The sequence below is a fragment of the Streptomyces sp. NPDC001970 genome (assembly GCF_053594115.1).
Genome location: NZ_JBSFDW010000035.1, coordinates 1 through 57,671, shown reverse-complemented (window position 1 = coordinate 57,671; position 57,671 = coordinate 1). Strand labels below are relative to the sequence as shown.

The window sequence follows — 57,671 nt, the reverse complement described above, 5'->3', positions numbered from 1 at the left end:
CTTCCAGTTCGCCGAGCGCGTCCTGGAAGGGAAAGAGGACCTGGTTGAGACCTGAGTAGCTGCAGTTCGCCTCGAACTCCACACCGGCAGCGCGCAGAACCCGCGTTCCCTCCGCGTGGGCCGCCTCGGCGAGGGCGTTCAGTACTGCCGTCTTCCCGACTCCTGCGTCTCCCGACAGCAGCAGCGCTCCGCCTCCGGCCCCGATGCCCAGAAGGTCACCGATCCGCTGCAGGTCGCGGTCCCGGCCGATCAGAGGGTATTTGGAGGAGTCACTACCGATCACTACGCGCTCCGGTTGCTGTTCGCGGGCCGAAGAGGGTTGGGCTGGGCGAGGTGGGTGGCAGCCTCGCGCCGCTGCGCTGGTAGGCGAAGTGGAGCGGCTGGACGATGGGCGGCTCGCCGGGCAGGCCGTCGACCGTGAGCTGGCCGAAAGCGTGGGCGGTGAGCCAGTCCTGCCATTCGGTGTCGTCGAGGGCGGCGTCCCAGGGGTGGATGAGCATGTGCGGGGCTCCCTTCAACGGGCTGTGAAGTTGCCGGGGCGTGATCGACGGGTTGAGGTCGTCAGCGGCTTCGGGCGCCCCGTACGTGCGCGCCACGGGCAGCACGCTCGCCCGGTGGGGGAGGGCGAGGTCCTCCGCGTCGTCGCTGGGCCCGCCGGTGGTGCGCACCTTGGCCGAGACCTCGTGCAGGTCGAGGAAGGTGACGGTGGTGGTGGCTGGCTTCTTGGCTTTCGCGGGGGCGGCGGCGCGGCCGGGCACGATGTGGTCGACCGGGGCGTCCAGGGCGGCGGCGGCACGCTCTGCCGGGTCGGTGACCTGGCGGGCCGCGCCGCGCACCACCACGGAGCGGTAGCTGATCGAGCGGGGGAAGGCGGAACGGCCCGGCGCGAGCCTGTTCATGTGTGTGACGGTCAGGCGCACAGCGAGCCCGGCGTTCTCGCCGGCGCCACGCAGCGGCCGCGAGACGGTGGAGCCGTGCACGTACAACCGCTCGCCTACGCGGTCGTAGGGGGCCGGCAGGCCGACCGACGCTCCGTCGCGGACGAAACCGAGGTGGCAGACGTAGTCCGCGTCGAGGATCGAGTGCACCAGGTCGCGGTCGGACAAGGCGCATTCACGGATGCGGGTCGGGACAGTGCAGTCCGTAGCGGAGTACGCATCGCTGACGGAGGGCGAGGCAGAGATAGTGCATCCTTTGAACTAGTACATATTGATATTTGCGGGAGCAAGGAGTAAAGGAGAATACATGCCTGCCGGGCGGGGGTGCCGCGGAGGTCGCGGCCGAGCGTCGAACAGGACATGGGCCAGGTCACGCCGGCTCCCGGCGCCGCCCTGCCCCCGCTGCGGGAGCTCGCCGCCGAACTCGGCGACAACCCAGCACCGTCGCCACCGCCTACCGACTGCTGCGCGACCGCGGTGTGATCGAGACCGCGGGACGGCGCGGCAGCCGGGTGCGGCCGCGCCCGGCCACCACCGCGCGCGACGAGATCCGGCTGGACGTGCCGCCCGGCGTACGCGATGCGTCCAGCGGCAATCCGGGCACCGCGCTGCTGCCCTCGCTCGGCGAGGCACTGGCGGAGACAATCGCCCGGCACGCTCGGCAGCCGATGCTCTACGGCCACTCCCGGTCGACGAGCAGCTCGCCCGGCTGGCCCGCGCCGCCTTCGACCCGACGGGCGATCTGAGGCATCTCCGGATCGCTCGACGCTACTGGAGCGAGCGCTCGTGGCCCAACTGTGGCCCGGTGACGCGGTGGCGGTGGAGGGCCCGGGCTGGGGCAGCCTCTTCGAACTCGTTCTCGCCCTCGGGCTGCGGCCGCTGCCGGTTGGCGTGGACGGCGGCGGCCAGGTACTCGCCGAGCAGGGCGATACCGGCCGTGGTCGCGATGACCGGGATGAGGGAGGTGGCGAGGCGGCCGGCTCGGCGAACTCGTGGAGGCGCTGTGGCTCGCGCAGGCGGAGAGTGATCCGGCGGCGGACTCGGATAGGTCACACATCGGTGCCGAACGCCTGCCTCAGCGTGGCGACGGCCTGAGCGATCGCCCCGCGGGCCGCGTGTGTCGACGGCAGCGCGTTGAGCGTGGCGCAGTCGTGTACGGTCCCGCCGCACCGGGCCGCGGTGACCGCCACTCCTGCGGCGCGCAGCTTCGCGGCGTACGCCTCACCTTCGTCCCGCAGGACGCCAGCCTCCGCGGTGATGACGAGCGCCGGGGGCAGACCGGTGAGCTGGTGCTCGGTGACCCTCAGCGGGCTAGCCGTGGCGGCGTCGCGGCGCGCGAAATAGCCCTCGGCGGACTGGTGGCAGGAGCAGGTATCGAAGTTTGCGTCGGTGACGGGATAGAAGAGCACTTGCTGGATGAACGAGACGTCCCCGCGTTCCTTGGCCAGCAGCGTCAGGACCGCGCACATGTTGCCGCCCACCAAGTCTCCGGCGACGGCCAGCCGTGTGGGGTCGATGCCGTGGTTGGCTCCCTGACTCGTCACCCATCGGGCTACCGCATAGCACTCCTCCAAAGCGATGGGGTAGCGCGCCTCGGGGGACAGCATGTAATCGGGGAAGACGAGGGTGGCCCGCGCGCCCACCGCCAACTCACGCACCAGCCGGTCGTGCGTGTGCCCGCTGTCGAAGTCCCAACCGGCACCATGGACGTACAGGACGGCGGGCAGCAGGCTGACGACCCCCTTGGGGCGCAGGATGCGCACCGCGACGCTGCCCTTCGGTCCGCCGGAGACCGCGACCCAGTTCTCGTCCACCTCAGGCTTGTCAAGTTCTCCGGACTGCGCCTCCTCCAGCGCCTCGTGTCCCTGCACCGATCCCAGATCTACAGGGAACGGCGGGGATGCGGTCGCCTCGGCGAACTCGCGAGCGGCTGGCTGGAAAACAGGTTCCTCTGAAGGGAAGACATAATCAGGCATCACACACTCCTTGACGGGTGAGGGCCCCGCGCACAGGCACGGGAATTCAACGCCAACGGCTACTCCCATTGATCGTCAACGGCCGCAGCTCTGCGTAGGCGCGGAACTGCTTGCGATGCAACTCCCGCGGGAGCATCTGCGCATCGGTCATGTGACTGTGGACCCTCGGCGCACTTTCTCGGACACACCACTGCCGCGGACGCCGAAGCAACTGATCGCCACTGTGACAACGGCCCTCCGCTTGACCTTTACGATGCCGCCAGTGGCGCTATGCACGGCCTTTGATTTCTCGACGCCCGTATCGCAGCGCGAGTCGACATGCCCCGCAGCCGCTATCGGCTGTCTGCGTGTGAGGGATTGTGCTCTCCACTTAAGGCTTTGGCTGACGATGACTTGCTTGTCGGCGACGATCGCGTCAACTGCTGCTGATCCCGCAGTGTCGGCATCGTTTTCGGGCGGAAGCGCTGGATGATCGCTGGGTGCTCTGAGGAATCCTCTTCGTGCTCTACACCCCATGCGGTGGAGTGGGTGCTTGCTGGCTGAGATCTGGTCGGGCGCGACCTTGGAGGTGGCGCCTGCGGGGACTGCGGAGCCCCCCTTGACCGGGGCCGTCCGGCCCCAAGCCCCCGGATGTGGGTGCTGTCGATCAGTACTGGCCGTAACGCTTGACCAGAAGTAACCGTCAGGCATGTCAGGTTACTTAGGAAGAACGGCATCTCCCCATCGGAAACTAGGTCATGTAGCAGATTACCGAGGCGGCAGTCCGCACCCCACCATGAGATGGCGCCGGAAAACAGGAACGGCCGCAGATATCCGGTTATCTCTCCCTGGGAAGGGGCTTCATCATGAATGCCAAGGTCGCTGTCATCTACTACTCCTCGACCGGAAACGTGCACCACCTTGCCAAGGCCGTCGCCGAAGGCGCGGAGAAGGCCGGCGCCGAGGTCCGGCTGCGCCGTGTGCCGGAGCTGGCGCCGGACGCGGCCATCGACGCCAATCCGGCGTGGCGTGAGCACGTCGAGGCCACCAAGGACGTGGTCGACGTCGCAACGCTGGATGATCTGGCCTGGGCGGACGCGTACGCGTTGGGGTCGCCGACGCGCTTCGGCAATATCGCGGCGCAGCTGAAGCAGTACCTCGACACCACGGGCGGGATGTGGCAGCAGGGCGTCATGGCCGACAAGCCGGCCACCGGCTTCACCAGCGCTCACAACGCGCACGGCGGCAACGAGTCCACGCTGCTCGCCCTCTGCAACACGTTCCACCACTGGGGCTCGATCATCGTCTCGCCGGGCTTCACCAACCCGGTGGTGTACGGCGCGGGCGGCAACCCGTACGGCACCTCGCACGCCGGCAGCGCTGGCGCTCCTGGCGAGGAGACCCTCGAGGCCGCCCGTTACCAGGGCGAGCGCCTGGCGACGATCGCGGCGCGGCTGCGGGCAGGCGCGCGCTAGTACGGCGACCGCACTCGCTACCCGAGGCGCAGCCAAGGGCTCTCGCGCTCGGGGAAAGGTCGCGACAATCTTTTCGCCTGGGTCTTGCGTCACCCTCCCCGTGGATGCGGGCTACACCAGCCGCTGATTCGCTCGCGTGAGCGCCGCTCACGGTCTCCGGTATGCCCTGCTGATCATGATCAATCAGGGCTCCCGGTTCCATCGTCAACACAATGCCGAGCTCGGTATGGATGGGCGAGACCGTGGGCGGCGCCTATCAGGCCGCGAAGAGCGGCCTGATCGAACTCATGCGGCACACCGCCACCTTCGGCGGCAAGCGAGTCGTCTGGGTCAACCTCCTGTCCCCGGCGTGATTTCACCATGGCCGCGTCCAAGGCACACCGAGGAGTGGCGGGAGCGGGTGCTCGCGTCGGTATGCGCGCCGAGGCGGGGCAGGCCGGAGGGCATCGCCGCCATGGTGGCGTTCCCTTCTCCGACGGCTACCTCGCTGCTGTTCGACGGCGGCGTCGACTTCACCTGATCAAGGGGCGCGTTGCCTGGTTCGAGCAACGCGCCCCGGTGCACGTGCGGCGACGGCACCCCGACCATGTCCTCGTCCATCACCCTGACCAGTCCGGGAATCGTGTCCGGGCACCGGGACGCTGCGCCCGACATGCCCTCGCTTACAGGAAATCTGAAGAGGACCATCACCGTGAACCCATCCGTATCCATGAGGGCCGTCGCATGCTCGTCACATTGCACGGCGGAGCAGAAGGGCAAGGGAGCCATGCCGTTGTGGGTGGCGGCCGGAACACATCGTCTCAATCCCGCCACCGTCCCCGCTGGATCCGGCAACTCCGGCCCTGTTTTGGGATCCGGAGGGGTCCGATGAGCTCTGTCGCCGCCTGGGCCCATCGCATCCGGCGCACGCGACGCAAGCCGATCCCCAGCCGGATTACGACGGGAGAAGTAGTGCGGTCGAGCCTGCGGCGCGGATCGACGGGTGCAGCGGCGACCGCGCTCGTGTGCATGGGGGCCGCCATGGCAGAAAGCTGGGCGACGTTCGGGCAGGACACCGCGCACGTACTGGCTCGGATTCACGCCGTCGTCCCATTGCCCTTGATGGCACTGACCTTGCTCTGGCTGGCCCACCGCCACCATGCGGTCTATGTGCGCGGCGCTATCGCGTTGCTGCTGTCCAGCGCACCTGGTGTAGCCGTCTCCGTCTCCGCCTCAATCCAAAGTTTGCCGGTGCGTGAGATGTCCCTTGTCCGTGATTACCTGGCGCTGCCCGGTGTGCATGCAAGCTGGTACCTGCTGATGGCGCTGGCAGTGGTGGCCACCGCCTCGGGGCTCGCGGCACGGGGCGCAGTGATGGTGATCGCGCTGTCCGCAGTCGCGGCATCGGTACTGACCGCGGACCACCACCTGCTTGGCGCTCTGTTGGCTGCGGGTGTGCCGCTTCTGGCGTGGTACGCCGCGGGGCATTTCCAGGATCGGGACCGAGTGCGGCGGCGCTCGGCCGTGGGCGCCTTGCGCGCCGCGGAGCCGGAGGCGGGCATGGTTTCGTCCCGGCACCGTGGCGGGGCGTTGGAGCCACGGGCCGATGCGGATCTCGTACCGCTGCGGCAGGCGGGCTGACAGTCATGCGTATCGATGCCCTGATCGAGGCGGCCGGATGGTGGTCGTACGCCGTCGTGTTCGCGGTGACGGCCGGCGAGACCGGCGCTTTCATCGGTCTGCTGGTGCCCGGTGAGACGATTATCCTTCTCGCGTCCGCGAACCGCGGAGTTCTGAATCCCCTGGTACTTGCCGCTGTCGTGGTGGCCGGGGGCATGGTCGGTGACAGTCTCGGCTATGCGCTGGGCCGCTGGTGTGCGCGGCGCCCACGTGCGCGGCTGGTGGGCTGGATGCGGTCCGGCCGTCGGTTCGGACGGGCCCAGGCCTTCCTGGTCCGCCATGGCGGGGCGGCGGTGTTCACGGGACGGTTCGTCGGTTTCGTACGGACGTTCCTGCCGTTCGCCGCCGGGGCGTCCGGCATGCCGTACCGCCGCTTCTTCCTCTACAGCACTGCCGCGTCGCTGGTCTGGGGCGTCGGCAACGTGCTCCTCGGCTACTTCGCCGGTGCGGCCGCCACCGAGCTTCTGCACTCGGCCGGTCTGGCCGGCGCTGCCGCGCTCGCCGCCGTGGCCGTGGCCGTGGCGATCGTCGTCGGCATACGGATTCTCTCGCGCCGCCGCCGCATTGGGCGGGCCAGGTCCTCGGTGGTGGTGTCCGGAGGGCCCCCGCGGGCTCCCGAGCAGGAATCGATGCACGTGTTCATGTATTCGAAGGAGAAGTAGGCCATGGGATTCAAGGGCGCGAAGTTCGCGGTGGTACCGCTGGACTCCGAATGGGCCAAGGACCCCTCCGTCACCGGTGAGAAGGCCGCAAATCTGGCCCGCGCGGCCGTGGCGGGGCTGCCCGTGCTGCCAGGGTTCGTGCTGGTGCCTGCCGAGCGGGTGCCCGGGGCACCCGACGGGCAGGAGGCGGTGCGCTCCGCCTGGCGGGCGTTGGCCGGGGCGCAGGGGCAGGAGCGGCCTGTGGTCGTGCGGTCCTCATCGGTGCACGAGGACACCGAGGACTCCTCAATGGCGGGACGTTTCGAGTCGGTGCTGGACGTGCGGGGGTGGGAGAAGTTCACGACCGCGGTGCAGACCGTGCTCGATTCCTCCCGGCGGGTACGGCCCCTGCGACTACCCGATAACGTGCCGCCGGACGACGGGATGGCGGTGCTGGTGCAGCCGATGCTCAACTCGGCCGTCGGCGGGGTGATGTTCGGTGCCGATCCGGTCGAGGGACGTACCGACCGGATCCTGGTGAGCGCGGTCCGCGGCGGTCCAGACCAGCTGGTCGACGGCAGCACGCAAGGGGTGCGCTACCAGCTGACCCGCCGTGCCCGGCTGGTGCGGACTGATCCGGCCGAACCTCGCGGCAACCGGCTGCTCTCGCGCCGGCAGACAACCTGGCTGGTGGCGCTGGCCAGGAAGACCGAGCGGGTGTTCGGCGGGCCGCAGGACATGGAGTTCGGCTACGACGCGGGAGGGCGGCTGTGGTTGTTCCAGGCGCGTCCCATCACCGCGATGGCCGAGCGCCCGCCGCGCGGTGCGCGGCTGCTGGGCCCCGGTCCGGTCGCCGAGACCCTTCCCGGCGTGCTCCAGGCGCTGGAGGAGGACCTGTGGGTGACGCCGATGTCCCACGGTCTCACCGTCGCCCTCGACATCGCCCAGGCGGCGTCCCGCCGCCAGCTGCGCAAGCTGCCGGTGCTGGCCACCGTGAAGGGACGGGTCGCCGCCGATCTGCGGCTGCTGGGCGTCGTACCGTCCGCGCACCCTGTCCTGCACCGCATCAACCCGGCCCCAGGGGCACGGCGCGCGTCAGCGGCCTGGCGCGTGGGCCGGCTGCGCTCGGCGCTACCGCTGCTGGCGCTCGACCTGATGGCGGACGTGGACCGTGCGCTGGCCGACTTCCCGCCGCCCAAAGACATGCTCAGTGGCCAGTTGCTGGACGCCGTCGCCTGGGGCCGGCAGGTGCTGTCCTCGCTGCACGCCCAGGAGTCCCTGGCGAGCGCGCTGCTCGGCGCCGGTCCCGGCACCACGGCCGCAGGTGAGGCGCTCGCCGAGCTGGCCGAAGGCCGCGCCCGGGGACTGAGCGACGAGCAGCTCATCGCACGCCACCCAGTCCTGCTGGCCCTCCTGCCGCCCACACTCGGCGACCGGGCAACCCTCCCGGAGCACACCCGGTGGACCACCGCGCCGCGGGGTGTGGGCGCCCTGCCGGTGCGCGAAGGGCTGCGCCTGCGTATCCGCTGGGTACACGAGCTACAGACACGCATGGTTCGCGAACTGGCACACCGACTCCAAGCCGGCCCATGCCACCTCGGCTCGTCCCGCGTGGTCCTGATGCGCTGGGAGGAACTGGTGCGGGCCGCAGAGGGCGGGGATCTGCCGACCGATCTCGCCGAGCGGCTGCCGCAGCCGGACACCGGACCGCTGCCCGCGGCATTCCGACTGGCCAAGGGCAACCCTGTGGCCCAACTGCCGCCCGGGCGCAGGACGCCCAACGAAGGTCAGGGAGCGGGCGGCGGCTTCGGCGACGGCACCGCCTGGAACGGTCACGGCGAACGCCCCGACCGTCCCGTGCTGGTGGTCCGGACCCTGGACCCCGCCCTGGCACCGCTGCTCCCCGGCCTGGCCGGCCTCGTCGCAGAAACCGGCAGCGCCCTGTCCCACCTCGCCGTACTCGCCCGCGAATACCGGGTCCCAACCGCCGTCGGCGTACCGGGAGCGGTGGACCGCTTCCCCGGCGGAACGTTCCTGACCGTCGACGGAGGGACCGGAGCGGTGAACGTGCGCGACACCATCCCCCAAGCGGCACTAAGAGTCGCCACCACGCGACAGGAGTCGGCGGTATGAAAGCCATCAAACCGCTCGGATACGCTTTCGGCGGTCTGTCAGCCGTCTACGCCGGCTACTACACCGTGCTCTACCTGATCCGCTGGGAATGGCAACGGGCCCTGATCTCCGGAGTCCTGCTCCTCGTCGTCGAAGTCTTCCTTGCCACCGTTCTGCTGCTCAGCCAAGTCTCCCGGCTGGAGAACCGGCTGGAGCGGTCGGACGCCCGCATGGACGACGTACGCAAGCGGCTGGAGCAGACCCGGACGCCAGCGTCGAACCGCTTCACCTGGCTCTCCTCGGCTGACATGACGGAACTGAACGGCACTCACCGCACGTTCGTGTTCGTACCCGTGCTGATGGTGGCCGGCGCGGCGCTCTCCGGTCTCGCGGTGGTCATCCAGAAGGTCGCAGGCGCCACCATCCGGCCGGGAGCCGAACACCGCCTGACCGGACGGCTGGCCGCCCTGACCGCCCCACCGGTCACCGCAACGCTTCCGTTGCAGGACCGACCGGCGATACAGCCCGCCCGCGCCGGACGCAAGACGCGCGCCCTGGCGACGGCAGTAGGCGGCCTGCTGCTGGTGCCGCCGCTGTGGTCCACCCTGGCGGACGCCACCCAGACCCGTCCCGAACATGCGCCCGACGCGGCGAGCACAACCATGGTCTTTGAGGTCGAGACCCGCGGTGACGACAGTCTCCAGGTCGTCCAACTCGCCGCAAATGACCTGTGGGAGACCTGCCGCCGATCCACCGCCGCCCTCAACGACAACGCCACCCTCAACCGCATGCACGACGGCGTCTACATCGGCATCATCCGCCCGGCCCTGCCCTCGCACGACCTGATGCGCCTGCGCGGCTGCATCGAGGACGCCAACACCAACCGCACCAGCGCGGTCGTCCTCGGGGAAGGACAGGCCGAATCCCGGGACTGAGGCGTGTCGCCGGGCCCAACACGCAGACGGGCTGACGTGCCCGCGCGCCGACAGCGATGGAGGGTGTACCAGGCCGGGTGCCGCTCAGCAGGTCCTCCCGGGCGTGGGCTGCGGCCACCGGCGCGTGTGGTGATCCCGGCCGGTTGGTGTCATGGTCCGGGCGTGAGTTGCTGTTCGGCCCAGATGATTTTGCCGTTCGGTGTGTTGTAGCGGGTTCCCCATCTGCGGGAGAGCTGCGTGACGAGGAGGATGCCGCGGCCGTTCTCGTCGGTGGTGCAGGGGTGGCGCAGGCGCGGGTAGCTGTTGCTGGAGTCGGAGACCTCGCAGGTCAGCATCTTGTGTCGGATAAGGCGCAGGTGGAGCGGGCCGGTGCCGTGACGGATGGCGTTGGTGACCAGTTCACTGACGATCAGTTCCGTGGTCTCGACCAGGTGCTCCAGACCCCACTGGTTCAGCTGGTTGGCGGCAAGGGCACGGGCGCTGCTGACGACGGCCGGGTCGCCCGGAAGCTGCCAGGAGGCGGCCTGGTCCGGTCCGAGTGCGTGGGTCCGGGCGAGGAGCAGCGTGACGTCGTCGCTCGATGCCTTGGTGGGCAGCGTGTCCACCACGGACGTGCAGAGGTCCTCCAGCGGCAGGCCGGGCCTGGCCAGGGCGACAGCGAGGCGGGCCATGCCGACGCCGATGTCGTGATCGCGAGCCTCGATCAGACCATCGGTGTAGAAGGCGAGCACGGTGTGCTCGGGCAGCTCCAGTTCCACGGACTCGAAGGGGACCATGCCGACGCCGAGCGGGGCTCCGGTGGGCAGTTCGGGGAAGGTGACGCCGCCGTGCGGATCGATGATCGCGGGCGGTGGGTGGCCGGCCCGCGCCATCGTGCACCGGCGGGTGACCGGGTCGTACACGGCGTACAGACACGTGGCGGTCATGGTTGTGGTCGCCAGGTCCTGGGGGTCGGCGTCTTCCTCGGCGAGGCCGGTGACAGTGTCGTCGAGGCGGGCGAGCACTTCCTCGGGGGGCAGGTCCATGTTCGCGAGCGTGCGTACGGCGGTGCGGAGTTGGCCCATGGTGGCGGCGGCATTGATGCCGTGCCCGACCACGTCGCCGACGACCAGGGCCACACGGGCGCCGGACAGCTCGATCACATCGAACCAGTCTCCGCCGACGCCATGGTGGCTGTCGGCGGGCAGGTAACGCCAGGCCACGTCGGCGGCCAGCCCACCCGTTGCGTGGTGGGGGAGCAGTTGGCGCTGCAGGGCCAAGGCCGCGGAGCGTTCGCGCGCGTACTGGCGGGCGTTGTCCAAGGACAGCGCGGCCCAGCTGACGAGTTCCTCAGCCAAGAGAAGGTCGTCCTCCGCGAACGGCAGACGATCCCGACTCCGCACGAACACCGCCACGCCCAGCACCGCCCCCCGCGCGCGGATCGGGACGACCATCAACGAGTGCATAGCGTGCTCGCGGATCGCCGCCCGCGCCGCGTCGTGGTGATCCAGCCACGTACTGGGGGAGGTGTCCAGCACCGGCTCGAAATGGGACTTCCCGGAGCGCAGCACACCCGCGAAGGGCGACGCCGGGGGGACGAGCTCAGACTCTCCCTGCGCAAACAGAGACTCCGGGGCCCCCGGGTGGACCGACGCGAGGCCCGCACGGCGGAAGGCGGGGACGGGTCCGCCCTGCGGGACCAGGCGCGCCGGCGGCTCCTCGCCGAACGAGACCGACTCCGCCAGGTCCACGGTGGCGTAGTCCGCGAGCAGCGGCACCGCCAGATCGGCCAGTTCCTGCCCGGTCCGCATGACATCCAGGGTGGTTCCGATTCGCTTGCCGGCCTCGCCCAGGACCGCCAGCCGCTCGCACGCCCGCCGGCTGTCGGTGACATCCACACTCACGACGCACACGCCCAGCGCACGGCCCTCTGCGCCGTCAAGGCGGAAGAAGGAGGCCAAGAACGTAGGTTCATGGCGCACATGCGGCGGCACGAACGCCCGGAACTCCACGTTGATCGCCGGGACGCCGCTCTCCAGCACCTGGCACATCAGCGCCTCGAGCATTTCGGCCTGCGGGCCGGGCGCCGCCTCCGTCAGCCTGCGGCCCAGCCGCTGTTGGAGGGGGATGCCGTCCCTGAAGCCCTGGGTGTCGTTCCCCCAGGTGCAGCGCAGCTCGGTGTCGCGTATCACGACACCGGTCGGCAGGTGCCTCGGCAGGTGCACCGCAGTCGGGAGCGACTCCACCCCAGGTCCGTCCGTCGCTCGCGAGGGAAGCGTGGCCTTGTCGGTCGCCGACACGATCCACCGGGCCCGGCCGTCCTGTCCGGACAGTGACTGCACGCACAGGCGCACGTCGATCCTGCGGCCGTCGCGGTGGCGGACCGTGGTGAAGCCGGACCAGCGGGAGGGGGCAGCGCCCGGCTTGGCGAACGCCGAGGCCTTCGCCCGGTCTTCAGCAGCCGCCAGCAGGACGGGAGCGGACCGGCCCACGACTTCCGCGGCCGAGTAGCCGACCAGCCGCTGGGCGGCTTGCGTCCACCCGACCACCGTCCCTTCCGCGTCGAGCAGGGCTATCGCCGCGCGGGCGGTCTGGAAGGCCGGCTGAGCTGTGATGGGTGCTGATTGTGCAGAGCTGTCCATCGGTCATTCCTTCGGTGTCCCCCGGGGCGAGGTTCGCCGAGTGCTGCGTGCGCGCTGTCCGGTGCCGGGTGGCGGGTGCCCCGCTGGGCAACGGACGGACGGTGTTTCACGTGCGGGGGTTCGGGATTGAGGGGCTGCGACAGGGCGGCCTTGACTTCTGCCTGGCTTCTTCTTTGGCGAGGGCTTCGATCTGGTCGTTGGCCAGGGCCTGGACGGTCTGCTCGGCCACGTCGGCCGCGCTGATCTTCGGCGCGGCCGTCCAAGCGCTGAGGTCGGTGTCCACATAGCCGGCGTCGGTCAGGGACCACTGTGCTGCCTTGGAGGCGGCATAGCCGGGGAACAGAGGCTGCCCGGCCCAGGACGCCAGCAACAGCATTTTCACCAGCGCGCCGCCGCCCTTGCGGGCGAGGAGGGGCGAATGCCCGGGAGACGGCCCAGGTGGTGACGCCCAAGCACGTGCAGTGCGGTCGGGGCCCCAGCCGGTCGTGGTGGGCTTGCCCGAGAAGCCGTAGCCGGGCATCGACGGGATCACCAGAGGAACGCGTCCGATGCCTTTGCGCCGTATACCGTGGGGTTGGTGAGCGGTTCGATGATCTTCAGCTGCTCGATGATCGAGCCGGGCCCTCGTGCGTGACGATGAGCGGCAGAGCGTTCTCGTGCTTCGAGCGGACGTGGATGAAGTGGATGTCCAGGCCGTCGATCTCGGTGATGACTGCGGCAGGGCGTACAGCTTCGCCTTGACCTTGCGCCAGTCGTAATCCGACGCCTACTAGCGCGCGAGTTCCTTCATCGTCGCGAGCCGCGTGCCCTGAGACTGGTCTTGGGCGGTCCCCTGTTCGGGCCACCGTGCCGAGGTGATGCGCCGACGGAGGTCGACCAGATCCTTCTCCGGGAAATGGACGCGGAAGGGGCAGATGCTCCCGCCCGCTGCCGAACCGGAGCCGGATCCCCTTTCGGCCGCTGCGGCCGACTGGACGTCGGGAGCACGGCGGGAATATTTCGGACATGGTGAACCTCCTGGGGGTGTTCGACTTCGCCGTGCAAGGTGGGGCGAGTTGGGCTTTCGGGCGACGGCTGATCGGTCGTGTCGGTGGCCCTGTGAACGGGCAGGATGCACGGCTGCCGGTGCAGCCGATGCACGTCAGCGTCCGCAGGTCCGCGAGGACGGATGGGCCGCCCCGCCGGACTAGGGCATGTGCCGGTCGAGGGAGCCGCGGGAGCCGGTGCGTGCGTTCACATCTCTTACGATGCGTGGAATGAGACAAAAGGTCTAGTTAGTTGTTCTTGGTTCATTGGGAAGAATCTTTGAAGTTATCGGGGCGTGGTCGGTGGCCCAGGGGGACCGGCGGCGGCGCGGGCGCTGCATCGCCGCCTTCGCCTACGCGGCCCGCACTTTGATCGCTCCGACTGGAAGCGCATCCTCGGCACGGCCTGGCGTGCCAGGCGTAGTAGCCGGACTCAGCCACGCGGAGGACCCTCGTGGCCAGCAGGATCGGCAGCTTCTCGGAGGCCATCACAGCGATGGCCGCGTAGCGTCTCTTGGGGACACTCCGAGCAGTTCGGCGGCTCGACGATGGATGGTGAGCCCCGCTTCCACTTCGGCGATGCGGCGACGGGCCTGTTGCGAAAGCCGGGCAGACCGGTGATGTCGGCAACGAACGCGTCCTCGCGCACCTCGCCGCCCGCCCCGCCGGTACGGTTGCCGGACGACGGCTTCCAGGCCCCGGGGCGGCCTCGCCGGTGTCAGTCTTCCCAGTAGTCGCGTTGTGGCAGTTGGACCCACAGGTCGGGGGGGCCGATGACCGCGCGTGCGTCAGTCATCCGCAGTCCTGCGAAGGAGCAGGAGAAGGCCACCGCGTTGTGCTGGTAGAGATATGAGGCGAGGACCTCCTCCGCGGTGTCGCCCTCGCCCGGCCCGCCGCCGGGGCGCAGGTCCCAGTCCTCCATGGCCCCGTCGCGGGCGATGCTGCCCTGGTCGCCGCTCTTGGGGTTGGCGTACAGGCCGTAGCAGACGGTCCCGGCGGACAGCCGACTCATCACGCCCGGCATGTGCGGCGCGTACCCCCATGGCTGGGTCACGACGCAGCCGCCCGGCACGGACGTCACACCGATGATCCGGAAGGTCTCATCCGTCTCGTCCGCGTATCGGGCCTCCAGCAGCTCATCGATCACCTCATCCTGTGCCGGCGTCGCCTCCAATCGGCGTACTGTTTCGGCTGCGTCGATCCCGCCCACGCAGGCGAGCCCCGTGCCCTCGTAGTCGAAGCTGCCCAGCGCTCCGATGAGCCGCGTGGCCTCCTCGGCTGCCGCGCGCTCGGCATCGGTCAGGCGCACACCGGCCGGCACGGTGAACAGATCGGGCGTCGGCCCGGCCAGACTCAGCCGCCCCGGTGACCAGCCGCCGATCAGCGGTTGCCACGGATCAGCCCCGGCGGCAGCCAGGGCCCGCGCATTGTCCGGCTTCCGGGACACGATGGCCTCCCACACCGCCGTGACTCCGTTCTCCAGCGCGTTCACGTCCGCAACCCGTCGTGCCAGCTCGGTGACCACCTCCGGAGAGCCGAACACCGCCGCCTGGTGCAACGGCCGCCCCCCGCTCCACCTCTCCGGGTCGGCACCCTGGTCGAGGCGCCGCCGGATGTCCTCGTGGTCCGTCCAGTCCCAGCCCATGCCGGCCCAGCCATCGTGTTGCACCATGTCCCTCCAACACCGATCGAACGGCTCCCACGAGCCTCACCGTCACAGGCTCGCACCTAGGTCCGACAACAGCCCCACCCCACCCAGAGGCTTCAGATCAACGACACGAGATCGCGATCCGTGTACGCGGCTGCGCGGTCGGCATGTCCCTTCACCGCCTTCGACTCCTGCTCCGCTCAAACTTCAGTGACACGAACCATCTGATCGTCAACTTTCCCCGCCCGAAATGCGTGGGGATCAGCGTCCGATGCCCGTACTCACGGCGTGCTACACCAACCCGGTTAGGTCAGCGAGCCAGCGTCCCGCGGCGTCCGAGCCGACGATCCACGGGATCACCAGCCCGGCTGGAAACCTCCACCTCGACGAGGCTGAGCGTCCTGCGCCATCTCGGCCGGCACACAGCCCGCCCTCGATCAGCTGCAGTCACCAAGCTCATGGCCTACATGCCCACGGCGGTTGCCGTCGGCTACCTCCGCGAGCCCGAGATGGATCTGCCCATGCCCGGCCCTGACTTCGCCCACCGGATCAACACCCTGCTGACCGCAGCGGCCAACCACCCCGCCGGCCCCAGCCGTCTCCCCACGCGCCAGGATGGCCGCGAAAGAGACCAAGGAGGTGCTCACTCTCCCACCCGCCACCCCTCTGACGAGGCCGTCCAGCAGCACATAGGGGAGACCGCAACCCGATGAATCGCCTGCCAGCGGCTCCAGCGGGTCTGGGCCGGAGCGCAGGTGCCAGCTCACCCGACTGCACTGTCGCTCCAGGGGAGTAAATCGGTCGGTGTAACTCCCAATCATGAAAGCTGCATCGATGACTAGTGAGAACGTGACCGAGCACGAGGCTGTCGAGTCGACGGCGGCCGTGTCGGCGAAAGCCGTGACGACCATATTGACGAGCTGGTGAAGCCTGCCCAGAGCACCTGGGGCCACCTGCCTCCGGCTCGGTGACCGATCCCCATGCATTGCTGCTGGAGCCGGGGCTTACAGCAGCGCCTCGTCTCGCTCGGATCCGGGCTCCGGTCGGCCGACCGCGATCTCAGCACACCCGTGTGAGACACGCTCGAGAGCGGTGAGCGCGCGCGGGGAGGGGCAGCGGGCATTCCCATGCCGGCTTGCGCGTCTGCGCGGATATATCAGACCGGGGTATCCGAGAGGTTCACGTCATGGGATCGCTTCCTTACGCTAAGTGAAGCGTCAGCAGGGGAAGTTGGCGCGTGGGCCGGGGTGAACAGGGGTGGGCATGGGAGCTGCGTCGATCGAGGGAATCACCTTTGACCTGAAGAGACTGTTCGGTGAGGCCACCTACTGCATTGAGTACTACCAGCGCGAGTACGCGTGGTCGGCGGAGGACGTGCGCACCTTGGTGAGCGACCTCTTTGCGGCGTTCGACCGGCTGGCCCGGGAGGGGCGTCTGCACGAGCGCGACGCGGACGACTTCTTCCTCGGCCCCTTCGTCTACATCCAGCAGTCTCCGCACATGCGGTTCCTCGTCGACGGACAGCAGCGCTTCACCACCTTGCACCTGCTGTTCCTGCACCTCTATCAGTCAGCCCGGGCCTGGGGATTTCGCGATGTCGTCAGCAAGCTCGACCGGGTGATCACTGATTTCGGTCGTGGCAACCGCCCCCAGTTCCGCCTCGACATCGAAGAGCGCCAGGATGCTCTCGAAGCCCTCTATAGGGAACGGCCCTACGAGGTAACCGCCGGAGCCTCGCTGTCGGTACGCAACCTGCACGAACGCAGCCAGCAGATCGGCGACCTCCTCGAGGAACACCTCGAGGCAGAGCACTGCCAGGCGTTCGTCGACTGGCTGCTATCCAAGGTGATCATGGTCGGCATCCGTGCCCCCAGCCGCGACAGCGGCTTCCGCATCTTCGAGTCGATGAACGATCGCGGCGCCCGTCTGACACCTGTGGACCTCGTCAAGAGCTACCTGCTGTCCAACGTGAGAACAGGTGAGGAGAAGCTCAACGAAGCCTGGCGCCGCATGCTTGCCGAGCTGACCGGTGTCCGCGGAGACACCGACGCCCCACGCAGATTCCTCAAGTCCGCGCTCCTGGCCCGCTACGCCACCGTGGGCGAGAACGAGACGTCCGACAGCGAAGACATCGATGCAGCGCTGAACATCTGGATCCGCAAGAACAGCAAGCGGATCGGGCTGCGCCAACCCGACGACTACTTCCGCTTCGTCGAAGACCTGATCCGCCTCGCCGAGCACCACAGAACATTCCTGCACGCCAGCAAACAGCCCTACCACCAGCACGGCCTGTCAGCCCTGTTCTACAACGAAGCCAACGGACTGACCAACCAGATGGCCCTCATCCTGGCGCCCATCCAGCCGCACGACACAGACACCCAAGCCAAAACCAAGGCTGCCCTGGTCGCCAACTATCTTGACCGCCTATACGTGGAACGCGTCCTCAACGACGACCCCGTCCAGGCCAAGGACTTCCAACCGGACATCCACCGCCTCGTACCCCAACTGCGCACCTGCGCCACCCCCGACGATGTGTCCGAACTCCTGTCGGCCCAGCTTCCCGACAACTCCTTCGAACAGGTCGCCACCTTCGGTATGCGCGGCAACAACAAGGCCCAGGTCCGCTACCTGCTGGCCCGGCTGACCGCCTACGTGGAGACAGAAACCGGCAAGCCCGACCTCATCGCCGACTACCTGAGCCGAGAACGCACCTGGCAGATCGAGCACCTGTACGCCAACCACCCAGAGCGGCACACACACGAGACCCCGAGCGCCGTCACCTTCCGCGCCTGGCGCGCCCGACTCGGCGTCCTGGTCCTGCTACGCCAGCCGGACAACGCCAGCTACAACGACCTCCCACTGGACGTGAAAAGACGCCGCTACGCACGCGAGAACGCCCTGGCCGCCATCCTTGCCCCCGAGCACCGCAAGAACAATCCGACGCTGAAAGGCTTCGTCGCCCGCCACGGCATCGAGTCCCACTTCCGCGAGTTCGGCAACGAGACCATCCAACAGATCGTCGAGATTCGCGGCGAACTCTATCGCCGCCTGTGCACGCACATCTGGAACCCGCAGCGCCTCGGATTCCACCCCAAGGAGCAGACCACCAACACCCCGGCATCCACCCCGCACGTTCCGCCCGCCGCTGATGCGCGCCGCGGAGCACTGCGCACCGACCTGGCACGCCTGATGCGGGCCGGCGTCCTGCCTCCGGGCACGCGGATCGACGCCGACCACCGGGGCATCCGCTACACCGCAACCGTCGACGCGGAAGGCTTCGTCACGCTGGACAGCGGTGACCGATACGGCAGCGCAGACGAAGCCGGGAAGGTCGTCTGCGGGACACGCCGCTGCGCCGGCATGGCGTTCTGGCACATCACTCCGGCGCAAGGACCCCGGTGCTCCCTGCGCGACGTGCGTGCGCAGGCCCAACGGGACGGCGTACTTACCGGCATCCGGAGAACCTGAGCACGCGCAGCACGAACCGCTTTGCCTCAGCCGTGGCAACCGCATGAAATGTGCATCACCGCACGGACCACCGGACTATCGTCGGCAGCGTTGGGCGAGTCGTCGAGCAGGCTGCCCGACCGGCCGGTCACCAGCAGCAGGCCAGCCGCTCCGGCGAGCGCAGTTGCCGGCCCAGCCGGAGCCGCGAGGCCGTCTCGCCCGGCCGCGAGCGCGGGGGCGGAACGTCAGTCCTGACCAGATGACGGCAGCGGCCTGCTTCAACTCTTTCTGGCGACTGAAGCTTGTCTTTGTCCGGCGTTCGGTACCTCGAAGCCGAAGCGGCTGCCCGGACGCTCCCATTCGGCGGGCGAGACGGGTACTTGATCAGGACTGGACCTGTCTACGGGGCCTCGATGGGCAGGGGATCACCGAGCGGGTCTTCCGGGTCCATCTTGTACCGCTGCGGGGTGAAGGTGCCGTCCTGCTGCTGGTAGTCGTACTGCCGTGCACCGTTACCCGAGGCCACCGAGAACAGTGCACCGCCGTCAGCCTTCACCTCTGTGGTCCCTGGGTCGCCGTCACTCGTCCAGTGGACGACGAAGCTGAAGGTATGGACATCTGCGGTCGTGAGCGCGACGAGAGTGAGTACCTCAGGTTCGCTCTCGGTGACCTGAACGGGGAAGCCTCGCACCCGCATCTGTCCGGTGGAGTTCCGGCCCTCCTTGAACTTGAGTCTCGGAACGTTCTTGTCGAGATTGACGAGGAACGAGCTGACGTTGGAGTCGCCGCAGCCCCCGACCCGCTGCACCCGCACGCTCGTCTTGGGCGTCGGCTTCACATCCGCCACATTCACAGTGATGTTCTGGATCGTAACTGCGCGTGAGGTCTTGCCCTGGAGTGTCAGAGTGATGGTCGTTCGGTCGGCAGTGACGGCATTGTGGTCCCGGTCGAATGCGGCTAACTGCTTCTTGTAGGCAGCGACCTCAGCGGTGGTCTGGGTCGCGCCGCTGTTCACATGGGCCGCGATATCGTCCAGGGACGGAGCTTTGAGGAAGACCTTCCCCGGGCCGCCCTCGCATGCGTCCCACGGGTCGCTCTCACTGATGCTGTAGGTGAGTGGCGTCGTCGGCGTGGTCGGCGACTGCTTTCCCCCCACGGTCGGCGACTGCGTCCCGGAAAGATCGACACTATTGCCCCCGCCACACACAGAGCCGCCTGAGCACTCGTTGGTGGAACACCCGAGGAGCAGCGACCCGGCGCACATTGTCAGGACGGCGAGGCGGCAGATGTACCTCATCTTCCTGACTCCGGGCTTGAGGTTGGCGTGGCCGTCGGATCAGGGCCGTTGCCGAAGTTGGTGTTGTTGTCGTGGCCGCAGACAGTCTGGTTGCTGCACTCGTTACGGTCCCCGCCGATGGTGTCCGTGGCGAACAGTGTGACCAGCGTTCCGGCGATTGCGACGAGCGCGGCTAATGCTGCAAGCCACACCCGCGTGCGCTGGTGCCCGGACATGGGCATGCTTCCCCCTGGGTTTTGCTGCGGATGCAGGCCGAATGCCTGTCGTGTCTAAGTATCTTCATCTTCTTCCAGATGAAGCGGGGATTTCGGAAATCCGCTGTCTGCTGCCGGAGTGACTCCAGGGGGCAGCGGTGGCGTGCGATGCAGGGAAGGAGGATGTTCCGGAGCCGGACGGTCGGCACTGTCCGAGTTGCCGTCTGGACCATGCAGAGCAGCCGTCGCAGGCAAAAGCGAGCCTTGGCCGCGGCGCCGTTGGGGTGCAGCAGGGCTGGTGGAAGGGGGCGGCGCTGCTGTAGGCGATGGCGGGGTTGGTGTCGTCGATGACGCACTGGACCGCGGTGGTCGACTCCGCGCCGTCGACCGAGCGGGCTTACAGGTCGAGGGCTTCCAGCTCCAGGACGCCCTGGACTGGCTGTCCGGCGACCCCCGTTGCGCCGTCCACCAGCCTGCTCACCGACCTTGCCGTTTTCGACCCTCGCGGCTCGGCGGAAGTCACCCGCACCTACTGGCAGGGCGACACCCACAAACGCGCCTTCGGTATCGGGCCGCGACCTGTTCTGCAGCGCCTTCCGGCATCAGCCCAGTCGGCGCCAGGTGAGTTCGGCCGATCGGTCGGCGCCCCAGAGGCGGGTGGGGGTGACAAGGCTCAGTTTCAGGTACTCGTTTTCGAAGCTGACCGTCCTGATCTGGGGCCGTCCGGTCCAGTTCGGGAAGAGGCTGGCCGTGACGTGATGCTCGACGGTTGTTGGATCGACCACGTGGAAGGGGCCGCCGTAGGCGACGTAGGTCATTGCAGCCTGCGTCAGTTCTTCTGCCGTGGCTTCCTCGAGACGGTTGGATCGCGTGCGCTGGCGGTCGCTGCGGCACAGTTGGGCGGACATGTAGCCCTCGGGGGTGTAGATGATCAGGCCGTGCGGCCGGTGGCCGAGGGGGTGGATGATCTGGCCGTCCGGGCTTGTCGCGGTGTAGGACGCAAGTTCCCATGCGCCCAGCAGCTTTCTGCGCACCTCTTCACAGGCCTCGTGTTCGCTGATTGCTGCCGCTTGGTCGTAGGTTGTCATGGATATGCTCCTTTCATCCGTGGGTTCGTCGTCCGGCCCCGTTGGGTCCAGCTCCCCGCGGCGAGAGGGCGGGCCGACAGCCGGCCTCGTGGACCGCCGAGGAGGCTGCGTAGATCGCCGCGCCGAGGAGGCCGGACAGGCGAGTCAGGCGCGCCGGACTTGGGCAAGGCGAGCAGCAGGGAGGCAGCGGCAAGGGCAGCTGCCACGCAGTCGGCGCGCCATGTCCCGTTGCTTGCGGGAGGACTCCCGGACGGTGCGAGAAGGCAGCGCCCCCAGGGCCGGTCCGGTGCCGCCAGCTCCCAGGGCTCGACCGGCCTGACCGCCCGCAGTCGAGGCAGCGTAAGCCGATCTGGCCGGCCGTGGTGATGATGCCCGCCGCCGTGGTGGAGACGCCCAGGTCGTGGGCGTTCTGTTCGACCAGCGGCTGTGTGAGGTGCCTGGGGGGGCACGGAGGGGGCCTGTGGGTGAGAGCCGTGGGGGTCAGTTCCGTGTGGGTTCGCCGTCGACGAGCCGCCACAGGCGCAGTGGGTTGGCATCGCGCAGCGGCTCGGGAAGCAGCTCGTCGGGGAAGCCCTGGTAGGTGACCGGCCGCAGGAATCGCTCGATCGCGCTCATTCCGACGGAGGTGAAGCGGCTGTCGGAGGTGGCCGGGAAGGGGCCTGTGTGGACGGAGGCGTTGGAGACCTCTTGCGGCATGGAGAAGGCGTTGATCACTATGCGGCCGGTGCGGCGCTCCAGGATCGGCAGGAGCTGCTTTGCGGCGGCACGATCGGCTGCTTCGGCGTGCATCGTGGCGGACAGCTGTCCCCTGAAGGCGCAGGCCACGTGGTGCAGTTGCTCCATGTCGGTCAGCCTGACCAGCAGGATGGATGGGCCGAAGACCTCCTGACGCAGGGCCGGTTCGGCCAGCACCTGCCCACCGGTGACCTCATACAGCAGAGACTGGCCGTCCCATGTGCGGATCGGGTCCGCTCCCGCGCCGATCCGGGTGGCGCCGCCCTCCTCGATCCGCCGTACGTTGCGGGTGTAGGAGTCGTGGATGCCGGGCGTGAGCATGGTCCGCGCGGCCGTCTTGGCCACCTCGGCCGTGGCCGCGTCCCGCAGCTCCGTGAAGCCGGGCCCGTCGATGGCAAGGAGGATGGCAGGCTTCAGGCAGGCCTGCCCGACGTTGTACTGCGCGCGCTGGGCAACGCCGGTACCGATCTCCGCGCCCCGGGCTGCCAGGGCGGCGGGCAGGACGAAGGTCGGGTTGACGCTGGTCATCTCGGTGAACACGGGGATGGGGTCAGGACGCTGCTGGGCCCGGCGGAAGAGGGCCATGCCGCCGCCCTCAGAGCCGGTGAAGGTGACCGCCCGGACCAGGGGGTGTTCCACCAGTGCCTCGCCGATCTCGTTGCCTGCGCCCCGGACCAGCGAGAAAACCCCTTCATGCAGTCCCGCTTCGGTGACGGCCTGCCGGATGGCGCGGCCCTGGATCTCAGAAGCACCGGGATGGGCGTTGTGCGCCTTGAGGACGACTGGGCAGCCGGCGGCCAGGGCGGAGGCGGTGTCGCCGCCTGCGACGGAGTAGGAGATCGGGAAGTTGCTGGCGCCGAAGATCACCACGGGGCCGAGGGCCACCTTCTGCATCCGGTGGTCCATGCGCGGTGCGGGCTGCCGCTCCGGCTGTGCGGGGTCGATGGTCGCCTGGAGAAAACGGCCGTGACGGACCACGGTGGCGAACTTGCGGAAGTGTTCAGCGGCCCTCAGGGTCTCACCCTCGAACTGGGCAGCGGGCAGTCCGGTCTCCAGTGAGGTACGAGCGGCGAGTTCGTTCTTGACCGCCTCGAGCCTGTCCGCGATGAGGTCGAGGAACGCGGCCCGCTCGGTGGGGCCGGTGTGGCTGTAGCTGTCGAAGGCCTCGTCGGCGAGGCGGAGGGCGCGGTCGACCTCGGCTGGGCCGCCGACGGCGAACTCGGGATCGAGGAGCTCGCCGGTGGCGGGGTTGAGTGCCTTCATCGTGCCTGCGGTGGCGGGTACGCAGGCCGCTCCGATCAGCAGTTCTCCGGTCAGCGTCATGCCTGGGCTCCCGTGAATGCGGTGGTGAGATCGTCCGTGGTGACAATGGCGTGGGCGTAGGTAGGGCCGTTCAGCTCGTGCGAGGCGTGCATCTCTTCAGGGAGAAAGGCGGCGGTGGCGTCCCGGACCAGCGTCACGTGGTAGCCGAGTTCCATGGCAAACCGGCCGGTGGACTCGATGCAGGTGTTTGCCAGCAGGCCGACGACCACGACGTGGGTGATGCCGTGCTGCTTGAGCTGGAGGTCCAGGTCGGTGTTGGCGAATCCGCTCTGCCCCCAGTGCTCCTGGGCGACGACATCGCCGGCCTGCGGCTGGAAGTCGGGGTGGAACTGGCCGCCCCAGGTACCGCGGGCGAAGTTGTGCCGCTCCTGGATCTTCCGCTGGGTGGGACTCGGGTGGTCCCAGGTCTCGTAGTCACCCGGCTCCCAGCGGCGGTGCGGGACGAACACCACGCGTATGCCGCTCTCGCGGGCGGAGGTGACCACGGAGCGCAGGTGGTCCAGCAGGCCGACCTCATGCGCCATGCGCTCCAAGTGCGGCCAGACCTTGCCGCCCTCGGAGAGGAAGTCGTTGTAGGGGTCGACGAGCAGGACCGCCGTGCGGCGGGGGTCGTAGGTCTCGGTCATCGTGTCTCCTTCAATCTGGATGATGTAGAACATCTAGATTAGAGGATTAGCCGCATCATCCTGGAAGTCAAGCGAGTGCAGGTCGTATCAGCATTTCCCCACCATGTGTATGATGAGCATCTTCTAGTCGTCCGGCGACATGCGTCGTACCTTGAAGGGGGGCCCGACATGGGGCACTCGCAGGCGGACAAGGCGGCATCCCGCGAGCGGGTGCTGCGGATGGCGGCCCGCAAGGTCCGCGCCGAGGGCGTGACCCGGCCTGGCGTCGCGGACCTGATGAAGGAGGCCGGGCTGACGCACGGCGGCTTCTACAAGCACTTCACTTCCCGGGACGACCTGATCGCCCAGGCTTCGGCCGTGGCCCTGGCCGAGGGCTCGGCGAAAATGGAGAGAGCCGCGCGGAAGAACAAGCAGGATCCGCGTGCCGGCCTCGTCGACGCCTACCTCGCCAAACAGCACCGCGATGCGCCGGCCACCGGTTGCGCCCTGGTCACGCTCGGCGCCGCAGCCGGGCGCGGCGACCAGCACTTCAAAGAGGCCTACGAGAAGCAGGTCCGCGCATACCTCGACCTGATCGCCGGCCTCGACGACGATGCCGAGGAAGCCCGGGCCGAGTCGATGCTCACCCTCAGCGCCCTGGTCGGCGCCACGCTCATGTCCCGGGCCGTGGCCGACTCCGGCCTCTCCGACGAACTGCTGGAAGCGGTTGCCGGCCGGCTCAAGCGCCACGCTCCAGGGACCCCGTCTTCCGCCGCCTGATACATACCCGGGCACGGACGCTTTGCCGGGGCAAGGTCCCCCGGCCGTATCCAGCGCAGCGCGGCGGGGGTGATCTCCGGCAGGTGGCGTTGGTGGGCATGGCGTAGCCGAGCGCCTTGTTCTCGTCAGCTGGCGCGGGCGCCGTCGTGGGGTGGCCGGCCGTGCCATCGGTGGGCGCAGTGCCCGGCCTGCCGGTCCGGGAAAGTGATGTCGGTGACCGCCTCCAGGGTTGCAGGGAGACCCGGCGCTGCGGCGATCGTCGACGCGGTGGCACGTGGCGGTCACCTACGGGACGGCGGGGGCGGGCGACGAGGGGTGGGAAGACGAAGACGAGGGCGGTCACGCTCCGGTCGCGGGCTCCAAGATTGCGCACCTCATCCTGTGGAGGCTGCGTGACTACACCGGCGACAATCGGTGGGAGACGGCGGACGCTGAATCCGGCGATCTCGAGGCTATTGTCTCCGCTGTCCTTGGCCGTTCCGGGCGCACGGGCTACAGCGCCGCGTTCGAGAAGGCGGTCACACATCCCGTCGGCGATCTGCTGATCCTCGACCGCGTCAGCCTTGACAAGGCGTGGAGGGGTTTCGGACTGGGCCCGGCGCTGGCCGTCGAGGCGATCCGCCGCCTGTCCGGGGGCTGTTGCGCGGTAGCGGTGTTTCCCGGCATGGGCGAGTACCCCGAAGACCGCGAGCAGGTCACCGAGGCCTATCGGCTCCAGGCGAAGAAGAAGATCGCCGCACGTGGGAGAGCATCGGCTTCCAGCCGTTCCGCCGCGGGGTATGGCTCCTGGACACCGCCTTGCGCCGACCGGAGGAGCTCATGCAGGCCCGCCGCGCTCAACTGCGTGCGCTCGGGACGGCCTTCCGGCAGCCCGGGTCCGTCTGAGAGCGGCCTGGCGGACCTACCGCTGGCGCGGACGGCACCGGGTCGCGCCGGGGGGTGGTCAGCCCTGTTCGACTGTCACGTCGCCGTCGGCGAGGTCGCCGAGCGCTGCGACGACGGACTCGATGTACTCACGGTGCGGCAGGGGCAGGTGGCTCATGTCTGGGACGACGTGCACGCCGGATCGGCGGCACGGCGCGCGGACTCCCGGTATCACGGCCGGCGCGCCGTTCACCGGGCTGGCCCAAAACCTGCAGCGGCTGGCGCGCAGGCACATGGCTCGCCCGCTGGGACATCTCCGCATCCGGTCGGCTCACCGTCTGGGACCGTGCGGCACGGCGTGGATATGTGCTGCGCATGGGCACGGCGGGTAGTTCATAGTGATCGGACACTTCCCCGCAGCATGATCGGACGGCTTGTGACGACTGCGTACAGCGAATCCAGCACCGAGCGCATCCCCGAACGCGTCCCCGGGCGGTCCTGGACCGTTCGCCTGACGGGACACAGCGACCGCACCGCCACTGTCACCTGCAGCACGGCCGCGTGCCGCATGCCGGCCCGCTCCAAGAACCTGGCCGCGATGCGCACCTTCGCCGCCCAGCACGCCGCCGCCCACGCCAGGGTGGCGACCGTCCGGCCGAACGCCGCCTGCCATTGCCGGGCCCAGCAGTGCGCCGCCCACCCCGCAGCCAAGGTCTACTGCGCCGGCGTGGTGGTGATGATCCTGCGTCATGACCCGACGGTGGGCCGGGTGTGGAGCGTGGAGGAGGTCTGCGCGGCCTGCGCGCCCCTGATTTCCCACGCCACGGTCGTCGCGCGTGCCGCCCGTCCCCGGCCTGCCGCAGCCGAGAAGGATCCCGCGCAGGTTCCGGCTCCGCGCTCGGCCGTACCGGGTGGGTTCTCCTCGCCGGGCGCCCCGGCAGCCGGTGATGCTCAGCGCCGCCGGCCCCGACCCACGGCCCGCCGTCCGCGCCGCCCGGGCAACGGGCAGGGACGCTGACCGCAGCGGCCGCGACTCGCCTCCCGGGGACCGGCCGCCAGAATCGTCGCAGCCGCGTCGCGGACCCCGTCCGCCTCGCGTGTCCCGTCGTGCGGGACGCGGGCGTCGAGGAAGCGCGTGCTGCACCCACCCTCCGAAGACGGCGAGGAAGGCAACGATGGCTGCGAAGGCTTCAGGGTTCTCCTTGACGAAGCCGACGAAGTTCTCGATGGCACGCATCCTTTCGTGAGCGTGCGGTCCAGGCGCCGGGGCGGAGTCCGCCACAGTGCCCGGCGGCGGCAGCATCGGCCGGACACAGAACCCGACCGCCGGGCGGTGTCCAGTCTCACCTACTGCTGTGCGGCTTCGTTGCTCGGGCCGGTCCCTTTCGCGCCTGCAGCGTGATCCACTTCTGGCGTGGCTCCGTATGCATCCTGAACGGTCGGCAGCGGGTCCCTGTGTGGGCGATATGGGGCCGGTTGTCGGAGGGGGATGGTTGGATCTGGCCAGGAACCTGAGATCAACGGCGACTTGGGGCCCGGGGGCGATGTCAAGGGTGGCGTCGGCTGATCAAGCATGTGAGCAGGCCGGCGCCGGGGCCTTGAGAGGGGAGGGCGGTTCGTATGTTGCTGGACGAGGTCCTGATACAGAACTTCCGCAATTTCACCGACGCGCAGCAGATGAAGGTCGAGCCGACCGTCACCACGCTGATCGGGAAGAACGAGGCGGGCAAAACCACGGTCCTCAAGGCGCTGCACCGCCTGAACCCCGCGAACAACCCGGACGACTTCAACCTCACCCAGGAGTACCCGCGGCGCCGTCTGGCCCGTGATCGTCGCGCCGGCGATCTGAGTGACTGCACCCCGGTCCAGGCATGGTTCACCCTGGAGGACAGCGACGTGGCGGGGTTCACCGCCATCTTCGACGTCGCCCCGCCGGCCAGCACCCGGATCGCCGCAGGCCGCACCTACGGCAACGAGCAGTGGATCGAGGTGGAGTTCTCCTTCCAGGACGCCCTCGCCGGGGCCTGCCAGTCCAGCGGCGTCGACCAGGAGGACGCCCAGAAGCTGGCCGCCGCCGCCGACGACGCGGAAGCCGCGACCGCGGCGGCCAAGGAGCTGCGCGACGCCGGGTACCAGGCCAGGGCCCAGGCGGTCGCCAAGGTGCCTGGCGCGCTGAAGCCCTACATCCCGCTGCTCAACTACGAGCAGACCGACGCCGTGCTGGAGTTGCTGCCCAAGTTCTTCTACTTCTCCAGCTACGAACTGCTGCCCGGCGAGTGCGACCTGAACGAACTGGTCTCCCGCGTCCAGAACAACGCGCTGGAGCCCGGTGACGAGACCATGCTGTCGCTGCTGGACCTGGCAGGAGAGAAGCCGCAGAACCTGCTGGACGAGGACTGCGACAGCCGCAACGCCGAACTCCAGGCGGCCAGCGTCGACCTCAGCGACCGGGTCTTCGAGTACTGGAAGCAGAACGACGCCCTCACCGTCGACTTCGACACCGACATGCCCATGGTCGGCACCGAACCGGACGGACGCCCGGTGCGCCACCGCGTACTGAAGGTGCAGCTGCGCGACGAACGCCACGGCGGCGTCACCACCAACTTCGCCACCCGCTCCGCTGGCTTCCAGTGGTTCTTCTCCTTCATGGCCGCCTTCAGCCGCTACCAGAACGCCCCCGAACGAGTCGTCGTCCTGCTTGACGAGCCGGGCACCAGCCTGCACGGCGAAGCCCAGGGCGACTTCCTCCGCTTCATCTTCGGCGAGCTCGGCGCGCACAAGCAGGTCCTTTACACCACCCACTCCCAGCACATGATCGACCCGACCCGGTACGAATCCATGCGCGCCGTCCACGACCAGGCCACCCGGGAGCACCCGGAACTCGGCGTGGTGATCTCACCGGTCAGCCTGTCCGCCGACCGAACCACCGTGCTGCCCGTCGAGGCCGCCCTGGGCTACTCCGTGGCCCAGCACCTCTTCCTCGGCTCCGGCCCTCACCTGGCCGTTGAGGGCAGCAGCGACTTCGTCTTCCTGGCCCGCATGTCCGACTACCTGACCTCCCGCGGGCGGCAGGGACTGTCCTCCCGCATGTCGATCATCCCGGTCGGCGGCATCGGCAACATGCCCGCCTTCGTCGCCCTGCTCGGCCGCCGCCTGGAGGTGTTCGCCCTCATCGACGGCGCGGAAACCGCCAAGGTGACCCACAAGGTCCGCAAGGCTGCCGCAGCCGCCGGTGTCGGCCCCGCCCGCGTCGTCGTCATCGGCGAACAGGACGGACTCCCGGCCTCCGGCGACATCGAGGACCTGTTCACACCCAAGGACTACCTCTGGCTGTACAGCCGGGCCGTCAAACAACTCACGGAAGACCAGCTGCCGCACACCCCCGAGCCCATTCTCAAGCGCATCGGCCAGGTCAACGGCACGTTCGACCACGTCGGCCCGGCCCACCAGCTGACCACCGACCGTGACGCCTTCTTCGACCAGGTCGACGACGAGACCCTCAACCGATTCGAAGAGCTCTTCAAGCGACTGACGACCGAACCTACGAACTGACCAGGGGTCGCGGGGACCGCAACCCCGGCCCGCGCGGCCGGGGCCGCCGCAGATACCCAGCACCCTACGCTCACACCCCGGAGCGGCCAGGGCCGCAAGCCGCGGTTGCACGGCTGAGGCACCACGCGGGCGCTCGTAACCCTGTTCCGGTGTGCATCGTTGGCCTGGGTGGTGCCGCCCTTGGTTGTGCTGTGACGGTGCCCGGCTGAGTGCCGCATCCGCCCACGCTTGATGCGGACAGGTAGGCCCAAGACGCACGGCGTCGTTCACAGCACCCCATCGCGTGGCCAGGCCACCGTAGAGTGCCGGGTCGTGGGGACCGGCAGGAGACGGCACCGTCATGACCGCATACCCGCGCAAGCGTCCCCAGCGGCGCAGCGAGATGCCCCACGGCTTTAAGCCGTCTGAAGGACTTCAGCAGATCCGCGATGCCCTGCCGCCCGCCCCTGAGGCACACACGGTAGCGCCCGTCCCGTACCCGGCGGGCGACGGGGTGCCGCCGGAACTATTGGCGCTGGTCACCTACCACTGCGAGCACATCAACGCCTACCTTGCCCGGGCCCAGAGTGTGGGCAACCTGCATCAGGACTGCATGGGGGAGTGGCGGCGCCTGGTCCTGTACGCCCTGACCGACGCTCTCGCACACAACCACCTCCTGGTCGGCACGATCGCCGCCTACCTCCAGCGCCAGGACCTCGACGCCGACCTCCTGCGCCGCTACCTGCGGTCACCCGACCCCGATCGCTACATCACCCGCGAGGCCGTCGAGCACCTCGACGGCCTGACCGGCGCCACACTCGAGCAACCCGTTGAGCCGACCTGGACCGCGGTCGGCCGGTGGATCGCCCGCGACACCCGCTGACTGTCCCGCCGTGCACGAACGCCTGCCCACGTGAGTCACCGGAGCTGCGCTGCACCACGCCCACGCGGGGTTCACGGGTGCGTCGGCCGGTTCTGTGCGGTGAGGTCGCGGAGCAGGGTAGGCAGGTCGCCCGGCTTCGCGGCGTCCGCGGCCTGCTGCTGCAGTGGCCCGAGGTCGTCGTCGGCGAGCTGATCGACCCAGGCGACTGCGCCCCGGGGCTCGACATCCGACAAAGGAAGCCGCGCTCGACTGCTCTGGGGCCATCCACGCCGGCCCTTGTGCTTCGGCGCCCTCGGCTTCCACCTGCGTCGTGTGCCGGACGGGTCAGACCCTCCAAGTGCGCAGCTGGTCTGCGACGGCGTAGACATCCAGGCGGGTGTCGCGGATCTTCCGGACGAGGTCGGGCAGGGCCCCGTAAGGGGGGTCGATACCTTCGCCGGACTGGTCCATGTACTGGGCGGCGACGAAGGCCGCGAACAGGCTGTTTCGGTGCGGCAGCGGCTCCAGGCGAACGATGGTGTGCAAGAGCGCGGCCGCACGCCATGCGGCATCCGGATCGGAGGCCTCCAGCGTCGGCATCCGGGTCTTGTGGCGCGCGACGGCCGCCACCAGCCCGGAATAGTCGGAAACCGTCACGTCCTCATGGCCGAGTGCGAGTTCCTGCACGTCCAGAAGCCAGGCGACATCGATGTGAAGGACGGCCATCAGGCAGCCGCAGCCCCGTCGCGGCGCTCAGAGGGCGGGATCTCCTCGGGGAACGCCTCGTCGAACTCGGTGCGCAGCTTGTCCGCCCACTCGGCAGCGCCGGCGACGAACCGCTTGCGGTGCATCTCGCGAACGCCGAGGTCATGGAGGTACTGCTTGAGGCTCTTGCCCTCGGCTGCGGCTGCCGCGCGCACGGCCTCGAGTTCCTCGTCGGTGAAGGACACATTCAGTGACGGCATACCCGTGATGGTACCTAGTAGGTGCCATCGTGCGCCAGGCCCGCGGCCACGCCTGCGGAGGCACAGCGCCGCCCGCACTTCGCAGGCGTATCCCGTGCCGGTCGCGTCCAGGCACCGGGACAGAGTCCGCCACAGTGCCCGCCTGCGGCAGCATCGGCCGACGCCGTGCTGGAGTGGTCGTACCGTGGGCAGGATCCCCTTCCTCGCGGGCGTGTGTGCGCGGGGACCTGGGCCGGGGGGAGGGGCTTGATGGCGCTGACGGCATTACACCCGGAGCGGGGGCGCCTGGATGCGACGGTGGAGGATCTCGGCAGCGGCTGGAGATGGGAGGCGGTTCACCGGGTCCGGCCACGGGCCGAGTTGAGGTGTCCGGAGTGCGGGCACGGCGTGCGGGCCAAGGTGTCACCGCGGGGGCTGAGGTTCTTCGCGCATCTGCCCGGGGCCCTGGCCTGCGCACTGGCCGAGGAGACGATGGCCCACCGCCTCCTCAAGCAGGAGCTGGCTACCGCCGCCCGGGCCGCGGGGTGGACAGCCGACCTGGAGGTGAGCGGTCCCAGCCGTGCCTGGCGCGCCGACGTCCTGGCCTCGGCCGGCGGCCGCCGGATCGCGCTGGAGGCACAGCTTTCGCCCATCCCCCCGGACCACATACGAGAGCGGACGCAGCGCATGGCAGCGGACGGGGTGGCTTCGGTGTGGTTCTCGGACCGTCCCCGGCCGCCATGGCTGGGCGTCGTCCCCTCGGTGCGCCTGACCGCGGGGGAGAACGGCCTGGCCGCTGTCGAAGGATTGGCCCACTTCGCCCACCCCACATGGCGACCCCAAGGCCCCGTCCCGATCGCTCAGTTCATGAACTGGCTCTTCACCGGGCACATCGTCTCGCACCGACCGCGTGTGGCCATGACACACACGGCACGGCCTTTGGCGACGGTGTGGACCACCGAAGCACACATCCGGCTCGAGAAGTCCTACACGGACTGGCAGGAGCAACAGAAGCTCAAGGCAGCCGAGAGTGCGAAGCGCCAGGAAGAACGACGCCAACTGCGTAAGGAACTTGCGACGGCGCACGAGCGCGACGAGGAGGAACTCCGGCGTGATGAACAGCAGCAGCTACAGGCCGAGGACCGCCGTCAGTGGGCATGCCAGCGCGCCCGCGACCTCGAGCTCAGCGCGAGAGCCGATCACACCCGCCTGGCCCTCGTGCGGCACTCGGGCAGCCTGCCCGGTATCCAGCGCGCCATCGTCCGCCTCGCCCGAGAACACCGCGTGCCCGTGGCCATCGGCTGGAGCGTCGGCGAGTCCCGCTATGCCGGCGGAATGCCGCTCGTGGCCGACGACGGCACCCTCCTCGGCGTCTTCGACCCGCTGCCCACCCACTCCACCGCCTGCATCTTCCTGGGAGACGTCGGCGCCCGCATGATCTTCCCGACCAAGGAACGCCGCGCTCGCTTCATCAGCCTGCTGAGGCAGGATCCCCCGGTCCTGGACTACTGGACGGCCGTCGTCTGAGCCCGGGACCCCGGCCACCAGAGTCGTCCCGGCGGGCGGCAGGCGGTCACCCGAAGTACGCCATCCCCGGACACCTTCGCCGATACGCCACGCCTTGGCCCCGCCCCGTGATCGCAGGCCGTCTGCCGGTGACGCGGAATGCGATAACCTCCGTGCTTCCCACAGGAATTGGGACTGTGAACCTTCCGGCTCACGTTGGCGCGTGGAGGAGGGCTCGGACACCGCGGAGTCGCAGGAGAGGGCTTTGAGCTGGCAGGGCGAGACGACGCCGTCGGCGGTCGGGGAGTACCACATAGAACGCCGTATCGGTGCGGGCGGCATGGGGGTCGTCTATCTGGCTGTGTCGCCGTCGGGCCGACGGGTCGCTCTGAAGGTCATCCGCGCAGAGTTCGCGGGGGACGCCGATTACCGCGCCCGGTTCCGGCATGAGATCGAGGCCGCACGGCAGGTCAGCGGGGCGTTCACGGCTCCGGTGGTGGGCGCCGATGCCGACTGCGACCCCCCGTGGATGGCGACGCAGTACTTCGACGCCCCGACGCTTTCGGAACGCGTGCAGGGGAGCGGCCCGTTCGACGAGGACGGCGTGTGGCGGCTGGGCCGGGGACTTGCCGAGGCCCTGCGGGACATCCACCGCGCCGGCCTGGTGCACCGCGATCTGAAGCCGAGCAATGTGCTGCTGACCGAGGACGGACCGCGGGTCATCGACTTCGGCATAGCCCGGGTGCTGAACGCGGAACGGCTGACGCAGACCGGCACGATACTCGGCACCGTGTCCTTCATGGCTCCCGAACAGCTCAGCTCCCCACGTGACGTAGGGGCGGCGGCCGACGTGTTCGCACTCGGCGGGCTCCTCACCTACGCGGCAACAGGCCGCGGGCCGTTCGTCGGCGACACCGGCGCCCCGCCCATCGCCATCGCCATGAACATCGCCCAGGACGAGCCGGACCTCACCGCAGTCCCCTCCGCCCTGCACTCCGTTATTGAGCAGTGCCTGTGCAAGGACCCCGCCGGCCGGCCCTCACCCACCGAACTTCTCGCCGTGCTCCAGGCGAAGGGCGCAGCGGCGGCGGGCCCGGAGAAATCCCGGGCGATGCCGGGACCCGTCGGCCTCGCGCACCGCTCACGGCTGCGGTCCCGGACCCGCACCTACATGCTGGGCGCCGTGGCCGTGATCGCGGTCGCCGTGGCGGTGCCGATCACGCAGAGGGGCGCTGCCGGAGGCGACCGTGCCGATGCCCGAGATTCCGCAACGCCCTCGGCCCCGGCCTCGCCGTCGGCCGCGTCGGTAGCGGCTGCTCCTGCCGTCGAACCAATGGCGGCCGTGCGGCCGAAGGGATGGGCTTTGTGGGAGAAGAAGCCGACCACTGCCGCGGAGTCCTTCGGGGGTGCCCGCCCCGCCTGTGCCGGTAGCGGGGATGTGCTCGTGTGCAGCGAAGCCGGTGTAGTAGCCGAACGGATCGATGCCGCCAGCGGACGGGTCATGTGGAGCAAGCGGCACACCCAAGAGACCTCGACGAGCTCGGTCGTGGGGTTCGCGGGACAAACGGCCCTGGTCCAGGACTTCACCCGGGATCAGCTCGTGGGCTTCGACGTGAAGACCGGTCACCGGCTGTGGTCGGCCCAGGCGTCAGGGCAGCCAGCGGGTACAACCGTGCAGGAATCCACGGTCACGATGGTTCACCCGCATGTGGACGGATCCCGGATCGACCGCAGGGACGCACGGACCGGAAAGCTGCTCGTGTCCAGGACCTTTCCCGCCGGCGCCTGGCCTTACGTCTTCGAGGGCGGGGACGGTGTGCTGCACGTGCTGAAGACCGGTGGCGACAAAGGCTATGTCACGTCCCTCGCCGTCCTGGACACGGCCACCCTGCGCACGACGACTCTCGCCACTTTCGATGAGGACCCCGGGACACCGGTCGCGGCCGACCGCGACACCGTGTCCTTCCTGCTCGACGGCAAGAGCATCACCCACGTCACTCGGGCCGACGGACACGTGCAACGCGTACCCCTGCAAAACGCCCAACTGGGCGTCCCCTACGCAGAGGACGGCACCCTGTACATCAGCCGCACGGACGGCACGCTGGCGTCATACGACCTGCGGACGGGCCGACGGCACTGGGCCGCAGAGACACAAGGCGAGTCCCCTGGCCGACCGGTGCTCGCCGACGGGCATCTGTACAGCCTGGCCAGCGACGGACGGATCACCCGCATCGACCCCGCCACGGGAAAGATCCTGTGGCGGAGCGCGGCGCGACGCGACCCGAATTGGAGTCTCAGGCCCATTGGCGACCCGAACGGCCCGAACCAGACACCCCCCGTGGTCCTGAACGGTGTCGTGTACGCGGGATCCACCACGGGGTCCATTTTCGCGATCGCCCGGCCCACAGCGTGAGCGCACATGACCGAGCCCGCCACCTGGCGCTGGGATTTCGGCCAGCATCTCTGGGGATGTGGCGTGCCGATGCATCGCCGTCGCAGGCGGTGCATCGCGTTCCACGGCTTATTCGCTCTGGACCTGTGCCTTGTTGATGGCGGCTTGAAGTTGAAGCCAGGTTGGATCTGTTGCGCTGGCCGTGGTCACCGTTGCCAGATCGTCTGCTTCCCATGTGCGGATTCCGTCGGTCAGGACAAGGTGCGTCTCCAGGTCGTCGCCGTCGTCCGGAATCTCGGCGGTGGCCTCCAAGAACGCTATGGCTGCAGCCCTCGAGACGTCCCTGCTTGTGGTGCGGGTCAGCGTGGAGCCGGTCAGCACGGACAAGAGCACCAGCTCTCCCTCACTGCCGGCGACGAGAAGCTCGCCGGTCGCCGTGGCGGCCAGCGCGGACAAGCGGGACCCGGTCAGCACATCGTGCTCGACCGCTTGCCGGGTTTCGAGGTCCACCTCGACCAGCGCCCCCGCGGGCGTTGCGATCCACAGCATGCCCGGTTGCGGTCCGAAGGCGATGTTGTGACGCGACCAGGCTTCCATCTGGTCAAGCCACTCCTGCGGGTACGGATAGCCAGGGCTGGGGTCGCCGAGGGTTGTGGCCAGAACCCGGTGCAACGAAGGAAACTCGAATACCTCCACCGAGTTGTCGTACGCGTTGCCGCGGACCGCCATATGACGTCCGTCCGCGCTGAAGAGCGGAGTCTCGTAGCCGTCACAGTCCAGGATCAGCGCCCGGCGGAGCAGCCGCATCACGGCAGGCGCGGTCCCTTGATCGACGCGCGCGAAAAGGCAGTGCGTGGCCCCCTGGTCGCTGGTGAGCGTGGCAACAAGTCCGCCCCCGGGATGCTCCGCGACTCCTGTGTCCCACGGGGGTCCGGCACCGATGGTTCCGGAGGCAAGGTCAAGGACGTCCGAGCTCTCCCACCCGCCGCCTTCGTCGCGAAACGACGGCGAACCCCACAGGGTCTGCCCGTCCGGGCTGAAAGCCAGACTGCGGTAGGAGGCGGTGGCTGGAGCGCCTTCCGGTTTGGAGACCCCAGCAGGAGTCCATTGCCGTAGTCCGTCTTCCCCTGCTACGACAAGCAGTGGCTGGTGCGGATGCCACGCCACAGCGGGCGTCCGCTCTGCCCGCTCCCACCCATAGGCGTCTCCATAGGCATTCGACGTGAGGCCCACGCAGCCGAGTTCGCGTAGCTGCCCCGCGCCGCAGTCCCAGATGTGGACCGCCGGACGCTCGGAGTCCGAGCAGGCCACCAGCGGAAGCCGCGGATGGCATCTCAGCTGTTCAAAAGAGCGTTCGTCGCCAACCAGCCCACGTGCCACTACTTCAAGATCAGTCACCCCAGCACCGTAGTTCTCGCCGGCCTGCGCGGCGAGGCTCTGCGCGGCCTTGCCGGCATCCGTCCCCGCCCAAAGCTCGGGCACCCGAGCCTCCCTCATCGATCGGTTGACTGGTCCCAGCCGACGACCACGCCGACGTGTCCTTACGAAGCGATCTCTGTTTGCTCATCCCAATGAGTGGCCGTGTCGTCGCGGGGCGCTGGGCGGCCAATCAGTCAAAGCCACAACCACGGCATGAGCGCTTCCAGCCATACCCAGGCCCCTGGGTTTCCCGATCGTACGAAGGACCGGAATCAACCCGCCAACACGGTAAGGAGCGCTTCAGTTGGCGAGTGAGCGCTTGAGTTGGCGGCGCCGGCGCCCACGTCTGCGCCGCGCGGGAGCGCATGCCGGGATGCACGCCCAACTGCTGGGCACGCCGTCCGCGACCGTCCGGGAGGGACAGGGGGATGACGGCCAGCCGTTCTTCGTCGCGCAGGCCACCTTCACCCCCGCCGGGCGCGACATCACCGGCAGCGCCCAGCAGGCCCGCACCCGAAAGGGCGCCCGGCAGCAGGCCATGACCACCCTCATCGCCGCGCTCGCCGACGTGCCTCGGCCACGCCGTCGCCGAACGCCTCACCACCACCCCCTCCCTGCTGCTCGGCGCCCACGGGATGACCGCCCGACCCCTCGCCGCCCACGTACGCGACCTCGTCGACGGCGCCGACCCCGGCCCCCTCCCCGCAGGGATGCCGCTTGCCGGGGAGGGCATCACGACCGCGTCGGGCCGGCCGTTCGACGCGGCGGCGGTCCGCTGGGTCCGCCACGTGCACAAAATCCCCTCCCCGTTCACGGTTCCGTTCCGCGACGGCGAGATCTCGGTCAAGGAGGTGGCCCGCCGCCTGGGGATCGCGGCTGACGCGGTCTACTACTGGATCGCCCACGGCCAGCTGGCCGCCCGCAAGACTCCCAGCGGACGCTGGTGCGTCCCCTGGGACGACGAGACCGAGGCCGCCTGCCGACGGCACATCGCCGAATCCGGGCACCTCACCCCGAAAACCCGAACCATCACAGCAGGAGGGGCAGTATGAAGCCGCCGTGCCCGTCGTCGCCGACCGGGTGGTCCAGGCGGCGCTGAAGCTGGTGCTGGAGCCGATCTTCGAGGCCGACTTCAAGCCGGTCTCCTACGGTTTCCGACCCAACCGGCGGGCCCAGGGCGCTATCGCCGAGATCCACCTCTTCGGGACCCGCGGATACCGCTGGGTCCTGGACGCGGACATCCAGGCGTGCTTCGACGAGATCGAGCATGCCGCCCTGATGGACCGCGTCCGAGCGAGGATCAAGGACAAACGGGTCCTGGCCCTGGTGAAGGCATTCCTGAAAGCCGGGGTCCTCACGGAACTCGGAGAGCTCCAGGACACCCACACCGGGACTCCGCAGGGAGGCGTCAGCGCGGCCTCCTGCGGAGTCCGCGCCCGCACCACGATCCGCTCACCCTCGTCGGCCACATCCTCCATGACCAGCGGGGACAGACCCGAAAACACCGTCCGCACAAGCTCATTGACATCCTTCACATGCAAGTCAACGACCCTCACGACTCTCCGTCACCACCGAATGTGAGACAGGGCCGTTCGCTACACAGACCCGGACCTGGCGATGAAGCCGCCGCGGTCCTGACACCCGCGCCGCACGGGCCGGACGTCCCGCGCCGTGCGGGGCGTAAAGATCCCTTTCGCGTCGGAAAGATCTCCCTGCACGGCTCTGGGAAGCTTTGCCGCGCCTCGGTACCCTCCGCCCATGATTTCCACGGTTGTGTGGGGTACGGGCAATGTCGGCCGCGCGGCCATCCGCGCCGTCGACGCGCATCCGTCGCTGGATCTGGTGGCCGTCCTGGTCGCCGATCCGGCCAAGGTGGGCCGGGACGCGGGCGAACTGAGCGACCTGGGCCGCCGGTTGGGAGTGGTGGCCACCGACGACGTCTCCGCGGTCCTCGCGGCCGGTCCGCGCGCGGTCGTGTACGCGGCCTCCGGGGACATCCGGCCCGACGAGGCCCTTCGGGACCTCGAACGGGCCGTGCGGGCCGGGGCGGTCGTCGTCACACCGTCCGTCTACGGCCTGTACGACCACCGCGGCGCGCCGCCCGAGATCCGGGAGCCGCTGGTGGAGGCCGTCGCCGCCGGCGGCGGGTCCCTGTTCGTCTCCGGTGTGGACCCGGGCTGGGCGAACGACATCCTGCCCCTGCTGGTCACCGGCCTCGGCTCGCGCATCGACGCGGTCCGCTGCCAGGAGATCTTCGACTACTCCACGTACGACCAGGAGGACGCGGTACGGAACCTGGTCGGCATGGGGCAGGCGATGGGCTACCAGCCGCCGATGCTCTTCGAGGGCGTACCGACGATGGTGTGGGGCGGGCAGTTGCGGATGATGGCCCGCGCCCTGGGTGTCGAACTCGACGAGATCCGCGAGACACTCCAGCGGCGCCCGCTGGAGGCCACCGTCACCACGTCCACCATGGGCGAGTTCGCGGCGGGCACCCAGGGGGCCGTGCGCTTCGAGGTGCTGGGCCTGGTCGGCGGGGAGCCCCGCATCGTCGTCGAGCACGTCACCCGCATCCACGCCTCCTGTGCCCCCGACTGGCCGCAGCCCCCGGACGGCGGCGCCGGAGCCCACCGGGTGGTCGTCGAGGGCCGCCCCCGCATCGAGGTCACCGTCGAGGCGAGCGACGAGGGCGGCAACCGGTCGGCGGGCGGCAACGCCACCGCGGTCGGCCGGCTGGTCAACGCCATCGACTGGCTCACCGAGACCAAGCCCGGCCTCTACGACGCGCTCGAGGTCCCGCTGCGTCCCGCGGCCGGCCGACTGGGAAGGACCTGACCGATGACCCTGCGCATCGACATCCCCGAGGGAGCGGACCCGATCCCCTACGTGTGGGGCGACATGGTTCCGGAGATAGGCATGGCGGCGTCGAACTTCTCGCTGGCCGTATACGCCCACACCAGCCTGGGCCTGCGCGAGTTCGAGGCGGCGCGGCTGCGCATCGCGCAGATCAACGGCTGCGTCTTCTGCCTGGACTGGCGCACCGAACGCGACGGGGAGAAGGTGGACGAGGGCTTCGCGGAGGCGGTCACCGCCTGGCGGACCACGGGCGACTTCGACGCGCGCACCCGTCTGGCCGCCGAGTACGCCGAGCGCTACGCCCTGGACCACCACGGCCTGGACGAGGACTTCTGGCGCCGGATGACGGCCCACTACAGTCAGCCGGAGATCGTGGAGCTCAGCATGAGCATCGGGTCCTGGCTGGCGTTCGGCCGGCTCAACCATGTGCTGGGGCTGGACCGCGTCTGCGTCCTGCCCCAGCGTTGAGGCGGGTCAGAGGTCGGTGGCGATGATCTCCTCGATGTTCCGTTCGGCGAGTGCCGTGATGGTGACGAAGGGGTTCACGCTGACATTGCCAGGGATCAGCGACCCGTCGACGACGTAGAGGCCGGAATAGCCGTGCAGGCGGCCGTAGTTGTCAGTCGCCTTGTCCAGCACCGCACCTCCTAGGGGATGGTAGGTGAGGTGGTCGCCCCAGATCTTGTATAAACCGAACAGGTCGGTGCGGTAGATCGTTCCCTCCTTCGCGTTGATCCGGTCGAATATCGACTTCGCCATGGTGATCGACGGCTGCTTCCAGGCCGTCTGCCAGTTGAGTTCCACCTGTCCGCTCGCCGCGTTCCAGGTGAACTCGGCGCGGTGCGGATTCTTGGTGATTGACAGATAGAAGGAGGCGTACGTCTCGATTCCGGTGGGCAGTGGTGCGACTTCGGCAAAGGCGCCGCCCTCGGCCCAGTTGTCGATTCCCGCGGTGGGAATCGACGACTGCAGGGCACCCGTGGGGTCCCACATGTGGTTGGCCCGCCCGCACATGACGTTGCCGTTCTCGCCCCAGCCCTTGCCGATCTCGCCGTTCAGGCCGGGCAGCGCACCCTGGGCCTTGAGCCGGACCAGCAGCTTGCTGGTGCCGACGCTGCCGGCGGCGAAGAACACCCGGGCCGCCGTGACCGTCTTCGTGGCCGTGACGGCACCGGCGGTGTCGAGCTGCTCGATGGCGACGGTGTATCCGCCCGAGGACTCGGGGGTGACGGACGTGACTCTGTGGAGCGGGGAGATGGTGACCTTTCCGGTGGCCCGTGCCCGGGCCAGATAGGTCTGCTGGAGGCTCTTCTTGCCGTGGTTGTTGCCGTAGAGGATCTCACCGGCCAGCGCCGACTTCGGGACCGTCCCGGCGGCCTCCTGCTTCATGTACTCCCAGTCGTAGACGTCGGGGACGAAGACGAAGGGGAAACCCGACCGCTGCGCGTGCTTCCGGCCCACCCGGGCGTACTGGTAGCAGGCCGCGGTCTCGAACCAGGCCAGGTCGATCGTGCCGACGCCCAGTTCCGCGTTGGCACGCGGATAGTAGACGTCGTACATCTTGTCGGGGTCGACGGACGGCAGGACGCCGCCGAAGTTCTCGCGCCTCGGTGTGACGGCCATGCCGCCGTTCACCAGTGATCCTCCGCCGACACCACGGCCCTGATAGACCGTGATCCCGCCCATTTCCTCGGCGTCGAGAATGCCGGTGTAGCGGGGGACGTTCTTGTCGAGCGGGAAACCTAGGAAGTTGCTGAGGGGTTGTTTGGTTCTGGTGCGCAGCCAGAACGAACGGTAATCGGGACTTGTGGTGTTGGCGAAGATCTTTCCGTCGGGGCCCGGGGTGTCCCAGGCCATTCCCATTTCGACCATGTGCACGTCGACACCGGCCTGTGCGAGCCGGAGGGCGGCGACCGAGCCGCCGTAGCCGGTGCCGATCACCAGGACCGGGATGCGCACACCCGGTTCGATCACGGCGGCGTTCGGCTGCGGATCCGCCAGAGCCGGCGAGTTGTGGCCGCCGAGTATCACGGCGCCAGAAATGAAACCTGTTCCAGCGATGAATCGGCGGCGGGAGATTCCGCTTAGTGGGGGTCTGTTCTGGAGGTCAGCGCTCATACGACACTCCTCGATTTCGAGTGAATCGAAACGGGTTCTACTGCCGTTGGCGTACGAAGTCACGACATACCTATTGGTAACTTTTCGTGCACCGCCTCCCGGCCGACGCCCCTTCTTTCCTTGCGCCTTGACGGAAGGGGTCTCGCCGGGCCCGAGCAGCACCGGTACGACCAGCGACGCGGTCTTGCCTTCGCCCGGATGGATCCGTAGCGCCCGGCCGACGGCTTGGACGAGGTCGGGCATGGAGCCGCGTACGTCAGCGAAGTACACGGAGTCACACCGGGACGTATCAACGCCTTCTCCGAGGACCTTCACAGAGCCCAGGTAGTTCTTCTCCATGACGGTGCCGTCGGTGGCGATGCCGTCGGTGAACTCGGTGAGGACGCGGCGTCGGTGGAGTGGCCTGTGTTCGCCGCACAGCCAGTCGGCCCAGATCGTGGCCGGGTACAGCTCGGGATCGCTCGCGTGCAGCCGCTGAGCGAGGGCCGTGAGGCCGGCCGCGAACGCCTCGGCCTCCTTGACGACGTGGTGGAAGACGAGGGTGCGCCTGAACCCTTCCTCCGAGGATGCCTTTATCAGGGCGGTCTGCAGGGCGGCGAGCCGCGCTCCCCGCACGGCATCCGACCGTGCATCCGCGCCGAGCAGCTGCGCGGCCTGGAACTGCGTGTCGGTGATGTCCACGCACACGACCAGGTAGGGGGCGCAGATGCCCCGGTTGATGGCCGTCGAGAGCGTCAGGGTGAAGCACCTGCTGCCGAGGGGGGAGTCGGGGGAGTCGTCCATGCTCGCCACCAGCTCGCCCGGCGCGCCTTGCTGCTCGGAGTGCTCGTCGAGTTGCCACAGCCGGGGTGTGGCGGTCATGTAGAGGCGGCGCAACGAGGGAATCCGCTGGTTGTCATGGATGACCGCCCAGAGGTTCCCGATCCGGCCCGAGGTCCGGTGCGCCTCGTCCGTTTTACCGGTCGGCGGGGTGTACGGGGCGAGGCTGACCTGGGCTCTTCATAGTGAGCATGTGTGTGGTGTTGGCGACGGCGGAGCGGCCGTCAGTCGTCGTCGATGTCGTCGAAGATGCTTCGGCCGTATGGTGCGTCGGAGAGTGCGGCGTGTCGGTGATGTGCTGGCAGGTGAGGGCCTTGCGGGACGAATTCGTCGTCGATGGCCCCGATTGCCTCGTTCATCTTTTCCAGGGCGCCCCGGGTGGGGCCGAGGATGCTTTCGACGCAGTCCCGACGCGCCTGCCAGCCGCCCCCGCCGGACATGCCGCTCTTTCGCCAGTAGGTGCCGAAGCCGTGGGGACCGTCCAAGGTCTTGAACGGCCACTGCGGCTTCTCCAGGGCGAGTCGCTCAAGGACGGCGCCCTTCGCAGACGACGGCACCGCACAACGATCCCCGACCTGGTCCTCCGCGACTTCCGGCCCGACCAGCACAAGCGTCTGGTTCTCGCCATTGTTCAGTTGGCGGTTGAGCACTTCAGTTGGCGTGATCTGCCAGACAGCATGGCCCCGATCTCAGGACTCCTTGAGCCCATGCTCAGCCGCCTGCTCGGGTGTGTAGAGGTACAGGCTCTTGCGAAGCGCGTCGGCGAATGCTTCGAAGGCCTCCCCGTTCCGTGGCTGGACGGGTGGGGGGAAAGCGAGGTCGCTGGAACGACGGGGCCAGATCCGGGCGACGGATCGGTGGAATTCAGGTGCGTGCTGGATGACGGCGTCCACGGCCGGGAAATAGACGTATATGCACAGGTGCCCTATCTTCATCGGGCAGTAGAACCCGACCGGCTGGGGAGTATCAGGAGTGGATACTCCTGTGAGGTCGATCCTCACGGTGTGACTGGTGACGGTGGGGTTGCGTTCGGGGCAGGACCCGAGCCAGACGCGCGTTCCACCCGGGATCGCTCGGTGAGTACGCATTCTCCGGAGCTGATGGGACAGCAGGAGGGGCTCCTGCTGAACCTGGTCGGCCATCATCGCCGTCTTTGTGGCCCAGAGCGCGATCTGGCGTTGCCGCCGGAGGGATATGAGCTCGAGATCCTGCCGGATGATCAGTGGTTCGAGGGCGTCTCTGGAGGAGCTTTCAAGCTTCGACATCCAGCCGTTGTTGCACGGGGCACACACCTTCTTGACCGTGAAGTCCAGGCCCGTGCTCTGCCTGGTCACGTCGAAGGCGCCCGCTCCATAGCGGGCCTGCTCGGTCTGCTGCCGCCCTGGCGGAAGATACTTGTTCAGCCACTGGGGGAAGACGTGTTCCTTGGTGACGGGAGAACCGCCGCAGAAGACGCAGGACATCAGCGGATCGTAGCGGATTGGCTCCGGGGTGGTTCAGCAGCGCCGACGGGTGGCAGTCGCGCCGTGTCCCCGAGGCCCGCGGCCGCGCTGGTACTCCGCGCACGCCGATCGACTACGCGAAGGTCGGCCGGTCCTCGGTGCGGCGCCGCACGCGGGGCATGACGCCCAGCGAGGCGGTGGAGGCGCTCAGCGAGGCCGGACTGCGCGCACCTGGACCGGCGCCACGAGGACCTGGCCGAAGACGACGGCCGCCATGAAGCGGAGCTTGCGAAGGCAGCGCATCGTGCAGCTGCTCGCCGTGACTGGCGGCCCGTACGACCCGGACGCCGACGTGGTCGTCCAGGAGAAGCTCGTCGACGACCGGCGCCGCGCGGAAGCCGAACAGCAACGCCGCCAAATCAGCAGCGGGTAGTCGACCGGTCCGAAGAACTCGCCCAGCTGGGCGGGGCTGGCCGACTCGATCGCAGCGTGCCGAGCCAGGCCGGGGACGAAGCCGCCCCCGACCTCCTGGTTCAGCGAGGCGACTACCGCAGCCCGAAGGCCGACGGTTGGCTGGCGCAGGCCCTGGCTGATCGCTCCGGCCACTACGCCGACCCGGCCGCGCGCACGGCCGCCGTTGGGCTCGCTGCCCGTGGCGGTGCGGGCTCATGCCGCCCTGCTCGCCGGGCTCGCCCGCACCGGCGCTCTGGCTGCCGACGGTGAGCTGGAGTTCGCCGGCCGCTTCGCCCGGGGCCCACCCGGCGGCGGGGGGAGCTGTGCACAGGGGGGATGGGTGTCAGTGGCTGAAGCTAAAGTCAGCAGTGCGTTCAGGCTCCCGATGCAGGGGCCACTGAACGTGATGACAGGGAGGTGCCTGATGGGGCTGCCGGGCGGGTCTGCGGACAAGGTCGGGAATCAGTACGAGGACTGGTGGACGGCCCTGCGCGTGACCGACCTCCTCGACGGATCGGCGTCATGGATCCGGCTCGAGCCGCCAGGGAAGGCGGGCAAAGGCATCGAGTTCGAGATTGCCGAGCCTGACGGGCCGTGGTGCGAGCAGGTCAAGGACGTCCCCTCCAAGGGGCCCTGGACTCTGGCCGCGGTGGGAACGATCCTCGAAAAGGTCGGCGGCCACCTGGCGGCGGGAAAGAAGGTGCGGCTGGTCCTGTCGACTGGTGCTCCCAAGCTCCATGACTTGAGTGAGCGAGCGCGCGCGGCCGCCACGCTGGAGGAGTTCCGTGACGTGCTCACCAAAGACCAGAAGAATGGTGAGCTCACAACCGTCATCCGGCACTGGAAGACCGGCACAGGACACGTCGACGAGCTGACCGGCTGGCAGTACCTGAGCGCCATTTACGTTGAGCAGCATGCACCGGAGACGCTCCGACGCCTGGTGACTGCCGCATACTCGATCCTGATCAGCGGCGACAGTGAGCTCATTGTCAACGAACTGCGCGGTTTCCTCGGCGACCACCTGCACAAGCGGATCACCGGTACCCAGGTGTGGAACCGCCTCTTGGCGATCCCCGGAGTCCAGCGCCGCCTGCTGGCTGGCGACACAGGAACCCTTACGGCTCTGGCCAGCACAGCGGACCGCTTTCTACGGCGCGTAAACCGATCCCAACCGTCTTTCGGGCTTGCCGCTCGCCCTCACACGAGGCAGCTGTACGAGCGGGTGACGGCCACGGATGGACCGCAGGTCATCGTCTGCGAAGGTGGTGCGGGAGCAGGCAAGTCGACCGTAGCAGCAGACGTCCTGACCCAGCTCAAAGCACAAGGGCTAGCGGTGGCCGCCGTGCGGATGGATGGCATCGGCGCGAACGTGCAGACGGCAAAAGCCCTGGGCACGGCGATGGAGCTGCCGGATTCACCGGCCGTGCTTCTGGCCGGCGTCGCAGACGGAGAACCGGCCTACCTGCTCGTCGACCAGCTTGACGCGGTCAGCTCCTACAGCGGCCGCATGCCCGACGCCTACGAGGCAGTGGAGGACGTGCTGGAGCAGTTGCGGGTTGCCCCCAACGTGAAGGTGCTGCTCGTCGCCCGCTCCGTCGACGTCGACAACGACCGCAGACTGACCGGCCTGGTGTCCGACTCTCGGGTCGAGCGGTTCTCGCTCGGCCTTCTGGACGAGGCCGACGTCCGTGCGGTCCTCTGCGAGGACGGAACCGATCCCGACGTCCTGGGAAGGCCCACACTTCAGCTTCTACGTGTTCCGCTGCATCTGTCTGTCTTCGCCCGACTCTCGCCCCAGGCGCGTACAGGCTCCTACCGGACACTGCAAGAGCTCTACGAGTGCTACACCAACGACGTCCGGACTGAAATCGAGAACCAGCTCGGCACTCTGGACTGGCCAGCGATCACTAACGCCCTGTGCTCCGCCATGAGTGAGCGCGAAATGCTCCAGGTACCGGCAGCTACCCTGGACCCGTTTCCTCGCCGACAGGTCAGCGCACTGGAATCGTACGCAGTCCTCTTCCGCGACGGAGGTAAGGTCCAGTTCTTCCACGAGACCTATTTCGACTACCTGTTCGCCAGGGCTTTTACCGCTGGCGACGACGACGTGCACAGTTTTCTCGCGGCCTCCGGCCAGCACCTGTTCAGACGCGCTCAGACCCGCCAGATCCTCGAGCACCTTGCCGGCACGGACCGGCCCCGCTTCCGCACCACCGTCGCACAGCTACTCACCTCCGACCAGATCCGTCCGCACCTCCACGAGGTGATCATCGCCGTACTTCGGCAGCTGGATGCCACCGACCTTGACTGGCAGGCCATTGAGCCGATTGCCTGGGGAACATCGCGCGCAGCGCGACGGGCCCGCAGTCTGCTGTCGCTGCCACGGTGGTTCGGCGCCGCTGATCACGACGGACGATGGGAACGGTGGCTGGCCGCCCCTGACACGGCCGAAGCAGCCTTCCGTGAACTGATCACCGCGGCCAAGCATCACCCTGAGCGCACCGCCGAACTGGTACGCCCGCACCTCGCCACCACACCTCAATGGCAACAATGGCTGCGCACCCTTATCGAATGGTCACTCACCCCGCCCCTGGTGGACCTGGCCATCGAACTGATCGACCGCGGGCAACTGGACGACGCCCGCGGCCCCATAGCCGTCAACAGCGACTTCTGGAGCCTGCTGTACAGCATCGCGGAGGACGACCCGTCCGGTACCGCCCGCATCGTCGGCGCCTACCTGCGCCGCTGCGGCGACCGCGCTCGACACGAGGGCTCGGGGGACCCGTTCGAGTCCGAGTACCTGCCCCTCGACTCCCAAACCGCATCCACCGTGATTTCCCGCGTCAGCAGCGCTGCACCGTCCGTCTTTGTGCGGGAGGTATTGCCCTTCGTCATGGACGTGGCCGCCGCCAGCAGCCAGACCCGCGCCTACACTCCGCCCGGTGGCCGCTGGGCGTACCGTTACATCGGCAGCCGCAGCGTCGACGGCATCTTGATCTCAGGGCTCGACACCGCGCTGCGCACCCTGCCCGCAACCGATCCGCTCGCTGCCGCGGACGCTCTGCAGCAGCTGAGCCCCTCCAACCTGACAGAACTACGTATCCTCACCTGCCGTCTGTACACGGCCGGTGATGACGCCGATGCGGCGATCGACTGGCTCCTGAGCGATGAGGACAACCTGACACTCGGATGGGCCGACAGCTCACGGTGGGTCACCCGCGAGCTCATCGACGCCGCAACCCCTAAGTGCACCCAGGCAGCCGTGGACCGACTTACAGCTGTTCTGCTCACTTACTACCCGGCCTGGGAACACCGCAGAACCAAGGGAATGCCCAGCGCCTGGGGCCTCTCCCAATACGAACTCCTCTCGGCGATCTGTCCTGACCGCCGCAGCGCCGCGGTGCGCGGCAGGCTCGCGGAATGGGAGCGCAAGTTCCCTGGCCACCCCAAACCTCCACAGGAGATCACCGCTACATTCGTCGACTCTCCCATCAGTGACGCCGCAGCTGCACACATGACCGATGCCCAGTGGAACCGAGCACTGAAGCGTTACGCAGCAGCACGTACCCACGGCTCCTGGCAGCCGCGAGGCAGCGCTCAGGAACTTGCCCAGACACTCGGAATCCGTGCCGCTCAAGAACCCGAGCGCTTCACCGCACTGGCGCTCCAACTTGCCCCCGGATCACCCCCCGTCTACCTCACCACCATCCTGCACAATGTCGCACCCCACATCGACGCTGATCCGTGGACCGAACTGGCCCTTCACATCCACCGCACCATCGGTACGGCTGCCGCCGGCGTGATCTGCCGAGCCCTGGAAAGCGCACCAGAGAACTACACCTCTGCTCTATACCAGCTGCTGAATGCCTACACCGCTGACCCCGACCCCGCGGGCGACATCCGTGAGGCGGACGAGGAGGGAGCCCGGCAGGACCTGCTCACCGCCGGCATGAACAGCACACGAGGTCAGACAGCACTGGCCCTCGCCACCGTGCTTTTCCACGGTAACCAGCACACATCAAGCTTGATCCCCCTTGTCCAGCGCATGGCCGACGATCCGGTTCTCGCCGTCCGTACCTGCGCTGCCGAAGCCGTCATGGCTCTGATCCGGCACGCTCAAGACACCGCACTCGATGCGGCCGAAAGACTGTTCAGCCACCCGGACCCCAACATCTACAACGCCCAGACCACCCAGCGACTGCTCACGTATGCCCTGCTCCGATCACCCGACCGCTTCGCGAACCACCTTGCGCGGGCTCTGCATGGGCCAGGAGCAGCGGCAGAACTCGCTGGCCAGGTGTGGGCCATCGCCGCTGTCCGCGACTGTCTGACTTCCCAGCTGCCTGCCGTTGTTCAACAGCTCAGCGATCGTGCCCGGCGCGGTGCGGCAGCAACCCTGGCTCACCACCCAGACCAATTTGGTCTCCTGACCGCCCTGTTCGAAGACAGTGATGCCGACACACGCAAGAACGCCTCCGCCGTCCTGCGGCAAGTCTTCGAGATGCCAGTTCCGCAGGCCAGCGAGCTCATAGAGGCCTTTCTCAACAGTGCCGCTTTCAGAGACCACCAGGAGCACCTCGTCTTTGCCCTGCACAACCACACCGGTCCGCTCCCCGCCGTCGCGCTCGACGCCTGTGAACGGATAGTGGAGCTGGCAGGTGACCGACTGGGGGACATCACCAGTCACCGGGCGGTCCATGGGCACTATCTGGTGTCCATCGTCCTGAGGCTCTACCGCCAAAGCTCCACATCCCAGCGCGGCCGGTGCCTTGACATCATCGACAGGCTCTCCCTGGCAGACGTTACTGGTCTCAGCGCTGCTCTCGAAGGCGAACGCTGAGTGCGACACCCCAACGCACGCCTGTGCCACCAGGCGCACATGCGTGGCTCTCAACTCACCGCGGCTGTCGAGATTCAGTAGCCGGGGCATCGCCGGCGCTCCGACGCCGACGGGAACACGGCCACCGGACCGTCTTCAAGGATCCTCGCCATGGCTTCCCGGCATGTGCGGCCCTTCTCCGCCGAGTACGAGCAATGCTCAGGACTTGTGGATCGGTTCCGGAGGGCACGCGGAGGGCGTACCTTCCCGAATGATCCTTAAGGTCTCCGAGTAGGCCCGCGTTGCAGCGCGGGTCGGGAAGGTACGCCCGTGCTCAGCGTAGTCACCGACGACGGCTCCTCACAGTCCGGCTCCCTGATCGACGAGATTGTGCGCGAGGGTGCCCGCCGGATGCTGGCCGCCGCGCTGGAAGTGGAAGTCAGCCAGTACATAGCCGAGTTGATGGCGGAGACCGACGAGTACGGCCGGCGTCTCGTAGTCCGCAACGGCCACCACAAGGCGCGGACCGTGGTCACCGCTGCCGGACCGATCGAGGTCAAGGCCCCGCGGGTGAACGACCGCCGCGTCGACGATGAGACCGGCGAGCGCAAGCGGTTCTCCTCGAAGATCCTTCCGCCGTGGTGCCGCAAGTCGCCGAAGATCTCCGAAGTGCTGCCGCTGCTCTACCTCCACGGGCTGTCTTCCGGCGACTTCGTCCCGGCGCTGGAGCAGTTCCTCGGCGGCACAGCCGGCCTGTCGGCCGCGACCGTGACACGGCTGACCAGGCAGTGGAGCGACGACCACACCGCCTTTCAGAACCGGGACTTGTCCGACCGCGACTTCGTCTACGTGTGGGCGGACGGCGTGCACCCGAAGGTCCGGCTCGGCCAGGCCCACTCGTGCATCCTGGTTCTGCTCGGCGTCCGGCTGGACGGCACGAAAGAGCTGATCGCCCTGGCCGAGGGCCTGCGCGAGTCCACCGAGTCGTGGGCCGACCTGCTGCGCGACTGCCGCCGACGCGGCATGCGCGACCCCGAGCTGGTCATCGGAGACGGTGCCATGGGCCTTTGGCGGGCGCTCGCCGAGGTGTTCCCGGCAGCCAGGCCGCAAAGGTGCTGGGTTCACAAAGCCCGCAACGTCGCGAACTGCCTGCCCAAGTCCGCACAGCCCGGCGCGACGAAGGCGATGCAGGAGATCTACAACGCCGAGGACCGCACTCACGCCGAGAAGGCGATCGAGGCGTTCGCGAAGACCTACGGGGCGAAGTTCCCGAAGGCCGTCGCGAAGATCACCGAGGACCAGGACGAACTGCTGGCGTTCTACGACTTCCCTGCCGAGCACTGGATTCACCTGCGGACCACCAACCCCATCGAGTCGACCTTCTCCACGGTCAAGCTCCGCACCAAGGTCACGCGAGGCGCGGGCAGCCCGGCGGCCGCGCTCGCCATGGTCTTCAAGCTGGTCGAGTCCGCTCAGGCACGATGGCGCGCGATCACCGGAGCCCACCTGGTGTCCCTGGTCCGCGCGGGCGCACGATTCGAGAACGGCGTCCTGGTCGAGCGCGAGGAGCAGGCCGCATGAACGTCCACGACATCCTGCAGAACCCGGACGAGCACGTCCGCTTCGCGGCCTACCTCGACAAGCTGGGGCACGTTGCCGACCCGGACGAGGTCGACCTCGTCAGCCGCGTGCTCACTGATCCGGACCAGACAATGGCCGAGTCCGCCGTGCTGCGGCACCTGGACCGTCGAGCCGCCGACCTGTACCCCGGTCCCGCCTACGAGGGGTGGGCGCAGTCGATAGCCCAGGCCGCGATCGCCCACCCCTTCCTGGCTCAGCGCCTGCGGGAGTGGTCGCTCTTCCGCGCCGTCACGCTCGAGCTGCCCTGGCAGCCGGACGACCTGCTCGCGTCATCCAACTGGCTCCAGCTCAAGACCGCAGCTGGGACGAACACCGAGGCCATCGAGATCCTCGCCGAAGCCGGCCGCACCAAGCGGATCCGCAACACTGCCAGGACCGGCCTCAACCACCGCAGCGAGAGCTGAAATCAGCTCACCCACAACTCTTGACTATTGCTCGCCGAGTACTGGACAGCATTGACCGGTTCGAGGACCGGCCTCAGTCAACGTGTCCGTCAGGCCCCACTCTACGCACGAGGGCGGCGATGTCGGTGGCGTCACGGGGCTGGCGAAGTTCGCCCGAGCTGGGACGGTTGGCGGGCGAGACGGGCGGGGCCGCCCGCGCCGCGGGCAGCAGCGGCGCCTCCCACCCGTGGCGGTGAACGAGGCCGTCGTTGCCCACGTTGCACCCGAAGCCAGACCTGGCCCTGCTCGATGGAGAGCCGGCTGACGAGGTCGCGGCTTCCCCCAGGCTGCCGTCGATGCACCCGGCGGGACCGGCAGGCTCGCCTCGTACGCGACCGAGGTCCCGCTGCCTGCTACCGGGAACGTGGAACCAGCCGGGCAGGGGCGGCGCCCGGTTCGACATCGTGGTCATCGCTCCGCAGGCCGGGGTGCTGCTGGTGTTCATCGAGGTGGATAACAACTGCCTCGAGACCGCTGAGACAGGGGGCTGTGCGTAGCACGGCCCTCCTTGCGCGTGTTCTGGCGCTTCGGCCGCGACCGTATGCAGCCCCTTCTGGATGCGATCGCAACGCCACGCAGGGAAGCCGTTGCGGCCTCACCAGGCCGAGGCCGCGAGGGCGGCCGCGTACAAGCCCGAGCAGCAGCGCCTGGCCCAGGAGAAGGATCCCGGGCGCGCTCGACGCCCGGTCTGCACCGGCTGCGGCACCGAGTGGCTCCAGTCCGTTTTCCGGGAGGAGCAGTTGGCGGTGGCCGCCGAGATGCCGAGGCGCACAGAGCGCATCGCCCCCCGCTTCTGCTCAAGAAACTCCTGTAATCACACGACAACATGCAGTGGCGCCTGATACCGTCCCGGGCTGGCGATAGTTCGCCGGATGTGACCGAACGCGCCGTTCTGTGAAGGCCATTCACAGACGACGAGACCAGCATGGCCTGCCATGGCTGTCGAACACTCGTGTCGTACCGAGCGCGCTCCGTCCGTCAGGTTCAGGAGAATCCTGGTCCGTCCGGTCGGGAACGCCGGGGTCAGCCGTTCTGGTCTGCCCGTGCGTTGATCGCACGCCGCTTGGCGTGCATGTTCCGCACGCCCTGAGCCCGAGAGGGTTGTCAGGTGAACGACCAACTTGTGATTGGCGTCGATGCTGCCGACCGAATTCCTTCCCCGCCCGGCGCGAACGTGGTGGCCGAGGCGGAGCTGGGCAGTCGGGACGCTGAGCTTCGTGTCCGGGCTGAGCAGATCAGTAATCTGACGTGGAAGCAGCATGGGGCGATCCGCGAGATGCTGATCGGCCTTGGGGTGCCGGCCGAGGTGGCCTCCACCGCGGCGTGGCTGGCCGCCGATCCGCAGGCCATGCTCGATCAGCTCAAGCGGCTCCGGCGTGAGGTACTGGCTCCCGGTGTTACGGGCATCACGCTTCAGCTCGACGTCCTTATCGCGCCGCTGATTCGGGCGTTGGAGAACCTTCGCATGGCGGAGAAGCGCTACACCGGTGTGTTTCGCCTGCCGCAGTACACGTCCGCCGCTCTCAACAAGGCATGTCTGTGTGACCTGAGCGAACATCAGGACCTCACCGCCGCGACGCAGTTCCTCTTCACCGAGCTCGACAAGGTCGACGACGAGATCACCGCCAACAATGCCTATGGCAAGGACATCGAGCAGAACGGAGTGCGCATCGGTGGGATCCTCTTTCCGTTGCTGATCAGCCTGCCGGGACAGCCGCTCATCGGCGGCTTCGAGACGGCCGACTGCTACGGGCGCACCTTCTTCATTCAGGAATCGGAGGGGATCGCGGTAGCCGACGTTCTGGAGTGGCTCAGGACGGTGCCCACCGACGCTCGCGAGCTGCGACAGCACCCCCTGCAGCAGCGGCGGACGGAGCTGCTCTCCATCGCGGGCAAGGTCCGTGCGGGGAATTCGTCCCTGACGCAGCGCGAGGAGCTCACGCTCATGCGTGCCGTGATGCCCAACACGAAGATCGTCCTGACCGTGGACGGCAACGTCCCTGTGGACGAGGCGCGTCGGCGTTTGGTGGCTCAACAGCACCTGGACCGCCCGACCCAGTTCACTCCCGATACGGAGTGGCAGACACGGGCGGAGGCGGCGCTTGAGGCCCTGCAGCAGAGGGACCTCCTGGCCTCGGTGCCGGGTGCCGATGCCCGCGAGGTCAGGAAGTGGATCGACAATCCCGCCGTCGCAACGGGGCAAGGACACCATCCCGACGACATCGCGGCCCTGGCGGTGTCCTCGCTGCTCCGGAACCCGAACACGTCGGCTGATCGCGTGATCGCCGCAGCCCTTAAGACTCGGGGCGTCGCCGGCCAGGAGCGCACACAGGCCCGGTCGGAACTGACCGCGCGCGTTGTGGCCAGGGCCATCACCGACGACATCGGGCGTGAGGGCCGACGCTCTGCTCTTGAGCGGGTTTTGCGCATGACGGAACTGCGCGACCTTGGGGTGGACATGCGGACCATCGAGAACATCCTCGAAGACGCCCGATCCGAACTGAAGAACGCGGCCGAAGAACGCTCCAAGGGAAAGAAGCCGACCGTCGGGCCGGCCGTCAACCAGATCACCGTCCGTGCCGCCTTCTACCTCACCTGCAGCGCGGCTAACGAGGGGGCGCTGCTGCCGCGCAGCCCCCACGGTGCCAGCAAGGGACAGGGGCAGGAGCCCGCAGAGCTCATGCGCAAGCTGGCGTCCACGCCGCGTGGACTAGAGCAGCTTGCTCAGGCAGTGTTTGACGGTCGTCTCGGGCATCCCGTGCGCCAGGTGGACGAAGATCAGCACGCTGAGGTGTTTTCGTCGGCTGGCACGAAGGATGAGCTGCTGACCAGCGAAGGGCTGCGCTCCATGGCCCTGGATCAGCAGGTTGAGATTGAGGATCCGACCGCTTCCGCGCAGGTGGCTGAAGACACCGACGGCGTCCGGGACAGCGTGCATCAGCTCCAGGGGAAGATCGAGGTGATGGCGCTGCGCAAGGACGAGGGCTCGGAACTGCCCTATGTCGATGACCACGGATGGGCCGATCCGTACGAGATCGTTCAGAAGCTCGTTAAGATCACCGGGAAGCTTAACGACTGGAACACGCTGCACCGTGTGATGAACCGGAACCGGTTCTCCGGGACGGATGCCGAATGAGGCCGCCCGTACGTCTCGACCCTGCTCTTGCAGATCACATCGACCGCCTCATGAGTATCGAAGTACCCAGCATCGACGACGCGGATAGCTCGACCGGGGTCGTCCGCGGCTGGTCACGTCCACGTCTCGTGCCGGTGGCCGAGGTCCTCAACCGAAAGCAGTGGGACCTGGTACGCACGGCCGTCTACGCCGTCTGTACAGCCGCCGCGATCGTGCTGTACGTCGGGAGTGTACGTAGGAGCCAAGCAGCGCTGGCTCCGCGCATGCAGAAGCACCTGAGCGAGGACCCGACCCGTAAGGGTACGTGGACTCACCTCGCCCTGGTAACTCTGCCTGACTCGCTGGATCTTCAATCGGTGCGGCGCTGCGAGGGCCGGGTTGGCCGCGCGCTAGATCCGCTGGACAATCTGCAACTGCCAGCTGTGCCGGGGCGCGAGTCCTGGATCCCGCGCTCACGGCAGGCGTAGCAAGCCTGTCAGGAGACTGCCAGCCACTCATGGATTCCCCGGCGGCTGTGCCGGGGGAACCATGAGTCTCCCAGTGCTTACATCCAGCGCATGCCGATGGTGGAGAGCTGCTCGATCCGCTCGGGGGTGAGCGTCGCGATCCTGCTCCGCTGGTTCCCGATCCATGCCCCGAGAGGGACTGACACGAAAATGACCCCTTGGTGGGCGGATCAGGCTGCGATCGGTTCGAAGCGGATGGTCAGTCCGAGGCTGTTGGCTTCCTTGATCATGCGGCGCATGGCACGTTCGGGATCGCGGCGGGTGAAGTGGTCGGCTCCGAGTTCTCGGTAGGGGGCCTTGTCCTGAAGGACGTGCCAGATCGCGATGGCGAGTTTGTGCATCACGGCGACCAGTGCCCGTTTGCCTCCTCGTCTGGCTGCCAGCCGTCGGAAGAAGACACCGAGGTAGGAGTCCTTCTTCCTGATGGCGACCATCGCGGCGATCCCGAGCAGGCGTTTGAGGTTCTTGTTCCCGGGACGGGTGCGTCCGGACCGGTTCACCCCCGCCGACTCGTTCTGTCCGGGACAGAGTCCGATCCAGGACGCGAGGCGATGGGCTGAGGCGAACTGGGCCATGTCACCGCCGGTCTCGGCGATGACGATCTCCGCGGCGAGACGTCCGAGGCCTGGGATGGTGGCCAGATTGGCCAGGTCCCGTTCCCGTTCCGCCAGTAGGGCGGAGACCCGGGTGTCGAAGGCCGTGATGATGCTCTTCCATCGGTCGATCTCGTCCAGATAGTGCCGGACCATGAACGCGTGATGGCCCGTGAACTCCCCGTCCAGGGCCTCGATGAGTTCGGGAATCTTGTTCCGGGCCCGGCCGACCGCCAGGTCGGCAAGCCGGACCGGGTCCCGTTCCCCACTGATCAGAGCTTCCAGAATGGCCCGGCCCGTGGCACCGGCCACATCGCTGAGGACGGAGGAGAGCTTCATCCCCGTGTCCTCGAGCTCCTTCTCGAAGCGCTGGGCTTCCCAGCCCGCCGCCCGCGCCAGCTCAGTGCGCCGGCGCGTGAGATCCCGTAGCTCACGAATATAGCGTCGCGGCACGAACGAGGCCATCACCATTCCTGAGGCACCGGCCCTGGCGAGAAAAGCTGCATCGCTGGGATCGGTCTTGCGACCCCGAATCCCTTTGAGGTGGGCCGGGTTGACCAGCATCAGATTCAGATGCGGCTGCAGCAGGTAGTAGACCGAACGCCAGTAGTCCGAGGTCGCCTCCATCACCACCACCTCGACCTGTCGCTCCACCGGCCAGGCCAGCAAGCGCCGGACTTCGGCCGTCGTAGTACCAAACCGCTCGGTCTCCAACGACCAGCTGCCAGCCCGTTTCGTACTCGGCGTCCGTACACACGCGAGCAGGAACCGCTTCCCAAGGTCCACTCCCGCGGACCGCAGATGAATTAACTCGTCCTTCGCATCCTGGAGCCGGGCCATCCTGTTCTCCCTCCCGCCCGATACACCCGTGTGCGGCGGACATCCCGGAGGGGCCAAGGGAGTAGCGGAGTCTGACACGCGTGCTCCAGGCGGCAGACAGACGTCGCCCTGGCAACAATCCGTGGTCCCCTGATCGGCCCCCATCGCCATCCTGTAAACGAGCTTGCCAGCATCGCAGGCCCATCGGCTGACCGGGACGTCCGACCCCATTTTCCCGTACCCGAGGTGATCAGCGCAGCCAATCTCGCCCACCTGTAAAACGTTCGGCTCTGGCCCGTAGTCGGTGGTGACGCCGGGTGTCCGTCAGGGCAGGAGGATGCGGTGTCGGAGAAAGTCGAATCCGGCGCGACCGTGCATCTGTCTCATGATCCGGTTGGTGCGGGTGTTGACGCCTTCGGTGCGGCCGTTGTGGTAGGGCAAGGTGAGGCCGGCGTCGACGGCGGCCCGGTCAATTTCAAGGCCGTTTGTGAGACTGCGCAGGTGGGGCAGGTCGATGGCGCGGGCGGTGGTGATCCACTCGGTGAGTTTGACGTCGTTGCCCGGGGCCGGCTTCAGCAGGACGGCGAAGCCGCGTACGAGATCGGTGAGCGCGGTCATCTCCGGGCAGGCTCCAGCGATCTTCTCCAGCAGGGTCGTTTCCTTCGGGCGCAGATTCTCGGGGGCGGTGAGCAGGAGGCGGCTGGCGTGGCGCGGGGTGGTGACGGGGCGGTCGCCTTCGGCGCGGCCCTGGTTGAGGTAGCGGACCAGCAGGTTGGCGCTGCCGGTGTAGCCCAGCTCTCGGATCTCCCGCAGGAGGTGGGTGACGGGCGCTGCGGGGTCGGCCTGGCGCCGTTCGCGGAGGTGGTCGCGGTAGGGGTCGACGAGGGTGGGCCGGTAGGTGGGGGCGATGCGCAGGGCCTGGGGTTCGGGCATGCGGGCGTAGCGTTTGACGGTGTTCAGGGACAGGCCCAGGCGGCGGGAGCAGTCGAGCAGGCCGACGCCGTGGCCGAGGAGATCGTGGACCTTGTTCCAGCGTTCGCGGGTGGTCTGCTCGCGTACTCCGCCGGGGCGGGGCGGGTTGATGGTGGCCCAGCAGCCGGCGTGGGCGCGAACCTTGAGCTGGACCTTGTCACAGAGATTCCGCCAGAGGTGCCATCGGTCGCTGACCTGCACCGCGTCGGGCAGAGCACGGCGGATGGCTTCGGCATAGGTGGCCGAGCCGTCCCGGCACACGACCTCGATCCCGGGATGTTCACGCAGCCAGGACTCCAGCGTGGCGGCCTCGCGGTCGGGCAGCACCGCGACTCGCCTGCCGGTCTCGGCATCCGTGATGATCGTGGCGTAGCGGTGGCGGCGGCGCAGGGCGAAATCGTCCACGCCGATCACCCGCGGGACCAGTGCCTTCGGCACTGGCAGAGAGCGCAGATGGCGCAGTGCGGTGCTGCGGGAGACGGGCACGGCCAGCAGACCGGCGAGGCGGGCAGCGGCCCGGCCGCATAGCTCCCGTGCCACCTGCGATATCTGTCCCGCCAGCCGTACGGTGCGGCGCTGATGACGCTCCAGCAGCCCGGGAATCTGCTCGCGGAAGGTTTGCCGCCCACATTCCAGGACAGGGCAGACCAGCCGTCGTACGCGCAGGCGCACGACGACCTGACGGGCGTCGACCGGCACGTCCGCCACGGTCCGGCCGTGGTACCCGTGGACCTTCGCCGTCGGCGTTTCGCACACCGGACACGGCACCGCGTCCTCCCGGGTACGGGCCGTGACCGCCACCATGTCACCGCCATCCGTCACATCCTCGATGACCAGCGCGGACAGCCCAGAAAACACCGTAGCCACAAGAGAGTTGACATCCATCACGCGACCATGATCACGGAAGGCTACCCGGCGTCACCACCGACTACGGGCCAGAGCCGAACGATTTACAGTCCCGTGCTAGAAGACTGCTGAAAATCTCGGGTTTTGGCCCCGGCTCGGTGGAGTCGGGGCCAGTCTTGTAGACATGCAGGGGGAATGGGCCGGGGAGATGG

45 protein-coding genes and 3 pseudogenes (1 of these 48 running past the window's edge) are annotated in these 57,671 nt (G+C 68.3%); 25 read left to right on the top strand and 23 right to left on the bottom strand.

Features of this window, described 5'->3' with window-relative positions; translation table 11 throughout:
- On the bottom strand, positions 1 to 283 hold the beginning of the coding sequence (locus ACWCP0_RS32480) for an AAA family ATPase (RefSeq protein WP_451082340.1). It extends 2,486 nt beyond the left edge of the window; only the first 283 of its 2,769 coding nucleotides appear in the window; its start codon is at positions 281 to 283; its stop codon lies beyond the left edge, outside the window.
- Between the two features lie 259 nt (positions 284 to 542).
- Positions 543 to 1,184 (bottom strand): annotated as a pseudogene (locus ACWCP0_RS32475) (pyridoxamine 5'-phosphate oxidase family protein); the annotation flags it as partial.
- Between the two features lie 65 nt (positions 1,185 to 1,249).
- On the opposite strand from ACWCP0_RS32475, the pseudogene ACWCP0_RS32470 reads away from it, so the two are divergent.
- Positions 1,250 to 1,844: pseudogene (locus ACWCP0_RS32470) on the top strand (GntR family transcriptional regulator); the annotation flags it as partial.
- Between the two features lie 143 nt (positions 1,845 to 1,987).
- Here the strand turns inward: ACWCP0_RS32470 and ACWCP0_RS32465 are convergent.
- Positions 1,988 to 2,914 (bottom strand): alpha/beta hydrolase, encoded by a 927-nt coding sequence (locus ACWCP0_RS32465; RefSeq protein ID WP_451082339.1) that lies wholly within the window; start codon positions 2,912 to 2,914, stop codon positions 1,988 to 1,990.
- 845 nt (positions 2,915 to 3,759) lie between these two features.
- Here ACWCP0_RS32465 and wrbA point away from each other — a divergent pair.
- The 6 genes from wrbA (at position 3,760) to ACWCP0_RS32435 (ending at position 9,715) form a co-directional block, all read left to right on the top strand.
- A complete protein-coding gene (gene wrbA / locus ACWCP0_RS32460) occupies positions 3,760 to 4,368 on the top strand; it encodes an NAD(P)H:quinone oxidoreductase (RefSeq protein WP_451082338.1) in 609 nt (202 codons plus the stop codon).
- A 212-nt stretch (positions 4,369 to 4,580) separates the two neighbouring features.
- Positions 4,581 to 4,721 carry a hypothetical protein gene (locus ACWCP0_RS32455; RefSeq protein WP_451082337.1) on the top strand — a complete coding sequence of 47 codons (141 nt, stop codon included), beginning with the start codon at positions 4,581 to 4,583 and terminating at the stop codon, positions 4,719 to 4,721.
- A 514-nt stretch (positions 4,722 to 5,235) separates the two neighbouring features.
- Positions 5,236 to 5,988: a hypothetical protein gene (locus ACWCP0_RS32450; protein ID WP_451082336.1), complete on the top strand. Its 753-nt coding sequence runs from the start codon at positions 5,236 to 5,238 to the stop codon at positions 5,986 to 5,988.
- A gap of 5 nt (positions 5,989 to 5,993) precedes the next feature.
- A complete protein-coding gene (locus ACWCP0_RS32445) occupies positions 5,994 to 6,689 on the top strand; it encodes a DedA family protein (RefSeq protein ID WP_451082335.1) in 696 nt (231 codons plus the stop codon).
- 3 nt (positions 6,690 to 6,692) lie between these two features.
- The gene (locus ACWCP0_RS32440; RefSeq protein WP_451082334.1) at positions 6,693 to 8,801 is read left to right on the top strand and encodes a PEP/pyruvate-binding domain-containing protein; all 2,109 of its coding nucleotides are present in this window, start codon (positions 6,693 to 6,695) and stop codon (positions 8,799 to 8,801) included.
- The gene (locus tag ACWCP0_RS32435) at positions 8,798 to 9,715 is read left to right on the top strand and encodes a hypothetical protein (RefSeq protein ID WP_451082333.1); all 918 of its coding nucleotides are present in this window, start codon (positions 8,798 to 8,800) and stop codon (positions 9,713 to 9,715) included. The genes ACWCP0_RS32440 and ACWCP0_RS32435 overlap by 4 nt, the downstream gene beginning before the upstream one ends.
- Before the next feature lie 149 nt (positions 9,716 to 9,864).
- Here the strand turns inward: ACWCP0_RS32435 and ACWCP0_RS32430 are convergent, their stop codons facing one another.
- The 5 genes from ACWCP0_RS32430 to ACWCP0_RS32410 all read right to left on the bottom strand — a co-directional run bounded on the left by ACWCP0_RS32430 (position 9,865) and on the right by ACWCP0_RS32410 (position 15,033).
- Positions 9,865 to 12,336 (bottom strand): SpoIIE family protein phosphatase, encoded by a 2,472-nt coding sequence (locus tag ACWCP0_RS32430; protein ID WP_451082332.1) that lies wholly within the window; start codon positions 12,334 to 12,336, stop codon positions 9,865 to 9,867.
- Positions 12,337 to 12,442: 106 nt separating this feature from the next.
- Positions 12,443 to 12,856 carry a hypothetical protein gene (locus ACWCP0_RS32425; RefSeq protein ID WP_451082331.1) on the bottom strand — a complete coding sequence of 138 codons (414 nt, stop codon included), beginning with the start codon at positions 12,854 to 12,856 and terminating at the stop codon, positions 12,443 to 12,445.
- Between the two features lie 76 nt (positions 12,857 to 12,932).
- Positions 12,933 to 13,181: an epoxide hydrolase N-terminal domain-containing protein gene (locus ACWCP0_RS32420; RefSeq protein ID WP_451082330.1), complete on the bottom strand. Its 249-nt coding sequence runs from the start codon at positions 13,179 to 13,181 to the stop codon at positions 12,933 to 12,935.
- Entirely contained in the window at positions 13,106 to 13,453 is a 348-nt protein-coding gene (locus ACWCP0_RS32415) for an epoxide hydrolase N-terminal domain-containing protein (RefSeq protein ID WP_451082329.1), read from the bottom strand. Before ACWCP0_RS32415 ends, ACWCP0_RS32420 begins: the two co-directional genes overlap by 76 nt.
- A 626-nt stretch (positions 13,454 to 14,079) precedes the next feature.
- Entirely contained in the window at positions 14,080 to 15,033 is a 954-nt protein-coding gene (locus tag ACWCP0_RS32410) for an ankyrin repeat domain-containing protein (RefSeq protein ID WP_451082328.1), read from the bottom strand.
- Positions 15,034 to 15,476: 443 nt separating this feature from the next.
- Here ACWCP0_RS32410 and ACWCP0_RS32405 point away from each other — a divergent pair, with 443 nt between their 5' ends.
- Together ACWCP0_RS32405 and ACWCP0_RS32400 are read left to right on the top strand one after the other, a co-directional pair.
- Positions 15,477 to 15,722 carry a hypothetical protein gene (locus tag ACWCP0_RS32405; RefSeq protein ID WP_451082327.1) on the top strand — a complete coding sequence of 82 codons (246 nt, stop codon included), beginning with the start codon at positions 15,477 to 15,479 and terminating at the stop codon, positions 15,720 to 15,722.
- A 550-nt stretch (positions 15,723 to 16,272) separates the two neighbouring features.
- Positions 16,273 to 18,477, top strand: coding sequence for a GmrSD restriction endonuclease domain-containing protein (locus ACWCP0_RS32400; RefSeq protein WP_451082326.1), 2,205 nt, complete (start codon positions 16,273 to 16,275; stop codon positions 18,475 to 18,477).
- A gap of 379 nt (positions 18,478 to 18,856) precedes the next feature.
- Here the strand turns inward: ACWCP0_RS32400 and ACWCP0_RS32395 are convergent, their stop codons facing one another.
- From ACWCP0_RS32395 to ACWCP0_RS32375, 5 genes are all read right to left on the bottom strand, one after another.
- Positions 18,857 to 19,753 carry a hypothetical protein gene (locus ACWCP0_RS32395; protein WP_451082325.1) on the bottom strand — a complete coding sequence of 299 codons (897 nt, stop codon included), beginning with the start codon at positions 19,751 to 19,753 and terminating at the stop codon, positions 18,857 to 18,859.
- Positions 19,750 to 19,968, bottom strand: coding sequence for a hypothetical protein (locus tag ACWCP0_RS32390; RefSeq protein WP_451082324.1), 219 nt, complete (start codon positions 19,966 to 19,968; stop codon positions 19,750 to 19,752). The genes ACWCP0_RS32395 and ACWCP0_RS32390 overlap by 4 nt, the downstream gene beginning before the upstream one ends.
- Before the next feature lie 581 nt (positions 19,969 to 20,549).
- Positions 20,550 to 21,035 (bottom strand): lipocalin-like domain-containing protein, encoded by a 486-nt coding sequence (locus ACWCP0_RS32385; RefSeq protein ID WP_451082323.1) that lies wholly within the window; start codon positions 21,033 to 21,035, stop codon positions 20,550 to 20,552.
- Between the two features lie 480 nt (positions 21,036 to 21,515).
- The gene (locus ACWCP0_RS32380; RefSeq protein WP_451082322.1) at positions 21,516 to 23,093 is read right to left on the bottom strand and encodes an aldehyde dehydrogenase (NADP(+)); all 1,578 of its coding nucleotides are present in this window, start codon (positions 23,091 to 23,093) and stop codon (positions 21,516 to 21,518) included.
- The gene (locus tag ACWCP0_RS32375) at positions 23,090 to 23,719 is read right to left on the bottom strand and encodes a cysteine hydrolase (RefSeq protein WP_451082321.1); all 630 of its coding nucleotides are present in this window, start codon (positions 23,717 to 23,719) and stop codon (positions 23,090 to 23,092) included. Before ACWCP0_RS32375 ends, ACWCP0_RS32380 begins: the two co-directional genes overlap by 4 nt.
- A 168-nt stretch (positions 23,720 to 23,887) precedes the next feature.
- Between ACWCP0_RS32375 and ACWCP0_RS32370 the strand changes: the two genes are divergently transcribed.
- From ACWCP0_RS32370 to ACWCP0_RS32355, 4 genes are all read left to right on the top strand, one after another.
- Entirely contained in the window at positions 23,888 to 24,478 is a 591-nt protein-coding gene (locus ACWCP0_RS32370) for a TetR/AcrR family transcriptional regulator (protein ID WP_451082320.1), read from the top strand.
- 1,285 nt (positions 24,479 to 25,763) lie between these two features.
- A complete protein-coding gene (locus ACWCP0_RS32365) occupies positions 25,764 to 26,360 on the top strand; it encodes a hypothetical protein (protein WP_451082319.1) in 597 nt (198 codons plus the stop codon).
- 602 nt (positions 26,361 to 26,962) lie between these two features.
- The gene (locus tag ACWCP0_RS32360) at positions 26,963 to 28,894 is read left to right on the top strand and encodes an ATP-dependent nuclease (RefSeq protein ID WP_451082318.1); all 1,932 of its coding nucleotides are present in this window, start codon (positions 26,963 to 26,965) and stop codon (positions 28,892 to 28,894) included.
- Between the two features lie 340 nt (positions 28,895 to 29,234).
- Positions 29,235 to 29,756, top strand: coding sequence for a hypothetical protein (locus ACWCP0_RS32355; protein ID WP_451082317.1), 522 nt, complete (start codon positions 29,235 to 29,237; stop codon positions 29,754 to 29,756).
- Positions 29,757 to 29,827: 71 nt separating this feature from the next.
- Here ACWCP0_RS32355 and ACWCP0_RS32350 read toward each other — a convergent pair whose 3' ends face one another.
- The 3 genes from ACWCP0_RS32350 to ACWCP0_RS32340 form a co-directional block, all read right to left on the bottom strand.
- Positions 29,828 to 29,989, bottom strand: coding sequence for a hypothetical protein (locus tag ACWCP0_RS32350; RefSeq protein ID WP_451082316.1), 162 nt, complete (start codon positions 29,987 to 29,989; stop codon positions 29,828 to 29,830).
- A gap of 91 nt (positions 29,990 to 30,080) precedes the next feature.
- Complete coding sequence (locus ACWCP0_RS32345; RefSeq protein ID WP_451082315.1) at positions 30,081 to 30,461, bottom strand: toxin Doc; 381 nt, start codon at positions 30,459 to 30,461, stop codon at positions 30,081 to 30,083.
- Entirely contained in the window at positions 30,461 to 30,700 is a 240-nt protein-coding gene (locus tag ACWCP0_RS32340) for a hypothetical protein (protein WP_451082314.1), read from the bottom strand. Before ACWCP0_RS32340 ends, ACWCP0_RS32345 begins: the two co-directional genes overlap by 1 nt.
- 387 nt (positions 30,701 to 31,087) lie before the next feature.
- Between ACWCP0_RS32340 and ACWCP0_RS32335 the strand changes: the two genes are divergently transcribed.
- Together ACWCP0_RS32335 and ACWCP0_RS32330 are read left to right on the top strand one after the other, a co-directional pair.
- Positions 31,088 to 32,206, top strand: a complete 1,119-nt coding sequence (locus tag ACWCP0_RS32335; protein ID WP_451082313.1) for a competence protein CoiA family protein — start codon at positions 31,088 to 31,090, stop codon at positions 32,204 to 32,206.
- 244 nt (positions 32,207 to 32,450) lie between these two features.
- On the top strand, positions 32,451 to 34,598 hold the full coding sequence (locus ACWCP0_RS32330; protein ID WP_451082312.1) for a protein kinase domain-containing protein: 2,148 nt from the start codon (positions 32,451 to 32,453) through the stop codon (positions 34,596 to 34,598).
- Positions 34,599 to 34,706: 108 nt separating this feature from the next.
- Here ACWCP0_RS32330 and ACWCP0_RS32325 read toward each other — a convergent pair whose 3' ends face one another.
- Positions 34,707 to 36,059 carry a hypothetical protein gene (locus ACWCP0_RS32325; RefSeq protein WP_451082311.1) on the bottom strand — a complete coding sequence of 451 codons (1,353 nt, stop codon included), beginning with the start codon at positions 36,057 to 36,059 and terminating at the stop codon, positions 34,707 to 34,709.
- A gap of 572 nt (positions 36,060 to 36,631) precedes the next feature.
- Here ACWCP0_RS32325 and ACWCP0_RS32320 point away from each other — a divergent pair.
- From ACWCP0_RS32320 to ACWCP0_RS32305, 4 genes and pseudogenes are all read left to right on the top strand, one after another.
- A complete protein-coding gene (locus tag ACWCP0_RS32320) occupies positions 36,632 to 37,048 on the top strand; it encodes a MerR family DNA-binding transcriptional regulator (RefSeq protein WP_451082310.1) in 417 nt (138 codons plus the stop codon).
- 7 nt (positions 37,049 to 37,055) lie between these two features.
- Positions 37,056 to 37,358: pseudogene (locus ACWCP0_RS32315) on the top strand (reverse transcriptase domain-containing protein); the annotation flags it as partial.
- A gap of 396 nt (positions 37,359 to 37,754) precedes the next feature.
- Positions 37,755 to 38,831: an NAD(P)H-dependent amine dehydrogenase family protein gene (locus ACWCP0_RS32310; protein ID WP_351234386.1), complete on the top strand. Its 1,077-nt coding sequence runs from the start codon at positions 37,755 to 37,757 to the stop codon at positions 38,829 to 38,831.
- Positions 38,832 to 38,834: 3 nt separating this feature from the next.
- Complete coding sequence (locus tag ACWCP0_RS32305; protein ID WP_451082309.1) at positions 38,835 to 39,320, top strand: carboxymuconolactone decarboxylase family protein; 486 nt, start codon at positions 38,835 to 38,837, stop codon at positions 39,318 to 39,320.
- A gap of 6 nt (positions 39,321 to 39,326) precedes the next feature.
- Here ACWCP0_RS32305 and ACWCP0_RS32300 read toward each other — a convergent pair whose 3' ends face one another.
- From ACWCP0_RS32300 to ACWCP0_RS32290, 3 genes are all read right to left on the bottom strand, one after another.
- Positions 39,327 to 41,831: a GMC oxidoreductase gene (locus ACWCP0_RS32300; protein WP_451082308.1), complete on the bottom strand. Its 2,505-nt coding sequence runs from the start codon at positions 41,829 to 41,831 to the stop codon at positions 39,327 to 39,329.
- 182 nt (positions 41,832 to 42,013) lie between these two features.
- Positions 42,014 to 42,439 (bottom strand): hypothetical protein, encoded by a 426-nt coding sequence (locus tag ACWCP0_RS32295; RefSeq protein ID WP_451082307.1) that lies wholly within the window; start codon positions 42,437 to 42,439, stop codon positions 42,014 to 42,016.
- A 39-nt stretch (positions 42,440 to 42,478) separates the two neighbouring features.
- Positions 42,479 to 43,252, bottom strand: a complete 774-nt coding sequence (locus ACWCP0_RS32290) for a hypothetical protein (protein WP_451082306.1) — start codon at positions 43,250 to 43,252, stop codon at positions 42,479 to 42,481.
- Positions 43,253 to 43,505: 253 nt separating this feature from the next.
- On the opposite strand from ACWCP0_RS32290, the gene ACWCP0_RS32285 reads away from it, so the two are divergent.
- From ACWCP0_RS32285 to ACWCP0_RS32260, 6 genes are all read left to right on the top strand, one after another.
- The gene (locus ACWCP0_RS32285; protein WP_451082305.1) at positions 43,506 to 43,664 is read left to right on the top strand and encodes a hypothetical protein; all 159 of its coding nucleotides are present in this window, start codon (positions 43,506 to 43,508) and stop codon (positions 43,662 to 43,664) included.
- Positions 43,665 to 44,108: 444 nt separating this feature from the next.
- The gene (locus ACWCP0_RS32280; protein ID WP_451082304.1) at positions 44,109 to 48,524 is read left to right on the top strand and encodes a hypothetical protein; all 4,416 of its coding nucleotides are present in this window, start codon (positions 44,109 to 44,111) and stop codon (positions 48,522 to 48,524) included.
- A gap of 309 nt (positions 48,525 to 48,833) precedes the next feature.
- Positions 48,834 to 50,084, top strand: coding sequence for an IS256 family transposase (locus ACWCP0_RS32275; RefSeq protein ID WP_451082303.1), 1,251 nt, complete (start codon positions 48,834 to 48,836; stop codon positions 50,082 to 50,084).
- Positions 50,081 to 50,548: a hypothetical protein gene (locus ACWCP0_RS32270; RefSeq protein WP_451082302.1), complete on the top strand. Its 468-nt coding sequence runs from the start codon at positions 50,081 to 50,083 to the stop codon at positions 50,546 to 50,548. Before ACWCP0_RS32275 ends, ACWCP0_RS32270 begins: the two co-directional genes overlap by 4 nt.
- Before the next feature lie 1,147 nt (positions 50,549 to 51,695).
- Positions 51,696 to 53,723, top strand: a complete 2,028-nt coding sequence (locus tag ACWCP0_RS32265) for a hypothetical protein (RefSeq protein WP_451082301.1) — start codon at positions 51,696 to 51,698, stop codon at positions 53,721 to 53,723.
- A 50-nt stretch (positions 53,724 to 53,773) separates the two neighbouring features.
- A complete protein-coding gene (locus ACWCP0_RS32260) occupies positions 53,774 to 54,190 on the top strand; it encodes a hypothetical protein (RefSeq protein ID WP_451082300.1) in 417 nt (138 codons plus the stop codon).
- A 77-nt stretch (positions 54,191 to 54,267) separates the two neighbouring features.
- Here ACWCP0_RS32260 and ACWCP0_RS32255 read toward each other — a convergent pair whose 3' ends face one another.
- From ACWCP0_RS32255 to ACWCP0_RS32245, 3 genes are all read right to left on the bottom strand, one after another.
- Positions 54,268 to 54,375, bottom strand: coding sequence for a helicase associated domain-containing protein (locus ACWCP0_RS32255; protein WP_451082299.1), 108 nt, complete (start codon positions 54,373 to 54,375; stop codon positions 54,268 to 54,270).
- A gap of 24 nt (positions 54,376 to 54,399) precedes the next feature.
- Entirely contained in the window at positions 54,400 to 55,662 is a 1,263-nt protein-coding gene (locus ACWCP0_RS32250) for an IS110 family transposase (RefSeq protein WP_451082298.1), read from the bottom strand.
- A 303-nt stretch (positions 55,663 to 55,965) separates the two neighbouring features.
- A complete protein-coding gene (locus tag ACWCP0_RS32245; protein WP_451082297.1) occupies positions 55,966 to 57,498 on the bottom strand; it encodes an ISL3 family transposase in 1,533 nt (510 codons plus the stop codon).
- Between the last annotated feature and the right edge of the window lie 173 nt (positions 57,499 to 57,671).

Coding starts and splice junctions, on each gene's coding strand:
- ACWCP0_RS32465 (WP_451082339.1), bottom strand. CDS start 2,914: ATGCCTGATTATGTCTTCCCTTCAGAGGAACCTGTTTTCCAGCCAGCC.
- wrbA (WP_451082338.1), top strand. CDS start 3,760: ATGAATGCCAAGGTCGCTGTCATCTACTACTCCTCGACCGGAAACGTG.
- ACWCP0_RS32455 (WP_451082337.1), top strand. CDS start 4,581: ATGCCGAGCTCGGTATGGATGGGCGAGACCGTGGGCGGCGCCTATCAG.
- ACWCP0_RS32450 (WP_451082336.1), top strand. CDS start 5,236: ATGAGCTCTGTCGCCGCCTGGGCCCATCGCATCCGGCGCACGCGACGC.
- ACWCP0_RS32445 (WP_451082335.1), top strand. CDS start 5,994: ATGCGTATCGATGCCCTGATCGAGGCGGCCGGATGGTGGTCGTACGCC.
- ACWCP0_RS32440 (WP_451082334.1), top strand. CDS start 6,693: ATGGGATTCAAGGGCGCGAAGTTCGCGGTGGTACCGCTGGACTCCGAA.
- ACWCP0_RS32435 (WP_451082333.1), top strand. CDS start 8,798: ATGAAAGCCATCAAACCGCTCGGATACGCTTTCGGCGGTCTGTCAGCC.
- ACWCP0_RS32430 (WP_451082332.1), bottom strand. CDS start 12,336: ATGGACAGCTCTGCACAATCAGCACCCATCACAGCTCAGCCGGCCTTC.
- ACWCP0_RS32425 (WP_451082331.1), bottom strand. CDS start 12,856: ATGCCCGGCTACGGCTTCTCGGGCAAGCCCACCACGACCGGCTGGGGC.
- ACWCP0_RS32410 (WP_451082328.1), bottom strand. CDS start 15,033: ATGGTGCAACACGATGGCTGGGCCGGCATGGGCTGGGACTGGACGGAC.
- ACWCP0_RS32405 (WP_451082327.1), top strand. CDS start 15,477: ATGCCCACGGCGGTTGCCGTCGGCTACCTCCGCGAGCCCGAGATGGAT.
- ACWCP0_RS32400 (WP_451082326.1), top strand. CDS start 16,273: ATGGGAGCTGCGTCGATCGAGGGAATCACCTTTGACCTGAAGAGACTG.
- ACWCP0_RS32395 (WP_451082325.1), bottom strand. CDS start 19,753: ATGAGGTACATCTGCCGCCTCGCCGTCCTGACAATGTGCGCCGGGTCG.
- ACWCP0_RS32390 (WP_451082324.1), bottom strand. CDS start 19,968: ATGTCCGGGCACCAGCGCACGCGGGTGTGGCTTGCAGCATTAGCCGCG.
- ACWCP0_RS32385 (WP_451082323.1), bottom strand. CDS start 21,035: ATGACAACCTACGACCAAGCGGCAGCAATCAGCGAACACGAGGCCTGT.
- ACWCP0_RS32380 (WP_451082322.1), bottom strand. CDS start 23,093: ATGACGCTGACCGGAGAACTGCTGATCGGAGCGGCCTGCGTACCCGCC.
- ACWCP0_RS32375 (WP_451082321.1), bottom strand. CDS start 23,719: ATGACCGAGACCTACGACCCCCGCCGCACGGCGGTCCTGCTCGTCGAC.
- ACWCP0_RS32370 (WP_451082320.1), top strand. CDS start 23,888: ATGGGGCACTCGCAGGCGGACAAGGCGGCATCCCGCGAGCGGGTGCTG.
- ACWCP0_RS32365 (WP_451082319.1), top strand. CDS start 25,764: ATGATCGGACGGCTTGTGACGACTGCGTACAGCGAATCCAGCACCGAG.
- ACWCP0_RS32360 (WP_451082318.1), top strand. CDS start 26,963: ATGTTGCTGGACGAGGTCCTGATACAGAACTTCCGCAATTTCACCGAC.
- ACWCP0_RS32355 (WP_451082317.1), top strand. CDS start 29,235: ATGACCGCATACCCGCGCAAGCGTCCCCAGCGGCGCAGCGAGATGCCC.
- ACWCP0_RS32345 (WP_451082315.1), bottom strand. CDS start 30,461: ATGGCCGTCCTTCACATCGATGTCGCCTGGCTTCTGGACGTGCAGGAA.
- ACWCP0_RS32340 (WP_451082314.1), bottom strand. CDS start 30,700: ATGCCGTCACTGAATGTGTCCTTCACCGACGAGGAACTCGAGGCCGTG.
- ACWCP0_RS32320 (WP_451082310.1), top strand. CDS start 36,632: ATGACCGCCCGACCCCTCGCCGCCCACGTACGCGACCTCGTCGACGGC.
- ACWCP0_RS32310 (WP_351234386.1), top strand. CDS start 37,755: ATGATTTCCACGGTTGTGTGGGGTACGGGCAATGTCGGCCGCGCGGCC.
- ACWCP0_RS32305 (WP_451082309.1), top strand. CDS start 38,835: ATGACCCTGCGCATCGACATCCCCGAGGGAGCGGACCCGATCCCCTAC.
- ACWCP0_RS32300 (WP_451082308.1), bottom strand. CDS start 41,831: ATGACCGCCACACCCCGGCTGTGGCAACTCGACGAGCACTCCGAGCAG.
- ACWCP0_RS32290 (WP_451082306.1), bottom strand. CDS start 43,252: ATGTCCTGCGTCTTCTGCGGCGGTTCTCCCGTCACCAAGGAACACGTC.
- ACWCP0_RS32285 (WP_451082305.1), top strand. CDS start 43,506: ATGAAGCGGAGCTTGCGAAGGCAGCGCATCGTGCAGCTGCTCGCCGTG.
- ACWCP0_RS32280 (WP_451082304.1), top strand. CDS start 44,109: ATGGGGCTGCCGGGCGGGTCTGCGGACAAGGTCGGGAATCAGTACGAG.
- ACWCP0_RS32270 (WP_451082302.1), top strand. CDS start 50,081: ATGAACGTCCACGACATCCTGCAGAACCCGGACGAGCACGTCCGCTTC.
- ACWCP0_RS32260 (WP_451082300.1), top strand. CDS start 53,774: ATGAGTATCGAAGTACCCAGCATCGACGACGCGGATAGCTCGACCGGG.
- ACWCP0_RS32250 (WP_451082298.1), bottom strand. CDS start 55,662: ATGGCCCGGCTCCAGGATGCGAAGGACGAGTTAATTCATCTGCGGTCC.
- ACWCP0_RS32245 (WP_451082297.1), bottom strand. CDS start 57,498: ATGGATGTCAACTCTCTTGTGGCTACGGTGTTTTCTGGGCTGTCCGCG.